Consider the following 57,304-nt stretch of genomic DNA (forward strand, 5'->3'; position numbering starts at 1 on the left):
CCCTTGGTGACATCTGCAGCATGTTCTCACCCGAAGAATGCTGGAACTACTTCCACGCTGCAGGCTATGTGTCAGGTTAAAAGCGAAATGTTCTAAGGCTTGGGGGCTTCAAACCGGGATGGCGGCTTCATGACCTTTGGCATTTCACGTAAACTGACCCTGATGATCGGGGTTGCGGTGACCCTCAGCATCCTTGCGATGTCGCTGCAGCTCTATTCCCTGCACAAGATTCTGTGGAAGGACCGTCAGGACCTGATCGCGACGCAGGTCGAAAGCACGATGAGCATGCTGGCGCATTTCGCGGCCCAGGCCGATGCGGGCGCCATGACCCTGGACGAGGCGCAGACCCGTGCCAAGGAGGCCGCGCGCGCCATCCGCTATGGCGACGGCGACTATGTGTTCATGTACGACCCCCAGGGCATCCGCGTGATGCACCCCGATACCGAGCGAGAGGGCACCAATGCCTGGGAGGCGACCGACGCGAACGGCAAGCTGCATATCCGCGAGATGATCCAGACGGCGCAGGCGGGCGGGGGCTTCACGGACTATCACGTCGCGCGCCTGTCGGGCGGCGATCCGCAGCCCAAGCTGTCCTATTCGGCCTTGTTCCAACCCTGGGACTGGACCGTGGGCGCGGGGCTTTATGTCGACGACCTCAATGCCGATTTCATGGCCGAGCTGCAACGCAGCGGGATCTGGTCGGCGCTGCTGCTGGCCGCGCTGATCGCCTGCGCGGTGCCGCTGTCGCGCAGCATCAGCCGTCCCATCAAGACGCTGACCGCGATGATGGGACGCCTGGCGCAGGGCCAGACCGACCTGCCCGCCCCCGGCGCCACCCGCCGCGACGAGATCGGTGCCATGGCCCGCGCCGTCGAGACCTTTCGCGCCGCCACCATCGACCGCGACCGCCTGAGCGCCGAGGCCGAGGCCGTGAACGCCCGCCAGGCCGCCATGGTCGAGGAGACCAGCCGCCGCGCGACGCAACTGCAACAGTTCGTGGCCGCGATCAGCACGGGGTTCGATACGCTCAGCCGCGGCGATCTGACGGTGCGCATCACCCAGGATGTCGCCCCCGAATTCGAGGCGATCAAGCGGCAGTTCAACGACTCGCTCGGCCAGTTGGACGAGGCTCTGGGCACGGTGGTCGAGGGGGTGGGCATCATCCGCGCCGGCCTGGCCGAGATCAGTGCCGCCGCGCATGATCTGGCCCATCGCACCGAACAGCAGGCCGCCAACCTTGAGGAAACCGTCGCCGCCCTGACCGAGGTGTCGCGCGGGGTCGACGAATCCGCCGAGGGCGCCTCCAGCGCACAGACCAGCGCCGAGACCGCCCAGCACAACGCCCAAGGCGGCGGAGAGATCGTCCAGAAGGCCGTCTCGGCGGTCGGTGAGATCGAGGAATCGACCCAGAAGATCGGCACCATCGTCACGGTCATCGACGAGATCGCCTTCCAGACCAACCTGCTGGCCCTGAACGCCGGCATCGAGGCCGCCCGCGCCGGAGAGGCCGGTCGCGGCTTTGCGGTCGTGGCGCACGAGGTCCGCGCCCTGGCCCATAAATCGGCCGAGGCCGCGCATCAGATCAAGGATCTGATCGGCACCTCCAACCTGCATGTCCGCGAGGGCGCCGATCTGGTGCGCGCATCGGGGACGTCGCTGGTGACCATCGTCGAGGAGGTCTCGGCGGTGCGCACGATCATCACCATGATCGCCTCGCGCACCCGTGAGCAGTCGCAAAGCCTGCGGTCGCTGTCGGCGGGCGCGGACCAGATGGACAAGGTCACCCAGCAGAACGCCGCCATGGTCGAACAGACCACAGCCGCCGCCCGCGCGCTTGAGGAGCAGACCGATCAGCTGGCCGGAAAGGCGCGACAGTTCCGCACCTCGCCGCAGAAATCGATGGCGGGCGTCCCGGCCTCGCATCACGCGGCGGTGGAACGCGCCGTCGCCGCAGGCTGGTAGGCCGCAATCCGCCCTGCGCCGGGGGCCCTGTTCCCCCGCGCAGGGCATTTGACGCGGCCCCCCATGTGGTTACAGTGCGCCAACACGATATTAAGGGGGCGGATCATGGAACTGATGGCACGGGCGACGGCGGCGGTAGGCGCGGCGATGGTCGCGATCAGGCGCTATGGCGCGCCACGGGTTCAGGCGGTCGGCCAGGAACCGCAGATCCCCGAGGCGCGGGCGCAGGGCATCATGACCCTCAAGATGCCCACCGCCAAGGGCTGGGCCCCCGGCCATGTTCCCGATTGTGCGCCGGGGCTGGCGGTCAATGCCTTTGCCTCGGGGCTGGATCACCCGCGCTGGATCGAGGTCCTGCCGAATGGCGACGTGCTGATCGCCGAATCCAAGGAACAGCCCGCCCCGCCCAAGACCCTGATGGATCATGCGGCCCAGGCCACCATGCGCCGCGCCCGCGCCATCGGCATCAGCGCGAACCGCATCACCCTGTGGCGTGACAGCGATGGCGACGGCGTGGCCGAGACGCGCGAGGTGTTCCTGCAGGACCAGAACCAGCCCTTTGGCATGGCCGTGGTGGGTGACACCTTCTATGTCGGCAATACCGACGGCATCGTGGCCTTTCCCTATCAGCCCGGCCAGACGACGATTACCGCCTCGGGCCGCACGCTGGTCTCCTTCAAGCCCAACGGCCACTGGACCCGCAGCCTGATCGTCGCTCCGGACGGGAGCGGGCTTTATGCCGGTGTCGGATCGCTGAGCAATATCGGCGACCAGGGCATGGCCGCCGAGGAGGGCCGCGCCGCCATCTGGCATCTGGATCTTGCAACCGAACAGGCGCGCATCTTTGCCAGCGGCCTCCGCAACGCGGTCGGCATGGCCTGGGAGCCGCAAACCGGCGTCCTGTGGACGGTGGTGAACGAACGCGACGGGCTGGGCGACGAGACGCCGCCCGATTACCTGACCTCGGTCCGCGATGGGGGTTTCTATGGCTGGCCCTATTGCTACTGGGGGCAGACGGTGGACGACCGGGTCGCGCAGGACGCCGAGATGGTCGCCCGCGCCATCACGCCCGATTACGCCCTTGGCGGCCATACCGCATCCCTGGGGCTGTGCTGGATGCCCGCGGGCACGCTGCCCGGCTTTCCCGACGGAATGGTCATCGGCCAGCATGGCTCGTGGAACCGCTCAAAGCTCAGCGGATACCGGGTGATCTTTGTGCCCTTCGCGAATGGCAAGCCATCGGGGCCGCCCCGCGACATCCTGTCGGGATTCCTGTCCGAGGACGAGCGTCACGCCTATGGCCGCCCGGTGGGCGTCGCGATCGGCGCCGACGGACGCTCGCTATTGGTGGCGGACGATATGGGCGACATCATCTGGCGCGTGACGGCCGCCTGAGGCGCGCCTTAGCGGGTCACAGTCACGGCCAGCACCACCGCGCAGGCCAAGGTCAGCGCGATCAGCATCAGGGCGAGGATCAGGGCAAGCCGGGGGCGCATCGTCACACCATCTCGAAGATTTCACTGTGGATGCGCCCCAGGGGCACACCCATCTGGCGCAACGCGGGCCGGATCGCCTCCAGCATCGGCGCGGGTCCGCACATCATGTGCGGCCAGTCGCGCCCCTTGGCGGGCAGAAGGCGCGCCAGCAGGTCGGCGTCGATCCGCCCCTCGGCGACCTGATGATCCTGCGGCGGCCAATTGCGGTCTGGCGGGTTCTGGATCACATGGGTCACGTGCAGATCGATACGGGTAGCCATGCGCGCCAGTTCATCGCGAAAGGCCACCTCGTCCCAGCTGTCATTGGCATAGAGCAGATGCACCGGGCGCAGGTCGCGACGGGCCTCCAGCGCGTGCAGGTTCGCCATGATGGGGGTGATGCCCACCCCTCCCGCGATCATCACGAACCCGTCGGCATCAGCCTCTCGGTCGACGGTGAAGACGCCATAGGGGCCGTCGATCCAAGCGGTCGTGCCAGGCTTGGTCCGGGCCAGACGGGCGCTGTCATCGCCCAGGGGCTTGATCGAAAAGCTGATGCGCGGCCCCTTGTCCGGCGCGGTCGAGATGGTGAAGGGATGCTCGCGCAGCGAAAAGGGCGACCCGCCGACCGCCAGCCAGGCGAACTGCCCCGGCCGCCAGTCGCGCAGCGGACGCCCCTGCGGCTCCAGCACCAGGGTGCGGATATCGTCGCCCTCGTCGCGGTTCTCGACCACGCGCCAAGGGTTGCGCGACTGCCGCCAAGGGCGGATCAGGCGAGTGTGGACGATCAGCCCGGCCCAGGCCACGGTCACCGCCAGCCACAGCCCGCGGGTGCCGTCCTGACCGGTAAAATGCCCCGCCCCCAGCACATGCCAGATGGCCGCGGCAAAGCCCGTCAGGGCCAGCCCGACATGCAGCCGCCGCCACCAAAGATAGTCCAGCCGCAGCCATTTGCGGAACTCCGAGCTGACGATCAGCGTCACAAAGCACAGCAACGCCACCCGCCCTGCGGTCATGTAGGCGGGCGCGGCCAGCGGGTTCAGCACCCCCATGTCGTCCTTGTGCCACAGATACAGGATCGCAAAATGGCCCAGCATCAGCGCCACCGCACCCCAGCTGAGGAACCGGTGGAACACCGGAATGATGTCGGCACCGAACGGGCGCAGCAGCACCTTGATCCGCCCGGTCAGCGCGAATTGCAGGCCGGCCAGCGCCAGCGCGCCAAAGCCCAGGCCGTAAGACAGGTTGCGCATCAGCGACGGATCGCGCGGCGGATCGCCCGACAGGATCACCAGATAAGGCAGCACCAACCCCACCGCCGCCACCATCAGCCAGCCCGCGGCCTGAAGGCGAACGGCGGCGGTGTGGTCGCCGGGTCGGACATGCCTGTGTGGTGCGTTACGTGTCGTGTCATCCATGCCACGCCAACGCCACGCCTCCGGGCGGGTTCCGCATGGCGTGGAACCGACCCCGAAGACCGGTGTTGCTCCCCATGACATGCGTTCCGACCGATCCGGCCCGCACCATCCCTGAGGAGACAGAATGACAGACACCCCCATGCCCTATTGCGGGCCTGCCCCGGTTCCGGGCCAGCTGTGGAGCAGCTGGAACATGGACCCTGTCGTGCTGGCCGCCATCGCGGTGCTGGCCGTGATCCTGATCCGGCGCGGCGGGCGCGCGGGCCTTGCGCCGGGCGCGATCGCGGTCGGTGCGCTGGTGCTGGCGTTCGTGTCGCCGCTCTGCGCGCTGACGGTGGCGCTGTTTTCGGCACGTGCGGCGCATCATCTGGTGCTGATCACGCTGGCCGCGCCGGCGCTGGCCGTGGCGATGCCGCTGCTGGCGCGGGTGCCTGCGGGGCTGTCGCTGGCGGCCTTGTCCGGTGCGATGATCGCCTGGCACCTGCCGGGGGTCTATGATGCGATCTGGGCGTCGGACGTGCTGTACTGGCTGATGCAGGGTGCGATGCTGCTGCCGGCCTGGGCGTTCTGGTCGGCGGTGCTGGCCCCCGGTTTCGGCGCCGAGGAGGCGATCCGCCGCGCCGCGCTGATCGGCGGCTTGGCGGCGGTCATGGGCTTTCTGGGCGCGATCCTGACCTTTGCGCCGTCGATCCTGTATTTCCCCCATGTCGCGGGCACGATCCCCTGGGGCCTGTCGCCGCTGGCGGATCAGCAGCTGGCGGGGTTGGTGATGTGGGTGCCGGGCTTTGTGCCGGTGGCGGCGATCGCCGGGCGGATGCTGTGGCTGGCATGGCGCAGGGGGTTTGCGGCATGATCATCGCGGGGCTGAAATACCTGCACCTGGCGGCCATGCTGTGCTGGTGCGCGGCCATGGTCGCGCTGCCGCTGATGCTGCATTTCTATGGCGCGATCTGGCGCAGCACCACCGGATCAGAGCAGACGCAAGCGCGCTATGCCGAATTCCGGCTGATCACGCATTACGGCTATATCGGTTTTGCCACGCCCGCGGCGATCATCGCCATTGCGGCGGGCACGGGTCTGATCTTTGCCGCGCAGGTGTTCGATCTGTGGTTCGTGGCCAAGCTGGCGCTGGTCGCGGGCATGGCGCTGGTCCATGCCTGGATCGGCCATCTGGTCCTGTCGTCGGGGGAAAACCGCGGCCTGCGGAACATGCCGTCGTCGCTCTGGGCGTTGGTTATGGGGGTGCCGCTGATGGTCGGGGTCCTGTGGCTGGTCCTGGCCAAGCCCGACTTGGCCTGGATCGCGGACTGGATGCCTGAATTCATGCTGGCCCCCCGCGGTCAGGCGGCGGGCCAGACATGAGGGCCGGTTCAGCCGCCCGCGCCGTGACTCTTGGTGCCGATCTGATAGTCGAAGACCAGCTTGCCGCCATGCCATCCGGTGATGCCGGTCATGGCCGCGGTCAGGGCCGACAGCAGGATGCCCCAGGGCAGGACCACGGCCTGCGGGTCGGGCAGACGAAAGCCCCAGTTCAACCCCAGCAACGACAACAGCATCACCGCGAGGATGAAATGCGTCCAGCTTGCCGCCCGGATGCGGATCCCCGGCACCATCAGCAACTCGATCGTGCCGGTGATCCCGGCCAGCACCCCCAGGCCAAAGGCCGCACCCGTGGCCCACAGCGCGACGCGGGGCCAGAAATCGTCGGCGGTCAGCCAGTACATCGCATCGGCGCCGAAGGTGGAAAAGGCCAGCGCGATGGGAAAGGCCACCATCATCGCATGCAGCGGGTGGCCCGAGACGGCGATCTTGGTCTCGGTGTCGTTGAAGGTGACGTGCTCCTCGATGGGGTCGGCAAGGCGGCGGCGCTGTTTCCAGCTGCGTTTCTGGCGCATGGGCGGTTCCTCTGGCTGAAGGGTCATGGGCACAAGGCCCTGGCACTGTCCGCGGTTCCCCTGCTGGCCGGATGCGATGGCGCGCTGAGCACGCTGGCCCCTTCGGGGCCGGCCGCGCGCGACATCGCGATGCTGTGGTGGGCGATGCTGATCGGGTCGGGGCTGATCACCGCGCTGGTGCTGGGCCTGCTGATGGCAGCGGTGCGCAACAACGGCGCGCGGCGGTCGGAACGCGGCTGGATCTGGGGCTGGGGCCTGGGCTTCACCGGCGCCGTCCTGGTGGTGCTGCTGGGGTTTTCGCTGTGGATCGGGGAACGCATGCTGGCGCGCGGCGACGATGCGCTGCGCGTGGGCGCGCATGCCGCGCAGTGGGAATGGCGCTTCACCCAGCCCGGCCCTGACGGCCTGCCCGTCCAGACCGTCGACACCCTCTATATCCCCGCCGGAGAGAGCTTTGACGTGGAGATCACCGCCCAGGACGTGATCCACAGCTTTTGGGTGCCGCAGCTGGGCGGCAAGATGGATGCCATTCCCGGCCACCAAAACCTGCACCGCCTGCGCGCGGACACGCCCGGCATCTATGAGGGGCTTTGTGCCGAATTCTGCGGGATCGGCCACAGCTTCATGCGTTTCACCGTCGTGGCCTATGACCCGACCGGCCCCATGCCCGACATGTCGGCCGACCTGATCCCGGAGACCCGCCCATGACCGTCACCCGCCCCATGGGCGACCGCGACATCGCGCCGAACGAGCCGATGTTCGACCCCCGCGCCGACATCGCCCCCAACGACACCCGCCGCGCCCTGTCGCTGCACCGCGAGCTGGACCGGACCTGGCGCGATGAGCCGGGCTGGCGCGGGTTCTTCACCTCGGTCAACCACGGCACGATCGGGCTGCGGTTCATGGTGACGTCCTTCGTGTTCTTCGCCATCGGCGGCGTGCTGGCCATGATGATCCGCGCGCAGCTGGCGACGCGGCAGGGCGCGTTCCTGGACGTGGACCTGTATAATCAGATCTTCACGATGCATGGCAGCATCATGATGTTCCTCTTCGCCATCCCCATGCTGGAGGGGCTGGCCCTGTGGCTCTTGCCCAAGATCCTGGGCGCGCGCGACATGGCCTTTCCGCGCCTGTCGGCCCTTGGGTACTGGTGCTATCTGTTCGGGGGCACGGTCATCGTCGGCTCGCTGCTGTTCGGGCTGGCGCCCGATGACGGCTGGTTCATGTACACGCCCCTGTCCGACCGCACCCATTCGCCCGGCGTGAACGCCGATGTCTGGCTGCTGGGCGTGACCTTCGTCGAGATCAGCGCCATGGCCGCCGCGGTCGAGATCACCGTGACCATCCTGCGCTGCCGCGCGGCGCATATGCCGCTGACCCGGATGCCGCTGATGGGCTGGTATCTGCTGGGCACGGCGGTGATGATGCTGGTGGGGTTCCCGCCGCTGATCCTCGGCTCGATCCTGCTGGAGGTGCAGCGTGCCTTCGACTGGCCGTTCTTCGACGTGGCGCGGGGCGGCGATCCGCTGCTGTGGCAGCACCTGTTCTGGCTGTTCGGCCACCCCGAGGTCTATATCATCTTCCTGCCCGCTGCGGGCGCGCTGTCCACGATCATCCCGATCATGGCGCGCACCACGATCCTCGGCTACGGCGCGATCGTCGCGGCCATCGCGGGGCTGGTGTTCCTGTCCTTCGGCCTCTGGGTGCACCACATGTTCACCGTGGGCATCCCGCATATGGCGCTGGCCTTCTTCAGCGCGGCCTCTGCCCTGGTCGCGGTGCCCACGGCGGTCCAGGTCTTTGCCTGGATCGGCACCATGTGGGACGGCAAGGTCAGCTTTCGCCTGCCGATGCTGTATGTCATGGGCTTTTTCATCACCTTCGTCATGGGCGGGCTGACGGGCGTCATGCTGGCCATGGTGCCCTTCAACTGGCAGGCCCATGACACCGCCTTCGTCACCGCGCACCTGCATTACGTGCTGGTCGGCGGCTTCGTCTTTCCGATGCTGGCTGCGGTCAGCTATTGGATGCCGCTGATTTGCGGGCGCTGGCGCGTGCGCGGCCTGGGGGAATCGGCCTTCTGGCTGATCCTGATCGGCTTTCACGGCACCTTCTTCCTGATGCACATGACCGGCCTTCTGGGCATGCCGCGCCGCATCGCGGTCTATCCGAACAACCCGGAATGGGAATGGCTGAACCTGATCTCGTCGATCTTCGGGATGATCATGTCGGCGGGCTTTGCGCTGTTTGCCTTTGACGTGATCATGCAGTGGATGTTCGGACGCCGCAGCCGCCGCAACCCGTGGCGCGCGCCGACGCTGGACTGGGCCATGCCGCTGCCCGCGCCCTCCTACAACTTTGCCTCGCTGCCCGGCCCGCGTCAGGCCGATGCCTCGGCCCTGCTGCCCCTGGCCCGGGGCGAGGGGTTGCTACCCGGCGCGCCGCGCGGTTTCCGAGAGACGCTGGTGGTCGAGGCCGGGACCGGCCGCCCCGACCACGTCGCCGTGCTGGCGACCAGCACATGGCTGCCGCTGCTGACCTCGGCTGCCATCGGCAGCTTTTTTGCGGCCATGCTGGTGGGGCTGTACTGGCTGGCGCCTCTGGGCATGGTGCTGACGCTGATCGCGGCCTGGAAATGGGGCGACATCATGGGTACCGACCGCGACCACGCCCCTGCGACCGTCGCCCCCGGCCTGACCCTGCCGCTGCATTGGCAGACGCGCAACACGCTGGCGCGGACCGGGGCCATCGCCCTGCTGCTGGCGGACGGCACGCTCTATGCGGCGCTGCTGTTCGGGGTGGGCTTTCTGTCGGTCGTAGCGCCGGCCTGGCCCGCGCCGCCCAGCACGCTGGTCAGCCTGCCGGTGATCGCGGCGGCCGCGCTGGCCCTGGCCGCGATGGCCCTGGGCCTGCTGGCCTCCCACCGGGCCGAGGCACAGCGCAGCCATGCCGCGGGCGCGGCTTGGGCCGGGCTGGGGCTGGCGGCGGCGCTTGTCGCGCTGGTGGCGCTGGCAGTGGTCGGGTTGGGTCTGGACGATCCGCGCCGCCACGCGCGTGACGCGCTGCGCGGCGCGATCCTGGGCTTTGCGGTGTTCCACGGCGTGATCGCCGCGATGCTGGCGCTGCGTAGCTTGCGCGATGCCCAGACCGGCCGGCTGAGCGAGGTCCGCCGCGGCGCGGCCCCCATCTGGCAGATGTTCCAGGCCTTCTGGCTGACCACGACCGCCGTATCCGTCGCGCTGATCGCCGCTCAGGAGGTGCTGTGATGGGCTGGCTGTGGCGGGCGCTGGCGGGGCCGATCCTGTGGGCGGCGATGTTTTCGCTGGTCTATGCGCTGCACGGCGCGGGCTGCCATCTGGGCTGGCAGGGGCGGCCCGTTCTGGGCACCGACTGGCACCACATGGCGATGTGGCTGGCTTGGGGCGCGGGGCTGGTGGGGCACGGGCTGATCCTGTGGCTGCTGCCGCAGGGCACGGGGCGGCCGCGCCAGCTGATCGGGCTGGGCGCCTGGATCGGGCTTGTCTCGACCCTGGTGACGCTGTTTCCGGTCATCGCGACCTCGACCTGCCTTTGATCCGGGCAATGCGACGACAAGCGCGCATGGACGAAAGAATATGGTGACGCCGTGACATTCGCTTGACGGCGCGGTTTAGGGGAGCAGAGTGAAAGGGCGGGCATTCCGCCCATCGTCTTGAGGATGTCCCATGGGCTCGATCATTGTGTTCCTTCAGATCGGCGGCGCGGTGGCCCTGCTTCTGTTTGGGCTGGGGCTGGTCCGCGACGGCGTGACCACGGCCTTTGGGCTGCGGCTCAAGACCGCCCTGGGGCTGGGCACGCGCAACGGGCCGCGCGCCTTTCTGTCGGGGCTGGTGGCGACGCTTGGGCTGCAATCCTCGACCGCGACGGCGCTGCTGACGGCATCCTTTGTCGGGCGCGGCATGATTGCGGGGCGCATGGCGCAGATCGTGCTGCTGGGCGCCAATGTCGGCACGGCCATCACCGCGGTGATCGTGTCGTCGGGCATCGGCGTCATCGCGCCCGCGCTGATCCTGGCGGGGGTGGCGACCGCGCGACGCACCCATCCCGTGGTCGCGGGCGTGGGCCGGTCGCTGATCGGGCTGGGGCTGATGCTGGTGTCGCTGTCGCTGCTGAGCCAGGGCACCGAACCCCTGCGCGAGGCGCCCCAGATGGCCGCGTTCCTGACCATGCTGGACAGCGCCTGGCCCGTGGCGCTGATCTTTGCCGCGGTGATCGCGGCGGTCTGTTCATCATCCCTGGCCGCGGTGCTGCTGATCGCATCGCTGGACCTGCCCGCGGGGCTGGCCGTGGTGCTGGTCCTGGGCGCGAATATCGGCGGCGCGATCCCGCCCGTGCTGGTGACGGCGGGGGCCGACATGGCGGCACGGCGGTTGACCATCGGCAACCTGCTGGTGCGCGCGTTGGGCTGCCTAGCCGTGCTGCCGGTCGCGCAGCAGGCGGCGCAGCTGATCCTGTGGGCAGCACCCGGGGCCGCATCGCTGCCGGTGGCGGCGCATCTGGGGTTCAATCTGGCGCTGGCGGCGGTGATCTGGCCCTTTGCGGGCCTGCTGTCGCGCCTGTTGGAGCGGGTGCAGCCCGACCTGCCCCCGGTCGAGGACGCCCTGCCCCGCTGGCTGGACGAGGCCGCGCTGGACCAGCCCGCCCTGGCGCTGGCCGGGGCCAGCCGCCAGGCGCTGTCCATCGGCGACGATGTGGGGCGCATGCTGGACCAGACACGGCTGGCCTTTCGCAAGAACGACGCCGCCCCCCTGGCCGAGGTCGTGACGCTGGAGGATCGCGTGGATCTGCGCCAGCAGCAGGTCAAGACCTACCTGTCGCGCCTTGGCCGCGACGCGGATGAGGATGACCGCCGCAGGTCCATCACCATCCTGGATTACGTCATCAACCTGGAGCATGTGGGCGACATCATCGAAAAGGGCCTGGCCGCCGGCGTGCGCAAGAAGATCGGCTTGGGCCTGCGCTTTTCCGATGCCGGCTACAAGGAGCTGGACGCGATGTTCCTGATGACCCAGGAGACGCTGCGCATCGCCCAGACCATCTTCATGACCCGCGACACCGATCTGGCCCGCCAGATGATGGAGCAGAAGGTCCAGATCCGCAATTTCGAACGCCAGTCCGCGCAGCGCCACCTGATCCGCCTGCGCGAGGGCCTGGACCAGAGCCGCGAGACATCCTCGCTGCATCTGGACATCCTGCGCGACCTGAAACGGATCAACGCGCATTTCGTGGCCGTGGCCCACCCCATCCTGAACGAGGAGGGCCTGCTGGCCGAAAGCCGGATGCGCAGCCGCTAGGCCGCGCATCCGGGTGCCTCAGGCGGGGCGAACCCGTCCCGCGACCGATGTCCGGCGGTCATCCACGAACCCCTCCAGCACCTGTCCGGGCCGAGGGCGCGTGACCAGGCTGACCGCGACGAAGATCACGCAGGCCACCGGAAAGCCCAGCACCCCCGCGTTCAGCCCCATCAGCGCGTTGCCGGTCAGATACATCACCGTGACGAAGGCGACCCCGCCCGCGATCGAAGCGATCGCCCCCGCCGCCGTGCCCCGCCGCCAGAAGAACGCGCCGATGGTCGCGGGCACGATCACCACCAGCCCGACCGAGCTTGCGACCGAGAGGATGGCGATCATGCTGAACTCCATCGCGGCAAAGCCCATCGCCAGAGCCGAGATCACCGGGATCACCCATTTGCCGATGCGCAGTTGGCGGGCATCGTCGTGATCGCCCGTCAGGTTGCCATAGACGTCGCGTGCAAAGATCGACGACAGCGTCAGCAGGATCGAATCGATGGTCGAGATCGCCGCTGCCATGATGCCGATCATCACGATCACCCCCAGAACCGGCGGCACATAGGAGGATGACAGCAGCGTCGCGGTCGCCAGGTCAGGCCGCTCCAGCCCCGGGAACAGCACAAAGGCCGAAAAGCCCCAGATCACCGACACGATGGTATAGACCAGCCCGAAGCACAGAAAGATGATCAGCATTCGCCGCATCGCGGCCAGCGATGCCGGCATGAACAGCCGCTGGCTGACCTGCGGGTTCGAGATGGCGAAGAAGAACCACGGCAGCGACATCCCCAGGAAGGTTGCAAAGCTGAACAGCCCCGGCCCGGGCACCTGCAGATGCGCGGGTGATGCCTGCACGATGCGGTCGAACAGGCTGAAGAACCCGCCCAGTTCCGCCACCACAAGCCCGCAGACCGCGACCGAGGCCACGATCATCACCAGCGCCTGCAGGCTGTCCGTCCACATCACGGACCGGATGCCCGCGATCCAGGAAAACAGGATCGCCAGCACCGTGGCGATCAGGATGCCGGTGCCAAAGCTGATCTGACCCTGGGTCATGCCCGACAGCAGATAGCCCACGCCCGACAGCTGCACCGCCGAATAGGGGATCAGGAAGACCAGGCTGGTCAGCCCCGCCAGCACCGCGACCCATTTGCTGCCATAGCGCAGGCCCAGCATCTCGAACGGGGTGACGACGCCATGCATCCGCCCGACCCGCCAGAAGCGCGGCCCGAAGATGGCGACCAGGGTGACGCCCGCGAAATACACGATCTCGAACCCAAGGGCGCCGACGCCACCGCGATAGGTCAGCCCGGCCAGCCCCACCATCATGAAGGCCGAATAGGTCGTCGCCGAATAGCTGAGCGCCAGGACGATGCCGCCCATCTTGCGGTTGCCCAGGAAATAGCCCGACATCGACCCCGGCGCGCCGGACCGCGACGCCCAGGCCACGGCCATCGACAGCACGACATAGATCGCGATGCCCCACAGAACCAGCGACAGGGTCATTCGCCCTCCTCCGTGAAACCGGCGGTCGCGGTGATGTTCAGCACGATGATGGCCAGACCGGCCAGGCACCAGAACAGAAAGCTGCCATACCAGGCGGCCACATGCCCGATCAGGGCATAGGGCACGGCAAAGCAGGACAGGATGACCAGCGCGACCAGCCAGAGCGACAGGCGTCGGGACATGAGAGAAACCTCCCTGAAAGGGCGGGCGACCTTCGGCGATGCCGGGCAGCCTCGTTGAGCGGTGGGGCCCGCGCGACCGCGCCACGGCACGGACGATCACGCCGGCGTGACCGGTTCTCCGGCCACGGCGTGCAGCCATGCCTGTTCTGCGCCATATTTCAAGCACGCATTTTCACCCGGACCGCGAATGCGGGCGGGTTCGGTCGCCCCAGGGCAGGCGATGCGCAGGTCCGGGTGCCGCCCGCCCGGTCATTCCGGGCGGGCGGCAGGGGGCGTCAGCCCGACACGCCCTTCAGGCGGATGATGCCGTCGGCATAGGGTTCGAACCCTTCGATCCCGGTCCGCATCGTGTAGAAATACTTGATGTGGTACAGATAGATCAGCGGCAGGTCGTTCTTGAGGATGTCGCGCGTCTGGTCATACAGCGCCTTGCGGGCGTCAGTATCGGGCAGAGTGCGCGCCTCGGCCAGCAGGGCATCGACCTCATCGTTGCGGTAATGCTGGTCGTTGTTGGCGCCGTCGCTGCCGACAAAGGGGTGGATGTTGGCATCCGGGTCGATGCGCCCCGACCAGCCCTGCAGCGACATGTCGAAATTGCCGGCCACGTTCTCGGCCAGAAGCGTCGCGAATTCCGTCGCCCGCAGCGAGATGTCAAAGCCCGCCTCGGAGGCCATGGCCTGCACAACCTGGCCCACCTGCTGGGCGATGGGGTTGTTGCCGATCTGCATCTCGATGCGGATGGGGGTCTCGACCCCGGCCTCGGCCAGCAGTTCGCGGGCGCGGTCGATGTCGCGGGCGGGCAGCGGGTCGTTGTCGTCATACCAGGCGGTGCCCGGCGCGGCCCATTGGTTGCCGACCACGTATTCGCCCTCGAAGACGACCTGGTTCAGCGCCTCGCGGTCGATGGACAGCGACAGCGCCTGCCGCACCAGCGGGTTCGACCCAAGCGGCCCATCGGCGCGCGGGCCGTTGCCCACGTTCACGGTGATGCCCTGATAGCCGATATTGGGCACCTCAAACAGCTGCAGGCGGCTGTCCTCGCGGATGCCGGGCACGTCCGAGGGGGCGGTGCGTTCGATGATGTCCAGATCGCCCGAACGGACATTGGCCAGGCGCACGGTCGTGTCCGGGATCGGCTGATAGATCACCCGGTCATAGTGATACTCGTCCGCCTCCCAGTGATCCGCGAATTTCTCCAGCACGATGCGGTCGCCTTCGACGCGGTCGACAAAGGCATAGGGGCCGGTGCAGACCGGGCGCGTGCCGAAGGCGGCCCCGGCTTCCTCGGCGGCGTCGGGCGAATACATGCGGCCCGCGTGATGGGCCAGCTGCGCCAGCAGCGTCACGTCGGGCGCGTTCAGGGTGATTGTCAGCTCATGATCGCCCGTGGCCTCGGCCGAAGCGATCGAGGACAGCTCTCCGCGGCGGCGGCTTTCCTGCATGGTCATGTTGCGGTCCAACACGCGAGCCGCGCTGGCCGCGTCGAAAGGCGTGCCGTCGTGATGGGTGACCCCCTCGCGCAGCTGCAGCACCAGGGTCAGCCCGTCCTCGGACCAGGACCAGTCGGTCGCCAGCTCGGGGATGATTTCCATGTCGGTATTGGTGTTGAACAGGCGCGCACAGAGCGATTCATAGACCAGCGACGACACGAAGGTCCGCGACTGCGCCGGGTCCAGCGAATCCGGGTCCTCGTTCAGACCGATCCGCAGATCGGCGGCAAAGGCCATGCTGCCAAGGGCGACCGTGCCCAGCAGCGTGGCCATGAAGGCGGTTGTTTTCATCGGATATCTCCCCGTCTTGTTTGTCATGGGCGGCCCGTGCGGGCCGCATGAGGCCCGGCCCCGTGACAGGGCCGGAGGGGCGGTCGCCGCCGCAATGGTCACGGTCGGCGGCGAACCACTTTGCAATGGTTCACCCTATGGTTCGACAGGGCGGACTGGCAAGCGCCCTGGCCGCGAAACCGCGTTCTTCGGGCGGTATTGCGCATTTGGCGGGCGATGGGCGCCATGGGCAGGCAGTCCGGCAACTGGGCATCACCACCCGCCAGGGGCCGGGCCACGGCGCGCGGCCAGGACGGTTGCCTTTTGTGCCTGCCTGCCTATAAGCGTGCCCATGCGCAAGGAGCCCGGTGAAAGCCCGGGTGGCTCTTCCGGCCGCCGATCCGCCGGACAATCCTCTGACAAGCCCCGCGTCGATGCCGCGACGTTCCGGACGGAACCAGCCGGTGCGGGGAAATTGGATACCATATGACATCATTTTCCGAATACCGCAGCCAATGGTTCGGCAACATCCGTCCCGACCTGCTGGCCGGGCTGGTCGTGGCCCTGGCCCTCATCCCCGAGGCGATCGCCTTTTCCATCATCGCAGGCGTAGACCCCAAGGTGGGGCTGTATGCCAGCTTTTCCATCGCGGTGATCACGGCCATCGTGGGCGGCAGGCCCGGGATGATCTCGGCCGCGACGGCGGCGACGGCAGTGCTGATGATCACGCTGGTGCGCGATCACGGGCTGGAATACCTGCTGGCGGCCACCGTGCTGGCCGGGCTGATCCAGATCGGTGCGGGCCTGCTGAAGCTGGGTCGCTTCATGCGCTATGTCTCGAAATCGGTGATGACCGGGTTCGTGAACGCGCTGGCGATCCTGATCTTCATGGCGCAGCTGCCAGAGCTGGACCTGGCCAATCCCGGCGTCACCTGGCTGACCTGGGCGCTGGTCGCGGCGGGGCTGGCGATCATCTATCTGCTGCCGCGCCTGACCACAGCGATCCCCTCGCCGCTGATCACGATCATCGTGCTGACGGCGCTGATCTGGGTCACGGGCTGGGACGTGCGCACGGTGGGCGATCTGGGCGCGCTGCCCGACACGCTGCCGGTGTTCCTGATCCCGGACATTCCGCTGACGCTGGAGACGCTGCTGATCATCCTGCCCTATTCGACGGCCATCGCCATCGTGGGCCTGCTGGAAAGCCTGATGACCCAGAACATCGTCGATGAGCTGACCGACACCCGGTCGAACCGCAACCAGGAATGCGTGGGCCAGGGCATCGCCAATACCGCGACCGGCTTCATCGGCGGCATGGCGGGCTGCGCGATGATCGGACAGTCGATCATCAACGTCAAATCCGGCGGGCGGGGGCGGCTGTCGTCCTTTACCGCGGGGGTCGTGCTGCTGATCCTGGTGGTGGGCCTGGGCGATCTGGTGGGCATCATTCCCATGCCCGCGCTGGTCGCGATCATGATCATGGTGTCGATCGGCACGTTCAGCTGGTCGTCCATCGCCAACCTGCGCACGCATCCGCGGTCGTCATCGGTGGTGATGCTGGCGACGGTGGCCACGGTGGTGTGGACGCATAACCTGGCCATCGGGGTGCTGGTGGGCGTGATGCTGTCGGGGATCTTCTTCGCGGCCAAGATCGCGCAGCTGTTCCGCATCCGCTCGACCCTGTCGGCGGACGGGAGAGAGCGGACCTATGTGGTCGAGGGTCAGCTGTTCTATGGCTCGGCCGAGGATTTCGCCAATGCCTTCGACTTCCGCGAGGCGGTCGAGGTCGTGACCATCGACGTCAGCGGCGCGCATATCTGGGACATCAGTTCCGTGCAGGCGCTGGACATGGCGATCCTCAAGTTCCGCCGCGCCGGGGCCGAGGTGCGCCTGATCGGCATGAACGAGGCATCCGAAACGCTGGTCGACCGCCTGGCCATCCATGACAAGCCCGGCGCGCTGGACAAGCTGACCGCCCATTGAGGAGCACGACCATGACCGACAAAATCCTGGCTTTGGTGGACGGGTCCGCCTATTCCGACAGCGTCTGCCGCCATGCCGCGTGGATCGCCGCGCGTCTGAACGCGGCGGTGGACGTGATGCATGTCATCGGCCGCCGCGAGGGGGGCGGGTCCGCCCAGAACCTGTCGGGCGCGCTGACCCTGGGTGCCCGCAGCGCCCTGCTGGAGGAGCTGGCCGCCACCGACGCGCAGCGCGCGCGTCTGGCGCAGGCGCGGGGCCGCGCCATCCTGGATGATGCGCAGGCCCTGCTGGGCGCCGACGGACAGGCATCCGTCACCCCGCATCTGCGGCGCGGCGATCTGCTGGAGGAGGTCCGCCAGGCCGAACCCGGCCTGCGCGCCATCGTCATCGGCAAGCGCGGCGAGGGCGCCGATTTCGCCAGCGGCCATCTGGGCTCCAACCTGGAACGGATCGTGCGCGCGGTCAGCGTGCCGGTCTTTGTCGCGGCACGGGCATTCCGTCCGATCGGGCGGGTGCTGGTGGCGTTCGACGGCAGCGTCTCGGCGCGCAAGGCGATCGCACGCATGGCCGACAGCCCGGTCTTTCGTGGGCTGCAGATCACCGTGCTGCATGTCGATACCGGCGCGGGGCCCCTGGGTGCCGCGATGGATCAGGCCATGGCGCAGCTGACCGATGCCGGGCTGGACGCCACCGCGCGCATCCTGCCCGGCCACCCCGACGAGGTGCTGCAAAAGCTGGTCACCGATGAAGGGTTCGATCTGCTGGTGATGGGCGCCTATGGCCATTCGCGCATCCGCCAGCTGATCATCGGGTCGACCACGACAGCGCTGGTGCAGGCGGTGACTATCCCGGTGCTGCTGTATCGCTAAAGGCGCGGGGGCTGCGGTTTCAGCAGGACCGTAGCCCCCTGACAAAGCGGGACAATCCGCGGCTATCCCCGGATCTGTCCCCGGAAATTGTGGATAACCCTGCCCGTCAGGCGGGAACCGCCACCCGGTCGCGCACCGCGCGCAGCGGGTGGCTGACCAGCGGCTGCCACAGCGTCACGTCCAGATCGGGGCCATAGCCCCACCGCGCCGCCGCCCGGATCTGCGCGCTGCTCATCCGCGGGGCGTCGGGGGCGTGGCGGGCATTGCCGTCGGTCAGCGGCTCGGGCGGAGCGGTGGGCGTCAGCGACAGGAACGCCATCACCTGCGCCAGCGTGCCCGCAGGATCGGCCACCAGATCCTCATAGCGCAGCACCAGTGCGGCGTGCAGATGCGCCAGATCCTGCGCCATGCGGTGATGCGCGGCCAGCCAGTGATCGATCAGCGCCGGTGCGGGGTCCGCCACCCACCCGCCCACAGCGGCGGCCACCGCCTGCGGATGACGCAGGATCACCACGAATTGCGACAGCGGGAACAGCTGTTGATACAGGCGCATCCGCGTCAGGTTCACCGGCGATTTCTCGACCCGCCAGGGACGGTCCGGGTCGAACCAGGGCTGCCAGTCCGCCTCCAGGCGCTGGCGGGTGGCCAGGCGGTCCAGCGGATGCCCCTCGGTCATGTGCTGGGCAGGGTCGGTGGCGAAATGCATCGGCCTGCCATGCAGCGCGGTATGGGGAATGGCGCCCTGCAGGTAACAGCCCTCGTTCTCGGGGACGGGGGCGTCGCGGATGGCCGAGACCTCAGGATGGGCCGCGATGGCGCGGGCCAGAACCGAGGTGCCCGACCGGTGCAGCCCGCCCACAAAGACGTATCGATAATGCATGGCGGTTCCCCTTTTCACGCGGATCGGGGCCGCAACGCACGGGCCGCCCCGCGGGATCACGGGCAGGTGACAAAATTCATCTTTCTTTACTCGGGCGCTTTTTAGTGAACTAGCAGGTGTGGAACCGTGTTGGCCTGCCAGACGACCGATTGCACGGTCTGCAGTCACACGGCCGAAAGGCATCATCATGCATATTCTCCATCTGGCCCTGGGCGGTTGCCTCAGGGCGGCCCCGGTGCGCTATGGCGTGACCGAGGATACCGGCGGGCACATCGCCTATGTCCTGGGCGCGGCGCTGGCGCAGGCGGCGCTGCCGCAGGTGCGCGCGGTCGATGTCGTGACCCGCGTCTTTGACGCCATCGACCCCGTCCACGCCCTGCCGGTCGAGCCGCTGGCCCCCCGCGCCCGTATCCTGCGCCTGTCGACCGGGAACCGCGCCTATCTGGCCAAGGAGGCGCTGGAGGCCGAACTGCCCGCCCTGACCGCCGCGTTCTGCGCGCAGCTGGCGCAGATGGACAGCCGCCCCGACGTGATTCACGCGCATTTCGCCGATGCCGCCCGGCTGGCCCAGGCCGCACAGGCACAGTTCGGCATCCCCTGGATCTACACCCCGCACTCGCTGGCCCTGCAAAAGGGGCCGGACGCAGCGCATGACCCCGCGCTGCGCGGGCGCATCAGGGCCGAACGTGACGCGGTCGCGGGGGCATCGGCCATCATCCTGTCCTCGCGCGACGAGGCCGAACGCCAGCTGCGCCCCTATGGCGCCGCGGCCGAGGGGCGCAGCCATGTGCTGGCGCCGGGTGTCACGCTGTTGCCCGACCGGGGCACCGGGGCGGCCGATGCGCTGCTGACGCCGTTCCTGCGCGACCCAAGCCGTCCCATCGTGCTGGCCGTCGCCCGCCCGGTGGCCAAGAAGAACCTGGCCGGGCTGATCGACGCCTATGCGGCCAGCCCCGCCCTGCAGGATCGCGCCAATCTGGTGATCCTGGCGGGCCTGCGCGACGGGATCGAGGGCGGCCCCGTCGATCATGTCCAGGTGCTGCGCAGCCTGTTCGACCGCATCGACCGCCACGGGCTGTGGGGGCGCGTGGCCCTGCCGCCGCGCCATGACGCGACGCAGCTGCGCGCGCTTTATGCGTGGGCAGCGCAGGGGGGCGTGTTCGTGAACCCGGCCCTGCACGAGCCCTTTGGCCTGACCCTGGTCGAGGCCGCGCAGGCGGGCGTTCCGGTCGTGGCGACCCGCAATGGCGGCCCGGTGGATATCCTTGCGCAGCTGGGCCACGGCGCGCTGATCGACCCGGCCGATCCGGCAGCCATCGCCGACGCCTGCCTGCGCCTGATGGGCGACGGCGCGGGTGCCGCGCAGGCACAGGCGCGCGCGCTGGCGGCCTATGACTGGGGCGATTGGGCGCGGCGGTCGCTGGCGGTCTGCGACGCGCTGCGCCGCCCGGCCCCGGCCCCGCGCGGGGGCATCCGGCGCGTGCTGGCCTGCGACATCGACGGCACGCTGACCGGCTGCCCGCGTGCCGCCGCGCGGTTCGTCGACTGGCACGGCCAGCGCGACGCGGGCCTGCTGTTCGCGGTCGCCACGGGGCGGTCGGTGTCGCAGGCGCGCCGCGTGCTGGGCGACTGGTCGCTGCCCCGACCCGATCTGTTCATCACCTCGGTCGGGTCCGAGATCTGGCGGTGGGGCGCGGGCGACCGCCTGCATCCCTGCCCTGATTACGCGGCCCTGCTGGACGCCGCATGGGACCGCGCCGCGGTCGAGGCCGTGCTGGCCGCCCGCGCCCCCGTCTGGCAGGCAGGCCACGAACAGCGCCGCTGGAAGCTGTCGCTGACCGGCACCGCGGCGCAGGCGGGCGTGATCGTGCGCGATCTGTCGCAGGCCGGGCTGGCGGCGCAGGTCATCGCCTCGCACGGGCAGTTCATCGACGTGCTGCCCCTGGCCGCCGGCAAGGCCGCCGCCCTGCGGTTCGAGGCCGCGCGCCACGGCCTGACGCTGGATGATTGCATCGCGGCGGGCGACAGCGGCAACGACGCCGACATGCTGGCGGCCAGCGGTGCCTCGATCCTGCCGTCGAACGCCTATGCGGAACTGGCCCATCTGCGCGGCCGCCGCGTGCATCGCAGCCCGCATGCCCATGCGGCGGGCGTAATCGACGGGCTGGTGCGGCTTGGCCTGGCGCGGGGGCGGCCGCATGCGTGACACACCCCCGCAGCGGCCCTTCGGCTATTTCGTGCATCACCAGGGGCGCGGCCACGCGGAACGCTGCGCGGCCATCGTCAACGCGCTGCCGCCCACGCGGCCCGTGACCATCTTTTGCGCGCGCGATGACATCTTTCCCGCCCTGCCCGACCATGCCCGCATCCTGCGCATCCCGTCGCTGTTCGAACGCACGGGCGGCGAATGCGACATGGACGCCGTCCCCACCCCCGATACTCTGCATTGCGCGCCCCTGGGCTGGCCCGGCATCCGTCAGGCGATGGGCACCATCGCCGGCTGGTTCGCTGATCAGGACCCCGCCCTGATGATCTGCGACGTCAGCGCCGAGATCGCGCAGCTGTCGCGCATCTGCTCGGTCCCGCATGTCAAGATCCTGCAGCACGGCCAGCGCGACGATCCGGGCCACCAGGCCGCCTATCAGGGCGCCGCGGGGCTGCTGGCGCCGTTCCACGCGGCGCTGGACCAGCCCGACTGGCAGGGGCTGGCGGGCCGCATCCATCACGCGCCGGGCCTGGGCATCGCCTGCACCCCCCTGCCCGACCGGGCGGCGGCGCGGGCGGCCCTGGGGCTGGACCCCGACCGGCCCATGGCGCTGCTGGTGTCGGGCGCGGGCGGCAACGGCTTTGCGCAGGCCCCCCTGGGAGTCGCGGCGCGGGCCTTTCCCGACTGGCATTGGCTGACCATCGGCGCGATGCAGCCCGACTGGCACGCGACCCAAGGGGGCAACCTGACCCACAAGGGCTGGGTGGACGACCCCGCGACCCATGTGGCGGCGGCCGATCTGGTGATCTCATCGACCGGCAACACCACCTGCGCGCAGGTGCTGGCCGCCGGGCGCCCGTGGATCGTGGTGCCGGAATGGCGCTATTTCGACGAACAGCACCACAAGGCGCAGGCCCTGGCCCGCGCGGGCGTGGCGCTGCACCTGCCGCATCTGCCATCCAGCGCGCAGGCCTGGCGCGCGGCGGTGGTCGCCGCCATCGACGGGCACGACCCCGCAGCCCAGGCCCGCCTGATCACGCCCGACCCCGCCCAGGGCACCGCCCGCTGGCTGGAGGATCTGGCCCATCGCCTGTGGGTCCCGGCGCCCGCACCCCCCGTCCCGACAGGAGTTCCCGCATGACGACCGTTTCCGCCCTGACCATCGCCGCCGGCCGCCCGGCCCATCTGAGAAACGTCGTCGCGGGTTTTCAGGCCCAGCAGCACAAGCCCTGCGAACTGATCATCGGCGTGATGCAGGACCACGACTATGACGACCTGCCCGCCACCGACTTTCCCATCCGCCAGATCCGCGTCACCGCGCCGGAACTGCCGCTGTCGGCGGCGCGCAATGCGGTGGCCGACGCCGCCTGCGGGCAGGTGCTGGTCTTTGTCGATGTCGATTGCATCCCCGCCCCCGATTTCATCGCGGGCTATCTGGCGCGGATGGAGGGGCGGCGCGGCCTGTTCATGGGCGAGGTGCTGTATCTGCCCCAGGGTGCCACCGATCAGGGGCTGGATTTCGACCGCTTTGCCGGGCTGGCGGTCAAGCATTCCGACCGCCAGGGACCGCCCGCGCAGGGGATCGCGCCCTGCGGCGATTATCGCTGTTTCTGGTCGCTGAACTTTGCGTTGTGGCGGGCCGACTGGCTGGCCGGTCCCCGCTTTGACGAGGATTTCACCGGCTATGGCGGCGAGGATACCGATTTCGGCCGCGCCTGGTCCGGGGCGGGCCTGCCGATCTGGTGGATCGCGGGGGGCCGCGTCTATCACCAATATCACCCCCATTGCATGCCGCCGGTCCACCACCTGCATTCCGTCCTGCGCAACACCGAGGTGTTCGCCCGCAAATGGGGCCACCGCACGATGGAGCACTGGCTGCACGCCTTCCGCCTGATGGGGCTGATCCGCAATACCGCGGACGGTCTGCAGGTGCTGCGCGAACCGGGGCCCGCCGAATTCGCGCTGTGCGAACAGCAGGGGCACATGCCCTATGCCAATTCACGCCGCGTCATCGACCAACTGCAGCAGGCCCCCGACCGCCTGTCCGCCGACCGCGCCACCCGCGTGGCCCACGACCAGCAGGACATGCTGCTGCCGGCGGCGGAATGACGCCGCGCCCGCTGCGCATCGCCGTCATGGCGCATTGCCGCCACCCCATCGCCGCGCCCTTCATGGGCGGGATGGAGGCGCATGCCCATCATCTGGCCCATGCCCTGCAGGCGCGCGGCCATGACGTGACCCTGGTCGCAGCGGGCGACAGCCGCGCCCGCATGACGGTCATGCCCCTGATGGCGCAGCATTACGACCGCGATTATCCTTGGCATCAGTGGCACGGCACGGCGGCGCTGAACGCGCATCTGGACGACCACCACGCCGATGCCCTGCAGGCGATGGCCGGGATGGGGTTCGACGTAATCCACAACAACACGCTGCACCGCTATCCCCCGCGCCTGTCGCGGCAGGCGCGGGTGCCGATGGTCACGTCGCTGCACGTGCCGCCCTTTGACGCGCTGCGCCGCGCCATCCGCGACAGCGCCGCGCCTTGGCACCGGGTCACGGGCTGTTCGGACAGCCATCTGGCGGCCTATTTCCCCGACGGCCCGCCGCCTTGGGCGCATGTGGTGCCCAATGGCATTGATCTGGCGGATTGGCCCTTTTCGCCGCAGGGCGACGGGCGGGCGGTCTGGGCGGGGCGCATCACGCCCAACAAGGCGCCGCATCTGGCCATCGCCGCCGCGCGGCGCGCCGGGGTCGGACTGACCCTGTTCGGCGCGATCGAGGATGGCGATTACTTCGCCACCCGCATCCGGCCGCTGCTGTCGGGCGACATCCGCTTTGGCGGGCATCTGGCGGCGGCGGATCTGGCAGTGGAATACGGGCGCGCCTCGGCCCTGCTGTTCACGCCACAATGGGACGAGCCCTTCGGCCTGACCGCGATCGAGGCGATGGCCTGCGGCACGCCGGTCGCGGCCATCGCGATGGGGGCCGCGGCCTCGGTCATCGGACCCGCCGGTCGGCTGGCGGCTGCGGACGGGAGGGGTCTGGACCGCGCCCTGCGCGACGCGATAGCGATCCCCCGCACCCTGCCCCGCGCCCGGGTCGAGGCGCATTTCACCCTGACCCGCATGATCGCCGCACACGAGGCGCTGTATGCCCAGGCCATCGCGGGCCGCGATGCCCCCTTTCCCGCCGTCGATTTCGCCGCGATCGAGCTGCCCGCCGCGCTGACGCGCGAGATGGCCCGGCCCGGCGCGGTCTAGTCCGGGACGCGCTGGCCCAGCACGCCTCGCACGGCGGCGGGCACCTCGCGGCGGGGTTCGGGGATCACCGCGTCCTGGCGCGTCATCAGCGCCACGGCCTCGGCGGCGATGCGGTCCAGCAGGTCCAGTTCGGCATCCGCGATCTGGCGGGGGTCGCGGTCGGCCAGACACAGCGCGCCCAGCACATGACCGTCCGCCGTGCGCAGCGGCGTGCCCGCAAAGAACCGCCCCTGCCATTGCCGGATCGCGGGGTTGTCCGAAAACCGCGCGTCGCGGTCCGTGTCGGGCACCACCAGGGTCCGGTCCTCATCCACGATGGCGGCTGCCAGGGCATCGCCGCGCGGCAGCCAGGTCATCGCCGGGTCGGTCGCGCTGCGCCGTCCGGGCAGGTCGATGTTCTGGCCGACGACATATTCGGCATCGGCCTCCAGCACCAGGACAAAGGCCATGCCCACGTCGAACGCATCGGCCGCGCGCATCGCCAGATCGTCCAGATCGGCCCGCGCATGACCGTCCAGCACGCGGCTGGTGGACAGGGCGGACAGGCGCGCGGCCTCGGCCGGGGCGGCGGGGGTCGGGGCGGGGACGGCGGGCGTCAGGCGCTGGACGGCCTCCTCCAGGGACAGCACGATCTGATCGACGCCCAGGGCCGCGGCCCGGTCGGCCCCGGCCTGCCCGTCCGGCGCGTTCCACAGCGCCAGCACGATGCGCAGGTCGGGCCAGCGGCGGCGCACCCGCCGCACGGTGGCGCGCAACGCGGTGTCCGGGTCGCGGCTGAACGAGGTGATGCACAGCGTCCCGACGCCGTCCAGCTGCAGGGCCGCGACCTGACGCGCGGTGACCGCGCCTGCGGGGCGCATTTCGGCCGCGACACCGGCCAGCGCCAGCCCATGCACCAGCATCCGGGCCGAGATGGCATCAACCTGCCATTTGCCGCCGATGCAGGCGATGCGGGCGGGGCCGGGCGGGTCGGCGGGGTGATCCTCCTGCAGGTCGTCCAGCAGGCTGTCCATGCCCTCGACCACGCGCAGGCGGTGTTCGACCCGCGCATTGGCGTGGAAATCGTCGCTGGCCTGGCGCAGCACCTCCAGCCCGGACTGGTTGTAGAACCCCGTCACGCCAGTCGCGGCGATGGCGTCGGTGGCGATGTCATAGGCCTCGTCCGGGTCATCCGCGATCAGGCGCTGATAGATGCGCGTCGGTAAATCCAGCGCAGGCGTGGACCCCAGCAGCGTGTCGAAAAACGCCAGCTGCGGCAGGTTGCGCCCCACGACCAGCAGGCAGACCGTCAGCGGCGTGGACAGGATCAGACCGACCGGCCCCCACAGCGCCGTCCAGAACGTCGCCGCCGCGATCAGCGACAGCGCCGACAGCCCGGTCGAGGTGCCATACAGCAGCGGCTCGACGATGTTGTTGCTGACCAGCTCCAGAAACAGGATCAGCGCCAGCGCCATCAGCACCATGTCCCAGCCCGGATCGACTGCAAAGGCCAGCGCCAGCGGAAACACCGCCGACAGCATCGGCCCGACATAGGGGATGAACCGCATGATCGCGGCCAGCGTCCCCCACAGCACCCATCCCGGCACGCCGATGGCCCACAGCCCGATCGCCATGGGAATGCCATAGGTCACGTTCACCACCAGCTGCATCAGCAGATATTTCGAGATGCGCTTGCCCGCCTCCTCCAGCGCGTCGGTGGACCGGTGCAGGTTGCCGCCCAGCAGGCGGATCAACCGGTCGCGCAGATCGCCCCGGTCCAGCAGCACCAGAAACACGAACACCACCACGATGCCCAGGGTCGCCAGCGGCGCCAGCGCGGGCGTCAGCCAGGCGATGGCCGTGGAAAAGGGCGACGGCCCGTCGCCCACCACCGTGACCGCCAGCGGGTCGGCCACGCTGCCCGGCGCGTCCTGCAGGGCGGTGGCCATCTGGTCCTGGACGGTGGCGACGGTCTGCAGCACGCCGTCGAACAGGCCCGGCCCCTCCATCGACTGGCCAAGCGCCGCGATCTTGGTGCGGATGGTGGATTGATAGGCCGGCAGCTCGGCGCTGAGCACGCTGACCTGAGAGGTGATCAGCAGCCCCAGCCCCAACAGCATCGCGATGACCGTCAGCATGACCAGCGCCACCGCCGCGACCTGCGGCACGCCGCGCCGGACCAGCCCCCGCACCAGCGGCCCCAGGGCAAAGCTGACCAGAAACGCGATGGCCAGCGGGATCAGCACGTCCTGTCCGAAATACAGCAGGCCGATGATGACCGATCCGACCACCATCCAGGCGGCCATGCGGACGATGTCCGTGCGATCCTGCGGCGGTTCGGCGGGGGCCAGCAGCGGCCCCGAAAGTTGCGATGTCATGGTGAGTCCCCGGCGCGCCACAGCTTGGCGCGCCGCTCAACCCGCGACGGGGGGCCGGGTTCCGCCCGCCCCCATCCAGACGGTCTCAGTCCAGAAAGAACCGCATCATCGCCTCGGTCGCGTCGGGACCCGGCGCGGTATGGCTGCCCTGCGGCGCGCCGCCCGACCAGGCGTGGCCCAGCCCCTGCACCGTCCAGGTCTGGATGCGCAGCTGGCCGTCGGCGTCACGGTGACGCCCGATGCAGACGGCATTCCCCTCCAGCCGCGCATCGGCGGCGCGGCGGGTCAGCCCCGGCTGGCGGCGAAGCGCCTGGTCCAGCACGGCCTCTGCGTTGCGCGGGGTGACGGTGCGATCCGCGGTTCCGTGGATCACGAACAGGCGGCATCCCACGCCGGGCCCCTGGCCGGGCCCGCCTTGCGACATGGCCGCAAAGGCCCCACCCATGTCGCGCGCCGCCCCGTTGGGCAGGCCCGAATGGCAGGCCACCGCGCCGAAATCATCGGCAAAGACCGCGCCCAGGATCACCGCCATCGCGCCGCCCGCCGAAAGCCCCGCGGCAAAGCGCCGGTCGGGCGGGACCGCATGTTCCTGGGCGACGGTGCGGGTCAGGTCGGCCAGAAACGCCGCCTCTCCGCCATCCGTGGCCGCGTGGCGCGGGTCGAACCAGGTCCAGCAGCGGTTCATGTTCGCGCTGGTGGGCTGGGCGGGGGCCACGACGATCACCCGGTCGCGTTCCGCCGCCTGCAAAATGGCGGTGCCGCGCGCGAAATCGTCCGGGTCCTGGGTGCAGCCGTGCAGCAGCAGCAGCAGGCCCGCGGGCGCCTCCTCTCCGACCGAGGCGGGGACATAGACGCGCACCTCGCGGGTTTGGCCGGCGCCCTGATGGGTGCGCCAGTTCCACTGGCCGCCCTGAGGCACGGTGACGGCACCGCCCCCGCGCCGCAGCCCGTCCAGCGACGGGGCGGCAAAGGCGGGTTTCTGAAAGCCGCCCTGCGGAAAGGCCATCTGCGGGAACGGCATCGGGGGCGCGGCCTGCGGGGATGCGTCGCCGGACAGGCCGGTCTGGATCATCCGGGTGGCTTCGCTCAGCTGTCCGTCGCGCATCAGCTGCGTGATCTTGGACATGTCCAGCGTCAGGGGTTTTGTCATGATTGCGGTCCTTTTGGGGGTCGGCAGGATTGCAGCGCGGCCTTGACGGCGGGCGGTGCCTGAATGGTGCCCAGCACCTCGACCGAGGCGATGGTCGCGGTCACCAGATCGGGGGTGATGTCGGGGGCCAGGCGCAGCAGGCCGATGACCCGCAGGTCCAGCATCTGATGCGCGGCCTGCAGGGTCTCCAGCTCGGGGCGGGAGATGTCGCGCAGGCCCATGACGAAATCGTCGCGCCGGATCGCGGGGGCGACCGCCGCGTCATGGCGGTCCAGCTGGGCGCGGATGGCGGTGCGGATCAGGTCGCTGCGGCTGGCGTAGAAGCCCTCGCGCACCAGCAGATCGATGCGCCCCAGATCGACAAAGCCCAGGTTGATGGTGATCTTTTCGGTATCGGCCGTGCGGGCCGGCGATGGTGTAGCCATGGGGTATCCCTTCCTGATACCATCCATATGGATGGTTTCAGGAAGGGATACGACCTGATTTATGTCAATCGGGCCCCTATGACACCAGCCGGCGGCGGCGCCCGGTCGCCGTGCCGCCCGCGATGGCCTGGGCGATGTCCGCGCAGGCGGTGATACCCTGCACGAAGGGCCGGTCGTGCATCAGGTAGGGGATGGCCGCAAGGCACAGCCTGCCGGTGAAATCGCCCGCGTTCAGCAGGCTGTAATCCTGCGCGACCTCGGGGATGTCCTGATCCTGGTCCAGCAGCGCGCCCCGCAGGGACGGAAACGGCAGATCCTCGCTGGTCAGCGCCTTCTGCCCGCGCGCGTCGATGAAGACCGCGAACCGGTCGCGCCCCCCGGGGTGGTCGATGACCGAGTCGGGGCCTTCGCGGGTCAGGTCGTAATCCTCGCCCAGGGTCAGCAGCGACAGGATGCCCGCATCGCGAAGCGCCAGCAGGCGGCGGATCGATTCCGGCGGCACGGCGGCATAATTGTCGACGAACACCTTCTTCAGCCCGGCATCGAACCGGGCGCGGTCATCGTCGGACAGGTCGGGCACGATCTCCTCCACGGCCTCGTGCAGGCGCAGCAGGGCATAGCGCCAGGCGACGGTGATGCGGTCAGCGCGGTTGCGCTCGACCTCGGCCAGGTTGCGGCGGGCCCATCGGAACGGGTCGGCCTCGGCCCGCGCGGCGAAATAGGCGTCGGCAAAGCTGTCCGCGTCCAGACCGCCCAGGCCCATGCGCAGGGCATAGGCCGGGTCGGCCTGCATGATCTCGGCCCGGATCAGCTCGAACGCCGCATCCAGCGGCGCGGGGGCCGACAGACAGGCGGTCAGCGCCGGGCCGGTCGCCACCATCAGCGGCTGATAGGGGATCGGGCAATAGAAATCCGCCTCGGGCAGGATGCCGGTCCGCGACATCAGCACGATCCGCAGCGCCTCTGCCTGCGGATCACGGTCAAAGACCAGATCGTCGCCGTCGCGGCGGAACCGGCCATGCTGGGTCGCGACCGCCATCGCCGCGTCGATCGCGCTAAGCGAGGTGCCCATCACCCCCACCCGACAGGCGGGAACCTTGGCCTCGATCAGGCCCGACCAGGGGCTGGGGAAATAGCTCCGCGTGGCCTCGTCGGCGTCGGGGAACTGGTGCCCCGTCGCAAGGACAGCCCGGTCGAACGGCCCGACCACGCCCGCATCGGTCGCCAGCATCAGCCCGGCAGGGGTCGGGGCGATGTCCTGCACCTCGGTCCCCTCGCGGATGGTGATGACGTGGCCGGCGGCCCGGGCATCGCGCACCAGGATCAGCAGCTGGTCGCGGTAATATTCGCCCAGCAGCAGGCGCGGCGTGAACAGCCGGTCATCCAGATCGCCGCGCGCAAGGCCATAGCGACCCAGCTGGGCATCCGACCGCGCGCGCAGCCAGTCCAGATAGGGGACCACGACGGGCGGGATCTCGATGCTGGCGATATTGGCCAGCATGGCGCGGCTGGCCGCCTCGGAGGAATAGGGCATGCCGATCCCGGCCTGGGGGCCACGCTCCAGCAGGGTGACGGACAGGGGCTGCCCCATCCCCAGCAGATGACGCAGCGTATAGATGCCGGTCGGGCCAGTGCCGATGATTGCGATGCGTCGGGGGGTGATTGGTGTCGGCATGTGGGGGGGCGCCATGTGAATGTCCATGACGGTGAACGCGCGCCGACCGGGCGCGTTCCGGCATCAAATGCTGGTCGGGGGCCCGGTCATCGGCGACAGCGGGTCGATCAGGAAATCCAGCCGCGCGACGGTGCCGCCCGTGGTGCCCCGCGCCAGGCTCAGCGCGCCGTTCAGGGCGGTGGCGAACTGGCGCGCGACGATCAGGCCCAGGCTGTCGGTCGCCTCCAGATCAAAGCCCTCCGGCAGGCCGGGGCCGCCATCGGTGATGGTCAGCACGGCCGCCACGCGCCCGTCGCGCGCGGCGGGGGCCACGGCCAGCGCCACGGCGATGCGGGACGGGCCCTGCGCCGGGGCACCGTGTTCGATGGCGTTCATCACCAGCTCGCTGGCGATCAGGCCCAGGGGCACGGCGGTGTCATGCGGCAGCGGCAGGCTGTCGGCCTGAACCTCCAGCGCGACATCGCCCGCGCCCGCGACCTGGACCACGTCATGAAGCACCTCGCGCAGATAGTCGGCCGCGTCCAGTGTCTGCATGTCGGGCGAATGCAACCGCCGCTGCAGCAGCGAGATCGAGCGGATGCGCGTCTGCGACGCCACCAGCGCCTGGCGCGCGGTCTCGTCCGAGACCTGCTGGCTTTGCAGGCGCAGCAGCGCCGCGACCGTGGACAGGTTGTTCGAGATGCGGTGCTGCAGCTCCGAGAACATCAGGCTGCGGGCATGGGCCAGCCCGCTGGCCCGGCGTTCCGCGGCGGCGCGCTGTTCCAGCGCGCGTCCGGCGGCGGTGATGAAGATCACGTCCGTCGCGATGATCAGCGTATAGAACCCAAGCGCCAGCACAGCCCCCGACGTGATTGCCACGCTGTTCAGCGGTTCGATGAAGAAATACCATGCGATCAGCCCGCAGGCCACGCCCACCGCCAGCCCCGCCCGCAGCGACGCAAAGACCAGCGTCAGCATCACCGCCGGAAAGAAGGTCAGGAACGGAAAGCCCGGCGGCAGCGCCCGGTCCAGCGCAAAGCGCAGCGCGGTGGACACTGCGATGGCCGTCAGCGCCAGCGCCACCTGCAGCCGCACCGAACGGCGCGCCATCAGCGCGCGCCCCAGCCCGTGCAGCAGCCGGTCGGTCAGGCTCTGCGGCGGGCCCTGCGTCATGATCTGTCCCCCGATGCCGGCACGAATGGCCCGTTGCGCGGCATTCTAGCAAGCACGCCGTTCCGGCCAATGCCAGAAAACGACCGGCGGGGAAACCCCGCATGGCGCGCGCCGCCGCATGCGGGTGTCATGCGCGCTGGTCCTTGGCGGTGCCCACGATGACATGGGTCACGATGGTGGTCAGCTCGGTAAAGCCGCCCAGCACCTCGTGGTGGAACTGCTTGTAGCTGGCCAGGTCGCGGCATTCGACGCGCAGCAGATATTCGACCGTGCCGGTGATGTTGTGACATTCGACGACCTGCGGGGCTGCGGCGCAGCGCGCCTCGAAGGCCAGCTGAACCCGCGCCGTGTGCCGCCCCAGCCCCACCAGCACGAAGGCGGCAAAGCCGATCTGGCGCGCCTCCGGGCCCAGAACGGCGCGATAGCCCGCGATGACGCCGCGCCTCTCCAGCGCCTCGACCCGACGCTGGCAGGTCGAGGCCGACACCCCCACGCGCTGCGCCAGGGCCTGATGGGTGATTCGACCCTCTGTGGTCAGGATATGCAGGATCTTGTCGTCGATTGCGTCCATCACGGGTCTTTCCTGCAGATGAGTCGCCATCATCGCGCGGAATACGGACATCCGCCAGCCCCGCCATGCCATGCTGCACCGACGGATCACGGACAGGAGACAGGCATGGATGCGCTGATCGGGCTGGCGGCATTTGCGGCGGCAACCACCGTCACGCCGGGGCCGAACAACACGATGCTGATGGCCACCGGCGCCAATCGCGGGCTGCGGGGCAGTTGGCCGCATATGGGGGGCATCATGCTGGGCTTTGCGGTCATGGTGCTGGCGCTTGGGGCGGGTCTGGCGCCCGCGGTCGAAGGGCGGCCCGGCTTGCGCGCCGCGATGCAGGCGGCGGGGCTGGCCTATGTGGCGTGGCTGGCCTGGCGCATCGCGCGCGCCGCGCCGCCCGGACAGGCGCGGGCGGCACGGCCCGTGACGCTGTGGCAGGCGGCAGCGTTCCAATGGGTCAACCCCAAGGCCTGGGCGATGGTCCTGGCGGCCTTGGCCACGCATGGGGCGGTGCCGGGCGGCCCGGTGACGGTGGCGCTGGTCTTTGCCGCCATCGGGCTGCCCTGTCATCTGCTGTGGGTGCTGGCGGGCGCGCGCATCGCAAGGCTGATCGCGGACCCCGCGCGGCTGCGGCTGTTCAACGGCGCGATGGCGGTCCTGCTGGTGGGGTCAATGCTGCCCGTCCTGCTGTGACGCGCAAAAAGACGCCCCCATGCGGAGGGATCGCAGGGGGGCGTCGGGTACCATGAACGGCAACGGCCGGACCCGCATCGCGGGCCCGGCATGGGATCACATCGCGGGCAGGACGGTCAGGTCGCGGATCTGGCCCTCGGCCTCGATCGTGCCGGCGGCGGTGGCGGCGCCGGTCTCCAGATCGACCGAATGGATGGTGTTGTTGGTCACCAGCCAGGCCATGTTGGCGCCCTCGGCATCGGTCTGCACGTCAAAGGCCATCGCCTCGCCGGGGTTCTCGACGTTCAGCATGCCGATGGTGGCCAGCGTGCCGTCATTGGGCGCCGTCTGCTGCAGCAGCGCGCCCAGCCCTGCGTCGATGTTGTACATCGCGGTCGCATCCGGCGTGCCATAGCTGTTGATATAGGCGGCGGCGGCGACCATCGGGCTGGCTTCGGCGTTCTCGTCCTCGGCGGTCCAGTTCAGGCTGCCGTCCACGGTGACCTCGCCGGTGTCCACGTTCACGCGGTGGTTGGTGGTGCCGGTCATGAAGCGCAGGCGGTCGGCCATCGGGTTGAAATCGACGATCACCGGCATGTCGGTCACGTCCAGCGGCGTGTCCATGGTCGACAGCTCGGTCGCGGCGCCGGTCGCGGTGTCGATGGTGACGATGCGCATGTCATCGGTCACGCCGACCAGCGTGTTGTTCGACGGGCGCAGGTCGATGCCCAGCAGGCGGTCGACGCCCTCGACCTCCATGGTGCCGGTGACCTCCAGCGTCTCGGTGTCGAACATCACCAGGGTGCGGTCGTCGGTCAGGCCGACGCCGGTCGCGGCAGCCGCCGCCGAAATGGACAGCGCGAGGGCAGAGGTCGAGAATGCAGCAATGCGAAACATGGGGATGTTCCTTTCGGTTCAGCTTCTGTCACAGGCGGCGCGTGTCGCCGTCCTTAATGTGGGTGACGCGCCGGATGGGAAACCGGATGCAGAAAAAAAGCACGCACCCCCAAATTCTTTCGCGGCCCGCCCCGCCGATCCTGCGGGCGGTTGCAACCCGGCCGCGCTTTGCGGCAGAAAGGGGAACCAGAACAGGGGGCTTTCGTGACCGAAGACGCCGAACAGCGCAACCGCCGGCTGGACCGCGCCGTGACCGACTGCGCCGAGGGCCGCCCCCAGGGCATCGACGCCATCCTGGAGCTGGAGGGCCCGCGCCTGCTGGGGCTGGCCCGCCGCATCCTGATCCGTCACGACCTGGCCGAGGAGGCGTTGCAGGACGCGATGGTCATGGTGTGGCGCAAGGCCGCGCAGCAGCGGCAGGCCGACGGCTCGGCCCGCGGCTGGATCTATGCGATCCTGCGCAACCGCTGCCTGACGATCCTGCGCGACGGCGCGCGCCTGTCCAGCCTGTCCCCCGATGAGCTGACCCGCATGCAGGAGGCCCGCCAGGAGCTGGTGTCGGACGACGACTGGAAGCTGCTGGCCGGCAAGGGACGGCTTGGCGAATGCCTGGATGCGCTGGACGACCCGGCGCGGCGCGCGATCCTGTTGGCGCATGTCGCGGGCTACAGCCACGGAGAGATCTCGGCCCGCCAGGGGGTGCCGCTTGGCACGGCTAAATCATGGATCCGGCGTGGCCTGGCCTCGCTGCGGGAGTGTCTGTCATGAATGCCTTTCGCGATGACGTGACCGCCTTTGCCGACGATTATGTGCTGGGCCTGATGTCGCCCACCGAGACCGAGCTGTTCGAGGCGCTGATGGCCGCCGACCCCGCCCTGGCCGCCCATGTCGCCCGCCTGCGCGACCAGCTGCTGCCGCTGGACCTGTCGGCCGAGGCGCTGGCCCTGCCCCCCGGTTTCGCCGACCGCCTGCAGGCGATCATCGCGCGCACGCCCCAGGACGGCGCGCCCCTGCCGCTGTCGGGCGACCCCACGGTCGCGCCGGTGCCCGCCAACCTGCCCCGCGCGCCGCGCCGCTGGCTGGCGGGGCTGGCCGCGTCGCTGGTGCTGGGCCTGGCCTTAGGCTTTGGCGGCGCCATGCAGCGCCCCGCCCCCGCGCCCCAGGTCGTGGCCGTGCTGCTGGACGATCAGGGCCAGCCCCGCGCCATCATCGAGGATTACGGCAATGAGACCGCGCAGATCCGCTTTGTGTCGGATGTCGAGGTCCCGCCGGGCTTTGCGATCCAGGCCTGGACCCTGCCCTCGGTCGAGATGGGGCCACGCTCGCTCGGGGTGCTGGACGGGCCGCGGGCGGCGTCGCTGGCGGGGCCGGACCTGCCCGCCCCCGCCGATGCCCAGCTCTATGAGATCACGCTGGAGCCTGCGGGCGGCTCGCCCACCGGGCGCCCGACCGGGCCGATCATCGCCAAGGGGCTGGCCGCCGCGCAGGACATCTGACCGCAGCCAGGGAACGCGCGGCGCTTTTGCCGGTTGAGGGGGGGAACGCAACCCTGCAAGGGACCGATGCCCCCCATGACCGACCGCCCCGGCCTGACCTGCGACGTGGCCGTGATCGGTGCGGGGACCGCAGGCCTTGCCGCCGAACGCGCCGCGCGCAAGGCTGGTGCCCGCACCCTGCTGATCGACCCGGAATTCCGTGGCACGCTGTGCGCCAACACGGGCTGCATGCCGTCCAAGCTGCTGATCGCGGCGGCCCATGCCGCCCATGCGTCGCGCCGCGCGCCGGTCTTTGGCGTGCGTCCGGGCGACCCGGTCATCGACGGCCCCGCGGTGATGGCCCGCGTGCGGGCGGAACGCGACCGCTTTGTGGCCTTCACCCGCGAGGGGCTGGACGATCTGCCCCAGGGGACCATGATCCGGGCGCGTGCGCGATTTGTCGCACCCACCCGGCTGGCGCTGTCAGACGGGCGCCAGGTCCAGGCGGGCGCGGTGGTCATCGCCACCGGATCGACCGCGCTGGTGCCCGGCCCCTTCCGGGATCTGGGCCCGCGCATCCTGACCAACGAGACCGTGTTCGAGCTGCCCGACCTGCCCGCCAGCCTGGCCGTCATCGGCGGCGGCCCCATCGGGCTGGAGCTGGCGCAGGCGATGGGCCGCCTTGGCGTGCCGGTGACGCTGTTCGATCAGGGCGACCGCCTTGGCAAGGCGCGGGGCGATGCGGTCCATGACGCGCTGCGCACGGCCGTGGCGCGCGACATCACCCTGTGCCTGGGGGTTAAGACGACGCCCGAACCCGCCGATGACGGCATCCGCATCCGCTGGTCTGGCGCGTCGCAGGGCGCGCAGGTCTTCAGCCATGTGCTGGTCGCCACGGGCCGCCCGCCGAACCTGGAGGGGCTGGACCTTGCGGCCTCGGGGCTGGCGCTGGACGATCACGGCACGCCGGTCTTTGACCGCCTGACGATGCAATGCGGCGATGCGGCCATCTTCATCGCAGGCGACGCCGATGCCGATGCGACGCTCTTGCACGAGGCCTCGACCGAGGGCGCCATCGCCGGGCGCAATGCCGCGACCCATCCCGATGTGACGCCGGGCACGCGCAGCCCGGCCTTTGCGCTGACCTTCACCGACCCGCCGCTGGCCTCGGTCGGCGCGGGGCCGGGCGATGGCGTGATCTGCGGCCACAGCGACTACGGCAACCAGGGCCGCGCCCGGACCGAGGCGCGGGCCGAGGGCGTGATGACCATCCATGCCGACGCCCAGGGCCGCCTGATCGGCGCCGATCTGTGCTGTCCGGGGGCCGAGCATCTGGCCCATCTGCTGGCCTGGGCCGTGCAGTCGGGGGCCACGGCATCGGGCCTGCTGGAAATGCCTTTCTATCATCCGACCCTGGAAGAAGGCATGAAGGCCGCGCTGCGCCAGATCTGCCGCGAAACCCGCCAGCCCGAACCCGACAGCCGCGATTTCGGCCAGGCCCCCGGCGCATGAGGTGACCGAATGACCGAAGCGATCCACGATCTTGACCACGGCTTCTGGACGATCCGGGGCGATCTGCGCATCGGCGGCGTGCTGAATGTCGGCACGCAGGCGGCGCTGGTGCGGCTGTCCACGGGGCGGTTCGTGATGCTGGACAGTTATCCGCTGACGGGGGCTGTGCGCGATCAGGTGATGGCGCTGACCGATCAGGGCCGCGCCATTCAGGCGGTGCTGAACCTGCACCCTTTCCACACGCTGCATTGCGCGACCATCGCCCGCGACCTGCCCCATGCGGCGCTGTTCGGCGCGCATCGCCACCGCCTGCGCCACCCCGATCTGGATTGGCGCCCCGAGCCCGTCGAATCGCCCGAAGTTCAGGACATGTTCGCCGACGATCTGGTCCTGTCCCTGCCGCGCGGCATCGACTATGTCAGCCGGAACGAACGCGTCCATGCCGGATCGCTGCTGGCCTGGCACCCGGCCAGCCGCACGCTGCATGTCGATGACACGATCAACCTGATGCCGGTGCCGGGCCTGCTGCGCCGCCTGTTCCCCGAACCGCGCGTCTTTCTGCACCCGACCCTGCCGCAGGCGCTGCTGCCCCGCGCGGGCGCGGTGCGCGATTTCCGCGACTGGCTGCACGGGCTGGCGGCGCTGACGCGCGATTTACGCTGGCTGTGCGCGGCCCATTCCGGCCTGCGCGAATTCGCGCCCGGTCAGTTCAAGGACGAACTGCTGGCCGCCTTTCGCCGGGTCGAGGACAAGCTGGCCCGGACCGAGGCGCAGCGCGGCTGATCTTGCCTTCCGCCCCGCGCCGCTGTCAGATCGCGGCAAAACGGGGGGACGACGATGATCGACATGGGACAATTGCCCGACGGGCGGCGGGTGCAGGCCGTGGACCTGCAATCGGGGCGCCTCAGGGCGCGGGTGCTGACCCTGGGCGGCATCATTCAGGACCTGCGGCTGGACGGGGTCGATCGCCCGCTGGTCCTGGGCCATCCCGACCCCGCCGCCTATCTGGACCCGTTCCGCCATGTGGGCGCGCTGGTCGGGCGGTTCGCGAACCGCATCGCGGGGGCACGGTTCCGCCTGTCGGGGCGCGATCACGCGGTCGACGCGAACGAGGCGCCGAACTGCCTGCATGGCGGCAGTGCGGGTGCCTCGGTCCGGCTGTGGCGGATCACCCGCGCGGCCCCCGATGCGGTGAGCCTGGCGCTGGATTTCACCGACGGAGAGATGGGCTTTCCCGGCGCGATGCAGGCCCTGGCCACGCTGAGCCTGTCGGATGTGGGTGGCGTGGCGGGCGTGACCGTGGCGCTGCAGGCCACCGCGACGCGGCCCACGCCCTGCAACCTGACGCATCACGGATACTGGACCCTGTCGCCCGACGGGTCCGGCGACCACCTGCTGCAGGTCGCGGCGGACCGCTATCTGCCGGTCGATGACGCGCTGATCCCGCTGCCGGATGCGCCTGCGTCGGTCGCGGGCACGCGGTTCGATTTCCGAACGGCCCGGCCCCTGGGTCGCGCGGGGCTGGACCATTGCTTCTGCCTGTCGGACGACCACCAGCCGCTGCGCGAGGTGGCGCGGTTGACCGCCCCCGACCTGCGGCTGCGGGTGCTGACCACCGCGCCGGGGCTGCAGGTTTATGACGGCGCGCATTTCCCCGATGCGGGCCTGCCCGGCCACCCGGGCCAGACGGCCCGCCCGCAATCCGCCGTGGCCTTCGAGGCGCAGGAATGGCCCGACGCCCCGAACCGCCCCGACTTCCCGCCCACGATCCTGCGCCCCGGCACCGTCTGGCGGACCGAGACGCGCTATCTGCTGGACCGTCCCTAGCCGACCGTGACCGTGGCCTGACCGTCCGGGAATTGCGGGTGCCGCGCGGTGATGCGGACCTGACCGACCTCTCCGGTCAGGCGCAGCAGCAGGCCCGTCGTGCCCCCCTGCAGCATGCGCAGGTCGGGGCCGATCAGCCGCGCGGGGCCGTCCACCGTGACCGCGATGCCCGCATCCAGGAAGGGCAGCCGGTTGCCCGCCTGGTCCAGCGCGCGCAGCATCACCCGCAGGTCGATATCCGCATCCGCCGGCAGCGCGTCGCGGTCGGGCGCGACCTGCAGCGTTGTGGGCAGCGGGTCGGCCACATAATCGCGCACCGCGACCTGTTCGCCCTTCAGCCAGCCGGTGATGCGGCCCGGATGCCAGCTCATGCCCCACTGGCCCAGCTCCTCGGCGCTGATATGGCGGTGGTCGATGATGACGGGCGGATGCGGCAGATGCGGGAACCGGGCGCGGTCGGGGCCCACGCGGCGGGTGACGCCCGCGCATTCGAATTCGACCTCGTCACAGTTGGTCAGGATGATCAGGGGCAGGACGCCGCCGATATTGCGCTCTCCGCGCGCCCAGAAGGTCACAGGCTCCATCACGATGCCTTCGGCGGGCGGCTTCTGGCTGCCATAGGCATGGGCCGCGAATTTCGGCTCTCGCCAGATGTCCATGACCCCGTGATGGCAGATGCGGTCGCCCGCGCCGAAATCCTTGTGCGTGTTGTAATCGAACATGCACCAGCCGATGCATCCCGAGATCGCCGGATCGCCATGGGCAGCGTTCAGCACCTCAAGGTGGCGGATCACATGCTCCATCTGGCGCAGCTCCGGGTCATGCGCCTTGGTCGGGAACATGTGGCCGTTATATTCGGTGACCAGATAGGGGACAGGTTTCTTGATGCCCGTAACCTCTTCCACCGGGCGCAGTGGGGTGCGCGGCCGGTTGATCAGCGGCAGCTCGGATTCGTCCAGGATGAAATCGTTCATCGTATAGACATCCTCCAGCAGCTCGCTGTCGGTGATGCAGCGCACGCCGCCGATGGCCCGCGTCGGGTCCAGCTCGCGCGCCAGCGCGTTGGTGCGCACATAGAAATCGTGGCTGTCCGGGCTTTCGTTGATGCGCACGCCCCAGATGACGATGCTGGGATGGTTCCAGTCGCGGGTGATCATGGCGCGCACGTTGTCCACGCTGCGGTCCTGCCAGGCCTCGTCGCCGATATGCTGCCAGCCGGGGATCTCCTCGAACACCAACAGCCCGATCTCGTCGCAGCGGTCCAGGAACCATGGGCTTTGCGGATAATGCGAGGTGCGGACCATGTTGCAGCCCAGATCATGGCGCAGGATCTCGGCGTCGCGCTCCTGCGCGTGTCGGCCCGCGGCATAGCCCTGATGCGCCCAAGCCTGATGCCGGTTCAGCCCGCGCAGCTTGATCGGCTGGCCGTTCAGCAGGAACCCCTGCGGCGTCCATTCCGCGGTGCGGAAGCCGAAGCGGTGCGTGGTCACGTCACCGCTGTCGGGCAGGGTCAGTTCCACCGTATAGAGCTGCGGGTTGTCAGTGGACCACAGCGACAGGCCGGTCAGGCCCGACAGGGTCAACTCGCCCTCGCCCTCCACGGTGGCGATCTCACGATCACCGTCCAGCAGGCAGGCGCGGATCGGGCCGGGGGCGGTGACCTCGGGGCGGATCACGGCGGTCTTGGCGTCCGACAGCGCGTCGGGCGTCAGGATGCGGGCATTGGTCAGGTGCCGTTCGGGCAGCACCATCAGCCAGACATCGCGATAGATCCCCGCATAGGTCAGATAGTCGATCTGCGCGCCAAAGGGCGGGATGGCGGGGTTTTCCGACCCGTCGATCCGCACCGTGACCAGATTGTCGCCGGGGCGCAGATGGTCGGTCAGATCGGCCACAAACGGCGTATAGCCGTCGGGATGCGCCACGACCTGGACCCCGTTCACCCAGACTACATTGTCGGCCATCGAACCGTCAAAGCGCAACTGCACCCGGCGGCCCGCCCATGCGTCATCCCACGCGATCACGCGCTGATAGGTGAAGGGGCGCTGATAACAGGCCTCGTCGAAATAGCTCAGCGGCAAGTCGACGGCGTTATGCGGCAGCGTCACCGACGCGCCCGAAAGCGGCGCGGCAGGGTCGGCGGCCCCTTCAGCAAAGATCCAGCCGTGGTTCAGTTTTTCGATGGTCCGCATGTTCACCACTCCGCAAAGCTGCCGTCGGCATGGCGCCAGACGGGGTTGCGCCAGCGGTGCCCTTGGGCGGCCATCTGGCGGACCTTGTCCCCGTTCACCTCGATGCCCAGACCCGGCCCTTGCGGGATCGTGACGAAGCCGTCGTCATAGGCAAAGACCGACGGGTCGGTCAGATAATCCAGCAGGTCGCTGCCCTGATTATAGTGGATGCCAAGCGACTGTTCCTGGATGAAGGCGTTATAGCAGACCGCGTCCAGCTGAAGGTTCGCGGCCAGCGCGACGGGTCCAAGCGGGCAGTGCAGCGCTAGCGCCACGTCATGCGCCTCGGCCATGGCGGCGATGCGATAGGTTTCGGTGATGCCGCCCGCATGGCTGGGATCGGGCTGGATGATGTCAACATAGCCGCCCTGCAGGATCGCCTTGAAATCCCACCGGGAATACAGGCGTTCCCCAAGCGCGATGGGGGTGGAGCAGTGGTTCGCGATCTCGCGCAGCGCCTCGGCATGTTCCGACAGGACGGGTTCCTCGATGAACATCAGGCGGAAGGGTTCCAGCTCACGCGCCAGAACCTTGGCCATCGGGCGATGCACCCGGCCGTGGAAATCGATGCCGATCCCGAAATCGGGGCCCATCTCCTCGCGGATGGCCTGCACGCGCTCCAGGACCTGATCGACCTTGGCGTGGCTGTCGACGAACTGCATCTCCTCGGTGCCGTTCATCTTGACGGCGGTAAAGCCCCGGTCGCCGCAATCGCGCGCCATCCGCGCGGTGTCGCCCGGACGGTCGCCGCCGATCCAGCTATAGACGCGGATGCGGTCGCGCAGCTGCCCGCCCAGCAGGGCATGGACCGGCACGCCCAGATCCTTGCCCTTGATGTCCCACAGCGCCTGATCCAGCCCCGCGATGGCCGACATGTGGATGCCGCCGCCGCGATAGAAGCCGGCGCGATACATCACCGTCCAATGGTCCTGGATCAGGCGCGGGTCGCGGCCGATCAGATAGTCCGACAGCTCCTCGACGCAGGTGGCGACAGAGGCGGCGCGGCCCTCCAGAACGGGTTCGCCCCACCCGCTGATGCCCGCGTCGGTGCTGATCTTGACGAAGCACCAGCGGGGCGGAACGATGAAGGTCTCGACGGCGGTGATTTTCATGGGCGGTCCTCAGAATTGGGGGCCTCGAAGGCGGGGGCCGCGTGCTGGCGGCCCGTCAGGAAGGCATCGGCGACCAGACGCAGCGGCGCCAGGTCCAGATCGCTGTCGCCCGCCGCGACCAGATCGCGGAAGCGGGCGTAAAGGCGGGAATATTCGCGGTTCTCTCCGGCGGTCTGCAGGCCCGGCGCGGTGAAGCGCGCGCCCCCTTCGGAGAGGGTCGCCGCGCCCGCATCGGTGTCAAAGGCGATCTGCCATGTCTCTCCCCCCGTCACGCGCCAGTCGAAATGCGCGGCGATGGGATGGCCCGCCTCCAGGCTCAGATCGGCCGCGATGGGGGTCTGGCGGTTCGCGGGCACATGCAGGTCGGCATCGACCAGCCGCACGCCGGGGATCAGCGCGGTCAGGATCGACAGCGCGTTGATGCCGGGGTCAAAGACGCCCAAGCCGCCGGGCTGCCAGATCCACTCCTGCCCCGGATGCCATTTGCGCACATCCTCGCACCAGTCGATGCGGACGGCGCGGATGCGTGTCCGGGCCAGCCAGTCGCGGGCGGTATCCACCGCCGCCGCCTCGCGCGAGTGCCAGGTGGCGTAAATCGTGACGCCCTGGCGCGCGGCCTCGGCCTCAAGGACGGCCATCTCGGACAGGGTGGCGCCGGGGGGTTTCTCCAGCATCAGGTGGCGGCCTGCGCGCAGCACCGCCATCGCCTGATCGAACCGCCCCTGCGGCGGGGTGCACAGCGACACCGCGTCCACATCACCCAGCATCTCGGCCACGTCGCGATGGTTCGCGACGCCGTCCAGTGTCGCATTGCGGCTGGCGATGGCGGTCAGCGTCACACCATCGGTCGCGGCAATGGCGGGCAGGTGCTGGGCGCGCGCGATGGTGCCCAGACCCACAAGTCCGATGCGCAGGCTCATCTCAGCCGCTGCCCGGTCTGGGCGTCGAAATAGAACGCATGTGCCGGATCAAAGGTCAGGCCGACGCTGCCGCCGCCCGCCGGGTCCAGACGCTGCGTGGTCTGCACGATCAGCTTTTCGCCCGAGGGCGCGCGCAGATGCGCGAAGGTCGTGCCGCCCAGATTCTCGGCCAGTTCCACCCGGAAAGGGCCGTCGGCAGTCAGGGTCAACGCGTCGGGGCGCAGCCCGATCTCGACCGCGCGGCCATCAGTCAGGGCGGGGCTGGTGGCGGGCAGGGTCGCGTCAAAGGCGGCCGTCACGACCTGTCCGCCCTGCACGCGCCCGGCCACGAAATTCATCGCCGGGCTGCCGATAAAGCCCGCGACAAAGCGGTTGTCGGGGTCGTCATAGAGCCGCATCGGGCTGCCCACCTGCTCGATCCGGCCCGCGCGCAGGACGACGATCTTGTCGGCCATGGTCATCGCCTCGACCTGGTCATGGGTGACATAGATCATCGTCGCGCCCAGCTCTCGGTGCAGGCGCGCGATCTCGGCGCGCATCTCGACGCGCAGCTCGGCATCCAGGTTGGACAGCGGCTCGTCGAACAGGAACACCTTGGGGCCGCGCACGATGGCGCGCCCGATCGCCACGCGCTGACGCTGACCGCCCGACAGGTTGGCGGGCTTGCGGTCCAGCAGCGGGTCAAGCTTCAGGATGCGGGCGGCCTCGGCCACTTTGGCGGCGATCTGGGCCTTGGGGTGGCCGTTCATCTTCAGGCCAAAGCCCATGTTCTGGGCGACCGTCATATGCGGATAAAGCGCATAGGTCTGGAACACCATCGCCACGCCCCGGTCGGCGGGGTCGGCATGGGTGACGTCCTGGGCCTCGATGCGGATCTCTCCGGCGCTGGTCTCCTCCAGGCCCGCGATCATCCGCAGCAGGGTCGACTTCCCGCAGCCCGAGGGGCCGACAAAGACGCAGAACTCTCCCTGATCGACCTCCAGGTCGACGCCGTGAATGACCCGCACGGGGCCGAAATCCTTGGTGACGCGGCTTAACTGGACGCCGGACATGGCAACCTCATGCTTGCTTGTGTTCGGGGAACCGCCAGGTGTCGGCGGTCGCGGCGATCTGGGCCGCTGCTTGGGTGACGGGACCGGCCAGCGCCAGCAGTTGCGCGCGGCTGGTCGTGGCCGTGGTGGTGGTGACCGAAATCGCGCCCAGCACCCGCCCGGTGCCCGACAGGATCGGTGCCGCGATGCAGGCGATGCCGATCTCGTGCTCCTCGTCGTCCAGGGCATAGCCGCGCTGGCGGATGCGAACCAGTTCTGCGCGCAGCGCCTCGGGCGTGGTCAGGGTGTTGGGCGTATGCGCGTGATAGGACTGCCGAGACAGGGCGGCGGCCAGCTTGTCCTCGGGCAGATGGGCCAGCATCGCCTTGCCCACGCCGGTGCAATAGGCGGGGCCGACCTTGCCCGATTGGGCGAACATCTCGACCGGCAGCTTGGCGTTGCGCTTGTCCACATAAAGGACCGCGCCGTTGTCCAGCTGCGCCAGATGCACCGTCTGGCCCAGATCGACCGCCAGCCGGTCCAGCACCTCCTGCGCTAGGGGCGCCAAGCTGGACTGCGCCCAGGCCGCATGGGCCAGCCGCACCAGCCGCATGCCGGGGGCATAGGTCTGGCGGTCGTCGTCATAGGCCAGCATGTCCTGATGCGTCAGCGCCTGCAGGAACCGGTACAGCGTCGCCTTGGGCAGGCCCGCCATCGGCAAGATCTCGGCAAAGCGCACCGGCCGCCCGAAGGCCGCCACCAGGTCCAGCACGGCCAGCGTGCGGCCCACGGTGCCGTCGGTCGTCTCGCGTCCCTGCCCTGTCACGGCGTCCTCCCTCGTTGTTGACAGGCTATGCGATTCGCAGCATAGTTTCAATATTCAAAACTAAGTTTCATTATGTGGAACCAAAATGGGAGGGAGACCATGGTCCATCTGAGAAAAGGGCTGGTGCTGGCGATGCTGCTGTCCACCGCCGCCCCCGCCTTTGCCAAAAGCCGGGTTCTGGTGTTCAACAGCAACGCATCCGACCCCGCCCCCAAGGCCGCGTTCGAGCAGCTGGTCGCGGATTTCGAGGCCGAGAACCCCGAGATCGACGTGCAGGTGAACACCTTCGACCACGAGGGCTACAAGACCGCGATCCGCAACTTTCTGACCGCCGATGCGCCCGATGTGGTGTTCTGGTTCGCAGGCAACCGCATGCGCCCCTTTGTCGATGCGGGCCAGTTCATGGACGTGTCGGATGTCTGGGCGGAACACGGGCTGACCGACAGCCTGTCCTCGACCCTCTCGGCGATGACCATCGACGACAAGCAATGGGGCGTGCCCTTCACCTATTATCAGTGGGGCGTCTACATGAACCGCGACGTCTATGCGCAGGTGGGCGTCGAGCCCGCCGACACATGGGAGGGGTTCCTGGCCAATTGCGAGGCGTTCAAGGCTGCGGGCATCGACTGCCTGACCACCGGGTCCAAGGCGCTGTGGCCGGTGGCGGGGCTGTTCGACTATCTGTCGCTGCGCACCAATGGTTATGACTGGCACATGCAACTGACCAACGGAGAGATCCCCTGGACCGACGACAGCGTGCGCGCGGTCTTTGCCGAATTCGAAAAGGTGCTGCCCTATGTCTCGGCCAACCATGCCGCGATCGACTGGCAGGATGCGGTGTCGAACCTGGTGCAGGGCAAGGCCGCCAACTACGTCATGGGCAATTTCGCGGTCGCCAGCTTCAAGGATGGCGGCATGACGGATGACAGCCTGGGCTTCATGTCCTTCCCCACGATCAACGCCGACATCCCCCGCGCCGAAGAGGCCCCGACCGACACGCTGCACATCCCCGCGGGCGCCAAGAACCCCGACGATGCCAAGCTGTTCCTGGCCTTTGCCGCGCGTCCCGACGTGCAGACCACGCTGAACGCGGCCCTGGGCCAGCTGCCGGTCAATGCCGAGGCGACGGTGGGCGACGACCCCTTCCTGCAGGCCGGGTTCGAGATGTTGTCCACCGCCGAGGGCGGCATCGCGCAGTTCTTTGACCGCGACGCGCCGCCGGAAATGGCCAAGGCCGGGATGGAGGGCTTCCAGGAGTTCATGGTCCGCCCCGAACGCCTGGACGCCATCCTCGAACGGCTGGAGCGTCAGCGCCAGCGCGTCTACGCCCAGTGATCCCGTCGCGGGCAGGGACGCCCCTGCCCGCGCGTTTCCCCGCAAGATGAAGGTGGCACCATGACCGCCCTGCCCGACACCCCCCCGCCGCGCCGCCGGTCCCGGCGTCAGCTGACGCCCTGGCTGTTCCTGGCGCCGGGCCTGCTGATGTTTTCGGTCTACGTGATCATCCCGATCTTTCAGTCGGTCTGGGTCAGCTTCCACGATTGGGACGGGCTGGGCCCGATGACCTGGGTCGGCCTGGCCAATTACGACGAGCTGTGGTGGGACGAGGCCTTTTATACCAGCCTGAAGAACAACGTGATCTGGCTGGCGTTGTATCTGCTGGCGGTGCCCCTTGGGCTGATGATCGCGCTGTTCCTGAACCAGACGATCCGCGGCATCCGCATCTACAAGTCGCTGTTCTTCTTTCCTTTCGTTATCAGCCAGGTGGTCGTGGGGCTGATCTTTTCGTGGTTCTATGCGCCGGGCTTCGGGCTGCTCTATGCGCTGATCGAATGGGCCACGGGCACGGGCGTCGCGATCCTGGCCGACGAACGCTTCGTCACCTACGGCATCATCGCGGCGGGCCTGTGGCCGCAGATTGCCTATTGCATGATCCTGTACCTGACCGGCCTGAACGCCGTCGCCCCCGACCAGATCGAGGCCGCGCGGCTGGACGGCGCCAAGGGCTGGCGAATGCTGTGGCATGTCGTGCTGCCGCAACTGCGCCCGGCGACCTTCATCGCCGTGGTCGTGACCGTCATCGGTGCGCTGCGCAGCTTCGATCTGGTGAGCATCATGACCTCGGGCGGGCCCTTCGGGTCGTCGCGCGTGCTGTCCTATTACATGTACGAACAGGCGCTGTCGGAATACGGCTATCGCATGGGCTACGGCGCGGCCATCGCGGTCGTCCTGTTCGCGATCATGATGATCTTCATCTCGGGCTTCATCTGGAAGATGTGGCGCGACGAGAAAGGGGCCTGACCCATGTTCCCCCGTCCCATCCAGACGATGTCCCCCGCAGCGCAGCGCACCTACAAGATCGTGCTGCCGATCATGCTGATCCTGTGGCTGCTGCCGCTGCTGGGGGTCGCGATGACCTCGGTGCGTCCGTCGGGCGATCTGGCCGCGGGCAACTATTTCGGCATCCCCTCGCGGCTGGCCTTCGAGAATTACGCCGATGTGTTCCGCAATTCGCCCCTGGCACAGTACCTTTGGAACAGCTTTCGCATCACCATCCCGGTGATGATCGGCGCGGTGGCGCTGTCCTGCCTGACCGGATTCGCGCTGGCGGTGTACAAGTTCCGCCTGTCGCTGCTGGTGTTCTTCATGTTCGTGGCGGGCAATTTCGTGCCCTTCCAGATCCTGATGGTGCCGGTGCGCGACCTGACGGTCGATCTTGGATTGTACAACACCATCACCGGGCTGGCGCTGTTCCACATCGCCTTTCAGACCGGGTTCTGCACGCTGTTCATGCGCAACTTCATCAAGGCCCTGCCGCGCGAACTGATCGAGGCCGCCCGCGTCGAAGGCGTCACAGAATGGCAGATCTTCTGGCACATCGTCCTGCCGCTGGTGCGGCCCGCCATCGCGGCGCTGTCGGTGCTGGTCTTCACCTTCATCTGGAACGATTATTTCTGGGCCATGGTGCTGACCACGGGTGCCAGCACGCAGCCGGTGACGGCGGGCCTGAACAGCCTGAACGGCCAGTGGATCGCCGCCTGGCATCTGGTCAGCGCGGGGTCCATCCTGGCCGCCCTGCCGCCCGTGCTGATGTTCTTCCTGATGCAGCGGCATTTCATCGCCGGACTGACCCTGGGCGCGGTGAAATGAGGCTGTGGCGCATCGACACGCCTGCCCAGACTATGGTCCTGGCCAGCGACGGCGGCATAGCCTGTTGCCATTACTGGGGCGCGCCCCTGCCCGGCGACACCGACCTGGACGCGCTGGTCGCGGCGGCGGCGGGCGGCATCACCGGCGGCATGCTGGACGCGCTGCCGCCCCTGTCGCTGATCCCCGAGGCGCGGCGAAGCTTTCCAGGCCAGCCGGGGTTGGTCGCGTTCCAGAACGGCCTGCCACTGGAGCCGGAGTGGCGGTTTGACGGCGCCGATCAGGGCGATGCGCTGACCCTGCACCACGTCGCGCCGGGCCTGCGGCTGGACATCACCATCCGCGCGATGGATCACGGGCTGATCGGCCTGTCCGCGCGGCTGTCGTCCGACGCGGCGCTGACGCTGCACCATCTGGCGCTGGCCCTGCCGGTGCCTGCGCATCTGACCCAGCTGACCGAACTGGCGGGCCGCTGGACGCGCGAATTCCAGCCGGTGACCAGCACGCTGGACCACGGCGCGCGCCTGCGCGATGCGCGCACGGGCCGGTCGGGACACGAACATCCGCCGCATCTGTGGCTGACCGCGCCCGGCACCACCAACACCGGCGGAGAGGCCGTGGCCCTGCATTACGGATGGTCCGGCGGCCACCGCATGCTGGTCGAGGCCCTGCCCGAAGGCCGCCGCCAGATCCAGCTGGGCCATTGCTCAGGGTCCGAACGCGCGCCCGGCACGGTGTTCCAGACCGCAGAGATCTGGCTGGCCCGCGGCGATGCGGGCCTGAACAGCGTGGCGATCCCCTTCCAGCGCGCGATCCGCGACGCCCTGCCGCCCGCGCGCCAGCCCCGCCCGGTGCATTACAACGGGTGGGAGGCGATCTATTTCCGCCATGACGCGGCCGAGCTGTCCGACATCGCCGAACGCGCGGCGGCCCTGGGGGCCGAGCGGTTCGTGCTGGACGACGGCTGGTTCGGACAGCGCGACGACGACACCTCGTCCCTGGGCGATTGGGCCATCGACCCGCGCAAGCATCCCCACGGATTCCAGCCGCTGATCGACAAGATCCACGCCCTGAACATGCGCTTTGGCCTGTGGTTCGAGCCTGAGATGATCAACGAGGACAGCGACCTCTATCGCGCCCATCCGGACTGGGTGCTGGGGCCGGCGGACCAGATCCGGGGCCGCAACCAGCTGCATCTGGACATGACCCGCGACGATGTGCGCGACCACCTGTTCCACCGCGTCGGCGGCATCCTGGGCACGTGGGACATCGACTATGTCAAATGGGACCACAACCGCCTGACGCCCTATCCCGACGCGGGCCAGACGCGGGGCGTCTATGCGCTGTTCGACCGGCTGCGCGCGGCCCACCCGCAGGTGGAATTCGAAAGCTGCGCATCGGGCGGCGGCCGCATCGACGCGGGCATCCTGACCCGCTGCGGCCGCGTCTGGCTGTCCGACAGCAATGACGCGATCGAACGGCTGCGCATCCAGCATCACGCCGCGATGCTGCTGCCCGCCTGCGTCACGGGCAGCCATGTGGGCCCGCGCGACTGCCACACCTCGGGGCGGGTGCTGCCCATGGCCTTGCGCGCCTGGACGGCGGCACAGCGCCACATGGGCTTCGAGATGGACCCGCGCGAACTGACCGAACCCGAGGCCGAGACCCTGACCCGCGTCACCGCCTGGTGGAAGGCCAATCGCGACTGGATGATGGCGGGCGACATCTGGCGGCTGGACCGCCCCGCGGGCGCCCTGGCCGAGATGCAGATGGCCGCGGACGGCCATCGCCTGGTCGTCTTTGCCGCCCAGATCGACGCGCCCGTGGCGGTGCAGCCGCCGCCCTTGCGCCTGACCGGGCTGGACCCGGCGGCGCAGTATCGTCTGACGATGCTGGAACATCCGCGCGGGCATCCCAGTTCCGTGGTGGCGCTGTCGCGGGGGCCGGTGACCCTGCCCGGCGCGGCGCTGATGGCGAATGGGGTTGCCCTGCCGCCCGCGTTCCCGCAGACCATCGCCGTCATCGAAGGGGTGAAACTGTGACGATAGACTGGATCGCCGCCGATTGGGGCACCACCAACCTGCGCCTGTGGGCCATGTCCGGCCGCAGCCCGGTCGAGGCCCGCAGCAGCGACCAGGGCATGGCCAGCCTGACCCCCGATCAATTCGCACGCGTGCTGGCGCAGGCGACCGATGGCTGGCCCGCCGTCCCGGTCATCGCCTGCGGCATGGTCGGCTCACGCCAGGGCTGGGTCGAGGCCCCCTATGCCGCCGTCCCCTGCCCCGCCACCCCGCGCATGGTCGCGGTGCCCGGCGATCCGGGCGGGCGCCCGGTGCGCATCGTCTGCGGCATCCGCCAGGACGCCCCCGCCGACGTGATGCGCGGAGAGGAGACCCAGATCGCGGGTCTTCTGGCGCTGTCCCCGGACTTCGACGGCATCGCCTGCCTGCCCGGCACGCATACGAAATGGGTCCGCATTTCCGCCGGAGAGATCTGCAACTTCAAGAGCTTCATGACCGGAGAGATCTTCGGCCTGCTGGCGGAACAGTCGGTCCTGCGCCATTCGGTGGGCACGGGCGCCTGCGATCCGGCGGTGTTCCGGGGCGCGGTCTCGGACGCGATGGCGCGGCCCGAACGCGGCTATGCCGGGCTGTTCCAGCTGCGCGCGGAATCGCTGCTGGCGGATCTGGACCCGGCCACGGCCCGCGCCCGCCTGTCCGGCACGCTGATCGGGTGGGAGCTGGCCGCCGCCCGCCCCTGGTGGCTTGGCTGCGACGTGACCATCATCGGCGCGCCCGCGCTGTCGGCGCTCTATGCCGAGGCGCTGACGGCGCAGGGGCTGGCGCCCGCGCGCATGTCCGTGGCCGACGCGACCCTGGCGGGCCTGGCCGCCGCCCATCGCCAATTCCTGCAAGGATGATCCCATGTCCCGCCCCCTGATCGCCATCCTGCGCGGCCTGACCCCGCAAGACGCCCCCGCCATCGGCCGCGCCCTGATCGACGCCGGCATCACCCGGCTGGAGGTGCCGCTGAACTCTCCCGACCCGCTGGACAGCATCGCGCGTCTGGTGCGCGATTTTGGCGACGTGGCGCAGATCGGCGCGGGCACCGTGCTGACGCCCGACCAGGTCACGCAGGTGGCCGATGCGGGGGGCCGGATGGTGCTGTCGCCCAATTGCGACGCGACCGTGATCCGCGCCACCGTGGCCGCAGGGATGGCCAGCTATCCCGGCGTCATGACCCCGTCCGAGGCCTTTGCCGCGCTGGCGGCGGGCGCGACGGGGCTGAAGCTGTTTCCCGGAGAGCTGATCGGCCCCACGGGCCTGCGCGCCATGCGGGCGGTGCTGCCCCAGGGCACGGAATGCTGGGCGGTGGGCGGGGTGTCCGCGGATACCATGGCCGACTGGCGGCGCGCGGGGGCGGCGGGGTTCGGCATCGGATCGGCGCTGTACAAACCCGGCGATGATGCGGCCACGGTCGCGGACAAGGCCCGCGCGATGGTCGCGGCATGGGAGGCATCGGCATGATCTTTGACCCCACCCCCTGCACCCTGGGCGAGGGCGCGCTGTGGCATCCCGACCGCAACGCCCTGATCTGGTTCGACATCATCCAGAAACGCCTGTTCCTGAAACCCCAGGACGGCGCGCGCCAGCACTGGGATTTCCCCGACCACGTCTCGGCGGCGGGGCTGGTGGACCGCGACCGCATCGTCGTGGCCTCGGCCCGGGCGCTGTCGCTGTTCGATCTGCGCGATGGGACCAGCACGCCGCTGGTGCCGCTGGAGGCCGACAACCCGGTGACGCGCAGCAATGATGGCCGCGCCGATCCGCAGGGCGGGTTCTGGATCGGCACGATGGGGCTGAACGCCGAACCGGGCGCCGGGTCGATCTGGCGGTACCACAGGGGCGAATTGCGCCGCCTGTTCCCGGCCATCACCATCACCAACGCCATCTGCTTTTCCCCCGAGGGCGATCTGGCGCATTTCGCCGATACCGACCGGTCGATGATCTGGCAGGTCCGGCTGGATCGCGACGGCTGGCCCCTGGGCGACCCGCAGCCCTTCATTGACCTGTCGGCCGAAGGGCTGAACCCCGACGGCGCGGTGATCGACAGCGAAGGCGGGCTGTGGTCGGCGCAATGGGGCGCGTCCCGCGTCGCGCGCTATGACCGTCAGGGGCGGTTCGACCGGGCGATCGTGCTGCCCGCGCGGCACGTGTCCTGCCCGGCCTTCGGCGGGGCCAGCCTGACGACGCTGTTCGCGACCTCGGCGCGTCAGGGGCTGGACGATCCGCAGGCGGGCGACGGCTGCACCTTCGCGGTCCCGGCAGGCGTCGCGGGACAGCCCGAACATCGGGTGATCCTGTGCTGAGGGTCGCCCACCTGCCCGTTCCTCGGGCAGGCACGCATGGGCTGTTGCCGCGCTGCGGCAGGGGCAGCGGTTCGGAAAAATGCGCGGAACATGACTATGGCATTGATCTTGGGCCTGCCGTAAACCGGCAGCGACGGTGCCATGGGTGCCAAAAGCGTAAGTGCTGAGTGACAAGAGGGACGGCCATGACCAAACGGGCGCTGATTACCGGAATTACCGGGCAGGACGGAAGCTATCTGGCCGAACTGCTTATGGAAAAGGGCTATGAGGTCCACGGAATCAAACGCCGGTCGTCCTCGCTGAACACGCAGCGCATCGACCATATCTATCAGGACCCCCATGCCGACAACGCGCGCATGTTCCTGCATTACGGCGACCTGGGCGACACCTCCTCGGTGATGCGCATCATGGCCGATGTCAAACCCGACGAGGTCTATAACCTGGGCGCGCAGTCCCATGTCGCAGTCAGTTTCGCCACCCCCGAATACACCGCCAACGTGGACGCCATCGGCACGCTGCGCATCCTCGAGGCGATCCGGTTTCTGGGGCTGGAGGAGAAGACCCGCTTCTACCAGGCCTCGACCTCCGAGCTCTATGGCCTGGTCCAGGAGATCCCGCAGCGCGAGACGACGCCCTTCTATCCGCGATCGCCCTATGCGGTGGCCAAGATGTATGCCTATTGGATCGCGGTGAATTATCGCGAGGCCTATGGGATCTATGCCTGCAACGGTATCCTGTTCAACCACGAATCCCCCCGCCGCGGAGAGACCTTCGTCACGCGCAAGATCACCCGCGGTCTGGCCAATATCGCCCAGGGGCTGGAGGATTGCCTTTACATGGGCAATATCGACGCGCTGCGGGACTGGGGTCATGCCAAGGATTACGTCCGCATGCAGTGGATGATGCTGCAGCAGGACGTGGCCGAGGATTTCGTGATCGCCACCGGGGTCCAGTATTCCGTGCGCCAGTTCATCGAATGGTCGGCGGCGCATCTGGGCATCACGCTGCGCTTTGAGGGCACGGCCGAGGCCGAGATCGGCATCGTCGAGGCGGTGACCGGCGATCAGGCCCCTGCGGTCAAGGCGGGCGACGTGATCGTGCGGATCGACCCGCGCTATTACCGCCCGACCGAGGTGGAAACCCTGCTGGGCGATCCGACCAAGGCCAAGGAAAAGCTGGGCTGGGTCCCCGAGATCACCACCCAGCAGATGTGCGAGGAGATGGTGGCCGAGGATCTGAAATCGGCCCGCCGCCACGCCCTGCTGCGCACGCATGGCTATGACATGCCCCTCTATCACGAAAGCTGAGGCCCGCCATGACGCGCATCTTTGTGGCAGGACATCGCGGCATGGTCGGCAGCGCGATCCTGCGTCAGCTGCAGGACCGCGATGGCGTCACCCTGATCACCCGCACCAGCGCCGAGCTGGACCTGACCGAACAGGCCGCCGTGCGCGCCTTCATGGCGGCGGAACGGCCCGATGCGGTGATCCTGGCCGCGGCCAAGGTGGGCGGCATCCATGCCAACAACACCTATCCGGCGGAATTCATCCACCGCAACCTGATGATCGAATGCAACGTCATCCACGAGGCCTGGGCCCATGGCGTCACGCGGCTGCTGCAGCTGGGCTCCAGCTGCATCTATCCGCGCGAGGCAGATCAGCCCATCCGCGAGGACGCCCTGCTGACCGGCCCGCTGGAGCCCACGAACGAGCCCTATGCCATCGCCAAGATCGCGGGCATCAAGCTGTGCGAAAGCTATAACCGGCAATACGGCACCGATTACCGGTCGGTGATGCCGTCGAACCTGTACGGTCCGGGCGACAATTTCGACCCAGAGAACAGCCATGTGATGCCCGCCCTGATCCGCCGCTTCCACGAGGCCGCGCGCGACGACCTGCCCGAGGTGGTGATGTGGGGCACCGGCACGCCGCGCCGCGAATTCCTGCATGTGGACGACATGGCGCGCGCCTCGCTGTTCGTGTTCGACCTGGACCGCGCCGCCTATGACGCGCAGACCGAGCCGATGCTGTCGCATCTGAACGTCGGCTCGGGCACCGACATCGCCATCGGCGAGCTGGCCGCCATGGTGGCCGAGGTCGTGGGCTATCGCGGGCGGATCACCAACGACCTGACGCGCCCCGACGGCACCATGCGCAAGCTGATGTCCTCGGACAAACTGACGGCGATGGGCTGGCGGCCGCAGGTCGCGCTGCGCGAGGGCATCGCGGATGCCTATCGCTGGTTCCTCGCACATCACGCGGGCTGAGCGCATGGCCGGGACACAGGGCAAGCTGATCGCATTCCGCGCCGACCGCATGGGCGGTCGGCTGATCGCGTTGTTGAACACGCTGCGTTTCGCGCGCAGCTATGACCTGCCCTTCGTCGTGCATTGGCGCGACAGCGACGGGCTGGGCGACGGGTCGGAACTGTTCCACCCCGATTTCGTGCGTGACCATTTCATCGACAAGCCGACCTATCGCCAGATGAAGGAAAGCGCGACCGCCATCGGCACCGTGATCCACAGCCAGACCCGTGAGGCCTTCCTGCAGCATCTGGAGGGCGGCATGCACGTGCTGCTGGACCCGCCCTTCGACGTGCTGCGCCTGCCCTTCGAGGACGAGGCGCAGGTCGCGCGGACCTTCCGCGCCGTGGTCGACGACCTGCCGCTGAACCCGGTTCTGGCGCAGCATCTGGACGCGCTGCGCGACCAGCTGCGCGACGGGCGGCGGACGGTGTCCTATCACATCCGCCGGGGCGATCTGACCAGCGACATGCGCGCCATGAACCGCGCCTGGCCGAACAAGTTCGTCCCCGACGAGTTCTTCGAGACCCATATCCGCGCCAATCTGGAGGGCGACGGCACCCGCACCATCCTGTTCAGCGACAATCAGGCCGTGCTGGACCGCTATACCGCGATGTTCCCCGGCCTGCTGACCTTCGCGCGCATCGCCGATACCAGCGCCCTGACCGAGGTGCAGCGCGACGCGCTGGAGCTGTTCGCGATGTCGCTGTCTGACCTGATCGTGGCGCCGCCCTCGTCGGCCTTCAGCTCGACCGCCAAGACCATCGGCGGCGGCGATTTCCGCGACGTCGAATCCCAGATCACCCCCGAGGCCCGCCACGAGGCGCTGGACCTGCTGGCCGCCCGTCTGCGCGACGAGCCGCACCTGTTCGCCAACGAGGGCGAGATCGGCCAGTATCTGGTCTATGCCTGCGAGCATCTGGTCAAGACCGGGCGCCGGGCCAAATTCATCCGCATCGCCCGCCAGCATATCGAGGGCGGGCTGAACATCGCCTTCGTCCACGCGATGACCGTCCGCGAGATGTATTTCGACGGCCAGTATCAGCAGATCTGCGACATGCGCGCCGCCATCGACCGCGGCTTTGTCGCGTTTCAGCGCAGCTTTGCGCAGGTCGCGCTGTATCACGGGCTGGCGCTGTTGATGCTGGGCCGCAGGCAGGCGGGGCTGCAGCAGATCACCTCGGCCTTCTGGCACGAGCCGGTGGAGGGAGAGATCAATGCCCTGGCGGGCCTGTTGCGCGCCCAGGGCGATTTCGACGACAGCAACTTTTGGATCACCGACCCCGAGATCGAGCGGCTGTTCCCCAACCGCTTCGTCGTCGATCACGTCCGCAACTATTACACCCCGCTGATCGACGCGGGCGTGCTGGGGTTCGAACGGATGGTGCCCACCAACCGGGTGATGGTCTGGGAATGGCCCGATTTCACCCGCTCCGACCTGCGCGGGCATTACAAGTTCCGCGGCCATTTCCGCACCATCCTGCGGATTCTGGAACGCCGGGTCTGGTCGCCCGACCTCAAGCCGCATTTCGACAGCTTCACCGGCATGATCGCGCTGCGCGAGGGCGATCTGGACCAGGCCGAAACCATGCTGACCGAGGCCATCGCCGCCAAACCGCAGATCGCCATCTTTCACAAGCGTCTGGCCGAGCTGCGCCACGAACAGGACCGCCACCTGGAGGCCCTGGCCGCCATGGACGAGGCGATCCGCCTGGCGCCGCGCGCCTCGATCCTGCGCGCGCTCAGGGCGCTGTTCCAGATGCGCGCCGGCGACACGCCCGGCGCGGCCGAGGCGCTGGTCGCCCTGATGGACGAGGGGCGGCTGCTGTTCCCGTCGATCCTGTTCCTGGCGGCCGATGCCGCGCAGGCGGCGGACCGGGTGCCCGACGCCATCCGCCTGCTGGAACGCGGGCTGGCGCTGGCGCCGCTGAACTGGCGGCGGCAATGCGACCTGGCGCAGATGAAGGCCGATCAGGGCGACGATGCGGGCGCACGGGCGGTGCTGGACTGGACGCTGCAATGGGCGGACGACCACCCGCCGCTGGTCATGCTGAACACCGACCTGCTGATCCGCGCCGGTCAGCGCGACGAGGCCCTTAGCCGCCTGCAGCGGCTGATCAAACGCTATCCCGACAAGCAGCAATATGCCCGTCGCCACGCCCGGCTCAGCAAGGGCTGACAAAAGGGTGGCGTTCCGCATCAGCCAATGGAATACCACCCCGCATGAGCGATAACAGCCCCCCCCGCGGACGCGTGCATCTGCTGGTCTTTTCGGACGGCACGCAGCCCTATCACGACAATGCCCGGTTCCTCTGCGACAGCGCGGCGGGGGCGGGTTTCGACAGCGCGATCCATTACACCGCCGACCGGCTGGAGGCCGACGGCTTCTGGGACGCCAACCCCACCGTGCCCCGCGACGGGCGCGGCGTGGCCTTTGGCGCGTGGCGGCCCTTCGTGGTGCGTCAGATGCTGTCCCAGGTCGGGCCCGACGACGTCGTCGTCCATCACGACACCGGCAGCCACGCGCCCGGCGCGCTGCGCGGCCTGCCGGCCCTGCCCGACCGGCTGCTGGCGCTGTGCCGTGCCGCGCCGCAGGGCTTTGTGCATGGCAGCGCATCCGCCTGGTCCGCGCAGGAGCATCTGACCAAGCGCGACGCCCTGACCCTGCTGGAGGCCGACACCCCCGAGGCCCGCCAGGCGCCCTTCATCCATGCCAGCCCGCTGTTCTATCGCCCGACCCCGGACGCGCTGGCCTTTCTGGACGATTGGATGCAGGCCTGCGCCGATCCGCGCCTGCTGACCGATCAGCCCGACCAGACCGGCAATCCGAACCCCCTTATGCGCCGCCACCTGCATGCCGAGGCCATCGCCTCGGTCCTGGTCCACCAGTCCGGCGCGGCCTATCTGGACCTGCACGGTGCCGCCCCCGACATGCTGGAAAG

49 protein-coding genes and 1 other annotated feature (1 of these 50 cut by a window edge) are annotated in these 57,304 nt (G+C 69.0%); of the genes, 31 read left to right on the forward strand and 18 right to left on the reverse strand.

The genetic code is table 11. The annotated features are described in order from the left end of the window. The first annotated feature begins 129 nt into the window (after window positions 1-129). Both ABS73_RS13385 and ABS73_RS13390 read left to right on the forward strand, forming a co-directional pair. On the forward strand, window positions 130-1,962 hold the full coding sequence (locus tag ABS73_RS13385; protein WP_277023886.1) for a methyl-accepting chemotaxis protein: 1,833 nt from the start codon (window positions 130-132) through the stop codon (window positions 1,960-1,962). A gap of 105 nt (window positions 1,963-2,067) precedes the next feature. Next, window positions 2,068-3,357, forward strand: a complete 1,290-nt coding sequence (locus ABS73_RS13390; RefSeq protein ID WP_277023885.1) for a PQQ-dependent sugar dehydrogenase — start codon at window positions 2,068-2,070, stop codon at window positions 3,355-3,357. A gap of 103 nt (window positions 3,358-3,460) precedes the next feature. Here the strand turns inward: ABS73_RS13390 and ABS73_RS13395 are convergent, their stop codons facing one another. After that, entirely contained in the window at window positions 3,461-4,855 is a 1,395-nt protein-coding gene (locus ABS73_RS13395; protein WP_277023883.1) for a ferredoxin reductase family protein, read from the reverse strand. 124 nt (window positions 4,856-4,979) lie between these two features. Here ABS73_RS13395 and ABS73_RS13400 point away from each other — a divergent pair, with 124 nt between their 5' ends. Both ABS73_RS13400 and ABS73_RS13405 read left to right on the forward strand, forming a co-directional pair. Further along, window positions 4,980-5,708, forward strand: a complete 729-nt coding sequence (locus ABS73_RS13400; protein WP_277023881.1) for a cytochrome c oxidase assembly protein — start codon at window positions 4,980-4,982, stop codon at window positions 5,706-5,708. Further along, complete coding sequence (locus ABS73_RS13405) at window positions 5,705-6,217, forward strand: CopD family protein (RefSeq protein WP_136856612.1); 513 nt, start codon at window positions 5,705-5,707, stop codon at window positions 6,215-6,217. The genes ABS73_RS13400 and ABS73_RS13405 overlap by 4 nt, the downstream gene beginning before the upstream one ends. 8 nt (window positions 6,218-6,225) lie before the next feature. Here the strand turns inward: ABS73_RS13405 and ABS73_RS13410 are convergent, their stop codons facing one another. After that, on the reverse strand, window positions 6,226-6,750 hold the full coding sequence (locus tag ABS73_RS13410; RefSeq protein ID WP_136856611.1) for a DUF2231 domain-containing protein: 525 nt from the start codon (window positions 6,748-6,750) through the stop codon (window positions 6,226-6,228). Between ABS73_RS13410 and ABS73_RS13415 the strand changes: the two genes are divergently transcribed. The 4 genes from ABS73_RS13415 to ABS73_RS13430 all read left to right on the forward strand — a co-directional run bounded on the left by ABS73_RS13415 (window position 6,691) and on the right by ABS73_RS13430 (window position 12,083). Next, window positions 6,691-7,458, forward strand: a complete 768-nt coding sequence (locus tag ABS73_RS13415) for a cytochrome c oxidase subunit II (RefSeq protein ID WP_277023876.1) — start codon at window positions 6,691-6,693, stop codon at window positions 7,456-7,458. The two genes, ABS73_RS13410 and ABS73_RS13415, sit on opposite strands and share 60 nt — an antisense overlap. A 47-nt stretch (window positions 7,459-7,505) precedes the next feature. Beyond that, window positions 7,506-10,016 (forward strand): cytochrome c oxidase subunit I, encoded by a 2,511-nt coding sequence (gene ctaD / locus ABS73_RS13420; protein ID WP_423805193.1) that lies wholly within the window; start codon window positions 7,506-7,508, stop codon window positions 10,014-10,016. Next, on the forward strand, window positions 10,016-10,324 hold the full coding sequence (locus ABS73_RS13425) for a hypothetical protein (protein WP_277023872.1): 309 nt from the start codon (window positions 10,016-10,018) through the stop codon (window positions 10,322-10,324). The genes ctaD and ABS73_RS13425 overlap by 1 nt, the downstream gene beginning before the upstream one ends. A gap of 130 nt (window positions 10,325-10,454) precedes the next feature. After that, complete coding sequence (locus ABS73_RS13430; RefSeq protein ID WP_277023871.1) at window positions 10,455-12,083, forward strand: Na/Pi cotransporter family protein; 1,629 nt, start codon at window positions 10,455-10,457, stop codon at window positions 12,081-12,083. Between the two features lie 18 nt (window positions 12,084-12,101). Here the strand turns inward: ABS73_RS13430 and ABS73_RS13435 are convergent, their stop codons facing one another. From ABS73_RS13435 to ABS73_RS13445, 3 genes are all read right to left on the reverse strand, one after another. Further along, window positions 12,102-13,583: a sodium:solute symporter family protein gene (locus tag ABS73_RS13435; RefSeq protein ID WP_277023869.1), complete on the reverse strand. Its 1,482-nt coding sequence runs from the start codon at window positions 13,581-13,583 to the stop codon at window positions 12,102-12,104. Next, window positions 13,580-13,765 (reverse strand): hypothetical protein, encoded by a 186-nt coding sequence (locus ABS73_RS13440; protein WP_136856606.1) that lies wholly within the window; start codon window positions 13,763-13,765, stop codon window positions 13,580-13,582. The genes ABS73_RS13435 and ABS73_RS13440 overlap by 4 nt, the downstream gene beginning before the upstream one ends. A gap of 275 nt (window positions 13,766-14,040) precedes the next feature. Then, window positions 14,041-15,546 carry an ABC transporter substrate-binding protein gene (locus tag ABS73_RS13445; protein WP_277023866.1) on the reverse strand — a complete coding sequence of 502 codons (1,506 nt, stop codon included), beginning with the start codon at window positions 15,544-15,546 and terminating at the stop codon, window positions 14,041-14,043. A gap of 337 nt (window positions 15,547-15,883) precedes the next feature. Next, window positions 15,884-15,939: a sequence feature (sul1 is cis-regulatory element that is thought to sense ions involved in sulfur or methionine metabolism; They are found in Alphaproteobacteria), on the forward strand. Between the two features lie 72 nt (window positions 15,940-16,011). Between ABS73_RS13445 and ABS73_RS13450 the strand changes: the two genes are divergently transcribed. Further along, window positions 16,012-17,508 (forward strand): SulP family inorganic anion transporter, encoded by a 1,497-nt coding sequence (locus tag ABS73_RS13450; RefSeq protein ID WP_277023863.1) that lies wholly within the window; start codon window positions 16,012-16,014, stop codon window positions 17,506-17,508. 11 nt (window positions 17,509-17,519) lie between these two features. Next, window positions 17,520-18,377 carry a universal stress protein gene (locus ABS73_RS13455; RefSeq protein ID WP_277023860.1) on the forward strand — a complete coding sequence of 286 codons (858 nt, stop codon included), beginning with the start codon at window positions 17,520-17,522 and terminating at the stop codon, window positions 18,375-18,377. A 106-nt stretch (window positions 18,378-18,483) separates the two neighbouring features. Here ABS73_RS13455 and ABS73_RS13460 read toward each other — a convergent pair whose 3' ends face one another. Beyond that, window positions 18,484-19,257: a sulfotransferase family protein gene (locus ABS73_RS13460; RefSeq protein WP_277023857.1), complete on the reverse strand. Its 774-nt coding sequence runs from the start codon at window positions 19,255-19,257 to the stop codon at window positions 18,484-18,486. 187 nt (window positions 19,258-19,444) lie between these two features. Between ABS73_RS13460 and ABS73_RS13465 the strand changes: the two genes are divergently transcribed. Genes ABS73_RS13465 through ABS73_RS13480 form a run of 4 tightly spaced genes read left to right on the forward strand, consistent with a single transcriptional unit; the run spans window position 19,445 to window position 24,723 of the window. Further along, complete coding sequence (locus tag ABS73_RS13465) at window positions 19,445-21,463, forward strand: HAD-IIB family hydrolase (protein WP_277023854.1); 2,019 nt, start codon at window positions 19,445-19,447, stop codon at window positions 21,461-21,463. Next, complete coding sequence (locus ABS73_RS13470; RefSeq protein WP_277023852.1) at window positions 21,456-22,604, forward strand: glycosyltransferase; 1,149 nt, start codon at window positions 21,456-21,458, stop codon at window positions 22,602-22,604. The genes ABS73_RS13465 and ABS73_RS13470 overlap by 8 nt, the downstream gene beginning before the upstream one ends. Further along, the gene (locus ABS73_RS13475) at window positions 22,601-23,572 is read left to right on the forward strand and encodes a glycosyltransferase (protein WP_277023849.1); all 972 of its coding nucleotides are present in this window, start codon (window positions 22,601-22,603) and stop codon (window positions 23,570-23,572) included. Before ABS73_RS13470 ends, ABS73_RS13475 begins: the two co-directional genes overlap by 4 nt. Further along, entirely contained in the window at window positions 23,569-24,723 is a 1,155-nt protein-coding gene (locus ABS73_RS13480; protein WP_277023848.1) for a glycosyltransferase, read from the forward strand. The genes ABS73_RS13475 and ABS73_RS13480 overlap by 4 nt, the downstream gene beginning before the upstream one ends. Here the strand turns inward: ABS73_RS13480 and ABS73_RS13485 are convergent. The 6 genes from ABS73_RS13485 to ABS73_RS13510 all read right to left on the reverse strand — a co-directional run bounded on the left by ABS73_RS13485 (window position 24,720) and on the right by ABS73_RS13510 (window position 32,053). Beyond that, window positions 24,720-27,080, reverse strand: a complete 2,361-nt coding sequence (locus ABS73_RS13485) for an AI-2E family transporter (RefSeq protein WP_277023846.1) — start codon at window positions 27,078-27,080, stop codon at window positions 24,720-24,722. The genes ABS73_RS13480 and ABS73_RS13485 overlap by 4 nt on opposite strands. A gap of 85 nt (window positions 27,081-27,165) precedes the next feature. Then, window positions 27,166-28,230 carry an extracellular catalytic domain type 1 short-chain-length polyhydroxyalkanoate depolymerase gene (locus tag ABS73_RS13490; protein ID WP_277023843.1) on the reverse strand — a complete coding sequence of 355 codons (1,065 nt, stop codon included), beginning with the start codon at window positions 28,228-28,230 and terminating at the stop codon, window positions 27,166-27,168. Continuing rightward, window positions 28,227-28,655, reverse strand: coding sequence for a ribbon-helix-helix domain-containing protein (locus ABS73_RS13495; RefSeq protein ID WP_136856596.1), 429 nt, complete (start codon window positions 28,653-28,655; stop codon window positions 28,227-28,229). Before ABS73_RS13495 ends, ABS73_RS13490 begins: the two co-directional genes overlap by 4 nt. A gap of 76 nt (window positions 28,656-28,731) precedes the next feature. Then, window positions 28,732-30,345 carry an FAD/NAD(P)-binding protein gene (locus ABS73_RS13500; protein WP_277023839.1) on the reverse strand — a complete coding sequence of 538 codons (1,614 nt, stop codon included), beginning with the start codon at window positions 30,343-30,345 and terminating at the stop codon, window positions 28,732-28,734. A gap of 48 nt (window positions 30,346-30,393) precedes the next feature. Beyond that, a complete protein-coding gene (locus tag ABS73_RS13505; protein WP_277023838.1) occupies window positions 30,394-31,482 on the reverse strand; it encodes a sensor histidine kinase in 1,089 nt (362 codons plus the stop codon). 127 nt (window positions 31,483-31,609) lie between these two features. Continuing rightward, window positions 31,610-32,053, reverse strand: coding sequence for an Lrp/AsnC family transcriptional regulator (locus ABS73_RS13510; protein ID WP_277023890.1), 444 nt, complete (start codon window positions 32,051-32,053; stop codon window positions 31,610-31,612). A 105-nt stretch (window positions 32,054-32,158) separates the two neighbouring features. Here ABS73_RS13510 and ABS73_RS13515 point away from each other — a divergent pair, with 105 nt between their 5' ends. Continuing rightward, window positions 32,159-32,734, forward strand: coding sequence for a LysE family translocator (locus ABS73_RS13515; protein WP_277023836.1), 576 nt, complete (start codon window positions 32,159-32,161; stop codon window positions 32,732-32,734). Between the two features lie 96 nt (window positions 32,735-32,830). Here the strand turns inward: ABS73_RS13515 and ABS73_RS13520 are convergent, their stop codons facing one another. Further along, on the reverse strand, window positions 32,831-33,610 hold the full coding sequence (locus tag ABS73_RS13520; RefSeq protein ID WP_277023834.1) for a DUF4394 domain-containing protein: 780 nt from the start codon (window positions 33,608-33,610) through the stop codon (window positions 32,831-32,833). A 204-nt stretch (window positions 33,611-33,814) separates the two neighbouring features. Between ABS73_RS13520 and ABS73_RS13525 the strand changes: the two genes are divergently transcribed. From ABS73_RS13525 to ABS73_RS13545, 5 genes are all read left to right on the forward strand, one after another. Continuing rightward, window positions 33,815-34,378 (forward strand): sigma-70 family RNA polymerase sigma factor, encoded by a 564-nt coding sequence (locus tag ABS73_RS13525; RefSeq protein ID WP_277023833.1) that lies wholly within the window; start codon window positions 33,815-33,817, stop codon window positions 34,376-34,378. Further along, window positions 34,375-35,106, forward strand: coding sequence for an anti-sigma factor (locus tag ABS73_RS13530; protein WP_277023831.1), 732 nt, complete (start codon window positions 34,375-34,377; stop codon window positions 35,104-35,106). Before ABS73_RS13525 ends, ABS73_RS13530 begins: the two co-directional genes overlap by 4 nt. A 75-nt stretch (window positions 35,107-35,181) precedes the next feature. Continuing rightward, window positions 35,182-36,597 (forward strand): dihydrolipoyl dehydrogenase, encoded by a 1,416-nt coding sequence (locus tag ABS73_RS13535; RefSeq protein ID WP_277023829.1) that lies wholly within the window; start codon window positions 35,182-35,184, stop codon window positions 36,595-36,597. A 9-nt stretch (window positions 36,598-36,606) separates the two neighbouring features. Continuing rightward, on the forward strand, window positions 36,607-37,380 hold the full coding sequence (locus ABS73_RS13540; protein WP_277023827.1) for a hypothetical protein: 774 nt from the start codon (window positions 36,607-36,609) through the stop codon (window positions 37,378-37,380). Between the two features lie 54 nt (window positions 37,381-37,434). After that, window positions 37,435-38,424, forward strand: coding sequence for an aldose epimerase family protein (locus ABS73_RS13545; protein ID WP_277023825.1), 990 nt, complete (start codon window positions 37,435-37,437; stop codon window positions 38,422-38,424). Here the strand turns inward: ABS73_RS13545 and ABS73_RS13550 are convergent. From ABS73_RS13550 to ABS73_RS13570, 5 genes are read right to left on the reverse strand one after another with little or no spacing between them, the layout of a single operon-like run. Beyond that, window positions 38,421-40,616: a glycoside hydrolase family 2 protein gene (locus ABS73_RS13550; RefSeq protein ID WP_277023822.1), complete on the reverse strand. Its 2,196-nt coding sequence runs from the start codon at window positions 40,614-40,616 to the stop codon at window positions 38,421-38,423. The genes ABS73_RS13545 and ABS73_RS13550 overlap by 4 nt on opposite strands. Before the next feature lie 2 nt (window positions 40,617-40,618). After that, on the reverse strand, window positions 40,619-41,767 hold the full coding sequence (dgoD, locus tag ABS73_RS13555; protein ID WP_277023820.1) for a galactonate dehydratase: 1,149 nt from the start codon (window positions 41,765-41,767) through the stop codon (window positions 40,619-40,621). Further along, window positions 41,764-42,687, reverse strand: coding sequence for a Gfo/Idh/MocA family protein (locus tag ABS73_RS13560; protein WP_277023817.1), 924 nt, complete (start codon window positions 42,685-42,687; stop codon window positions 41,764-41,766). The genes dgoD and ABS73_RS13560 overlap by 4 nt, the downstream gene beginning before the upstream one ends. Then, window positions 42,684-43,739: an ABC transporter ATP-binding protein gene (locus ABS73_RS13565; protein WP_277023815.1), complete on the reverse strand. Its 1,056-nt coding sequence runs from the start codon at window positions 43,737-43,739 to the stop codon at window positions 42,684-42,686. Before ABS73_RS13565 ends, ABS73_RS13560 begins: the two co-directional genes overlap by 4 nt. 7 nt (window positions 43,740-43,746) lie before the next feature. After that, window positions 43,747-44,544 (reverse strand): IclR family transcriptional regulator, encoded by a 798-nt coding sequence (locus ABS73_RS13570; protein WP_277023814.1) that lies wholly within the window; start codon window positions 44,542-44,544, stop codon window positions 43,747-43,749. 99 nt (window positions 44,545-44,643) lie between these two features. On the opposite strand from ABS73_RS13570, the gene ABS73_RS13575 reads away from it, so the two are divergent. The 11 genes from ABS73_RS13575 to ABS73_RS13625 form a co-directional block, all read left to right on the forward strand. Next, window positions 44,644-45,879, forward strand: a complete 1,236-nt coding sequence (locus ABS73_RS13575) for an ABC transporter substrate-binding protein (protein ID WP_277023812.1) — start codon at window positions 44,644-44,646, stop codon at window positions 45,877-45,879. A gap of 60 nt (window positions 45,880-45,939) precedes the next feature. After that, complete coding sequence (locus ABS73_RS13580) at window positions 45,940-46,845, forward strand: carbohydrate ABC transporter permease (RefSeq protein WP_277023811.1); 906 nt, start codon at window positions 45,940-45,942, stop codon at window positions 46,843-46,845. A gap of 3 nt (window positions 46,846-46,848) precedes the next feature. After that, a complete protein-coding gene (locus ABS73_RS13585) occupies window positions 46,849-47,694 on the forward strand; it encodes a carbohydrate ABC transporter permease (RefSeq protein WP_277023808.1) in 846 nt (281 codons plus the stop codon). Beyond that, complete coding sequence (locus ABS73_RS13590; RefSeq protein ID WP_277023805.1) at window positions 47,691-49,733, forward strand: alpha-galactosidase; 2,043 nt, start codon at window positions 47,691-47,693, stop codon at window positions 49,731-49,733. Before ABS73_RS13585 ends, ABS73_RS13590 begins: the two co-directional genes overlap by 4 nt. Beyond that, window positions 49,730-50,611 carry a 2-dehydro-3-deoxygalactonokinase gene (locus tag ABS73_RS13595; RefSeq protein WP_277023804.1) on the forward strand — a complete coding sequence of 294 codons (882 nt, stop codon included), beginning with the start codon at window positions 49,730-49,732 and terminating at the stop codon, window positions 50,609-50,611. Before ABS73_RS13590 ends, ABS73_RS13595 begins: the two co-directional genes overlap by 4 nt. A 4-nt stretch (window positions 50,612-50,615) precedes the next feature. Further along, window positions 50,616-51,218, forward strand: coding sequence for a 2-dehydro-3-deoxy-6-phosphogalactonate aldolase (locus ABS73_RS13600; RefSeq protein ID WP_277023802.1), 603 nt, complete (start codon window positions 50,616-50,618; stop codon window positions 51,216-51,218). Further along, a complete protein-coding gene (locus tag ABS73_RS13605) occupies window positions 51,215-52,060 on the forward strand; it encodes an SMP-30/gluconolactonase/LRE family protein (protein WP_277023800.1) in 846 nt (281 codons plus the stop codon). The genes ABS73_RS13600 and ABS73_RS13605 overlap by 4 nt, the downstream gene beginning before the upstream one ends. Window positions 52,061-52,245: 185 nt before the next feature. After that, window positions 52,246-53,367, forward strand: coding sequence for a GDP-mannose 4,6-dehydratase (gmd, locus tag ABS73_RS13610; protein ID WP_277023798.1), 1,122 nt, complete (start codon window positions 52,246-52,248; stop codon window positions 53,365-53,367). Between the two features lie 8 nt (window positions 53,368-53,375). Further along, window positions 53,376-54,326, forward strand: a complete 951-nt coding sequence (fcl, locus tag ABS73_RS13615) for a GDP-L-fucose synthase (RefSeq protein ID WP_277023796.1) — start codon at window positions 53,376-53,378, stop codon at window positions 54,324-54,326. Window positions 54,327-54,330: 4 nt separating this feature from the next. Beyond that, window positions 54,331-56,541 carry a tetratricopeptide repeat protein gene (locus tag ABS73_RS13620; protein WP_277023794.1) on the forward strand — a complete coding sequence of 737 codons (2,211 nt, stop codon included), beginning with the start codon at window positions 54,331-54,333 and terminating at the stop codon, window positions 56,539-56,541. 44 nt (window positions 56,542-56,585) lie between these two features. Then, window positions 56,586-57,304, forward strand: the 5' portion of a protein-coding gene (locus ABS73_RS13625; protein WP_277023792.1) for a hypothetical protein. Its footprint extends 691 nt past the window's final position; the window shows 719 of its 1,410 coding nt (coding positions 1-719); its start codon is at window positions 56,586-56,588; its stop codon lies off the right edge, out of view.

This window comes from Paracoccus sp. SCN 68-21 (assembly GCF_001724535.1).
Taxonomy (GTDB): Bacteria; Pseudomonadota; Alphaproteobacteria; order Rhodobacterales; family Rhodobacteraceae; genus Paracoccus; species Paracoccus hibiscisoli.

Coding starts and splice junctions, on each gene's coding strand:
- ABS73_RS13410 (WP_136856611.1), bottom strand. CDS start 6,750: ATGCGCCAGAAACGCAGCTGGAAACAGCGCCGCCGCCTTGCCGACCCC.
- ctaD (WP_423805193.1), top strand. CDS start 7,506: ATGTTCGACCCCCGCGCCGACATCGCCCCCAACGACACCCGCCGCGCC.
- ABS73_RS13470 (WP_277023852.1), top strand. CDS start 21,456: ATGCGTGACACACCCCCGCAGCGGCCCTTCGGCTATTTCGTGCATCAC.
- ABS73_RS13550 (WP_277023822.1), bottom strand. CDS start 40,616: ATGCGGACCATCGAAAAACTGAACCACGGCTGGATCTTTGCTGAAGGG.
- ABS73_RS13505 (WP_277023838.1), bottom strand. CDS start 31,482: ATGACGCAGGGCCCGCCGCAGAGCCTGACCGACCGGCTGCTGCACGGG.
- ABS73_RS13480 (WP_277023848.1), top strand. CDS start 23,569: ATGACGCCGCGCCCGCTGCGCATCGCCGTCATGGCGCATTGCCGCCAC.
- ABS73_RS13490 (WP_277023843.1), bottom strand. CDS start 28,230: ATGACAAAACCCCTGACGCTGGACATGTCCAAGATCACGCAGCTGATG.
- ABS73_RS13620 (WP_277023794.1), top strand. CDS start 54,331: ATGGCCGGGACACAGGGCAAGCTGATCGCATTCCGCGCCGACCGCATG.
- ABS73_RS13500 (WP_277023839.1), bottom strand. CDS start 30,345: ATGGCGCCCCCCCACATGCCGACACCAATCACCCCCCGACGCATCGCA.
- gmd (WP_277023798.1), top strand. CDS start 52,246: ATGACCAAACGGGCGCTGATTACCGGAATTACCGGGCAGGACGGAAGC.
- ABS73_RS13590 (WP_277023805.1), top strand. CDS start 47,691: ATGAGGCTGTGGCGCATCGACACGCCTGCCCAGACTATGGTCCTGGCC.
- ABS73_RS13395 (WP_277023883.1), bottom strand. CDS start 4,855: ATGGATGACACGACACGTAACGCACCACACAGGCATGTCCGACCCGGC.
- ABS73_RS13440 (WP_136856606.1), bottom strand. CDS start 13,765: ATGTCCCGACGCCTGTCGCTCTGGCTGGTCGCGCTGGTCATCCTGTCC.
- ABS73_RS13425 (WP_277023872.1), top strand. CDS start 10,016: ATGGGCTGGCTGTGGCGGGCGCTGGCGGGGCCGATCCTGTGGGCGGCG.
- ABS73_RS13475 (WP_277023849.1), top strand. CDS start 22,601: ATGACGACCGTTTCCGCCCTGACCATCGCCGCCGGCCGCCCGGCCCAT.
- ABS73_RS13385 (WP_277023886.1), top strand. CDS start 130: ATGACCTTTGGCATTTCACGTAAACTGACCCTGATGATCGGGGTTGCG.
- ABS73_RS13605 (WP_277023800.1), top strand. CDS start 51,215: ATGATCTTTGACCCCACCCCCTGCACCCTGGGCGAGGGCGCGCTGTGG.
- ABS73_RS13520 (WP_277023834.1), bottom strand. CDS start 33,610: ATGTTTCGCATTGCTGCATTCTCGACCTCTGCCCTCGCGCTGTCCATT.
- ABS73_RS13575 (WP_277023812.1), top strand. CDS start 44,644: ATGGTCCATCTGAGAAAAGGGCTGGTGCTGGCGATGCTGCTGTCCACC.
- fcl (WP_277023796.1), top strand. CDS start 53,376: ATGACGCGCATCTTTGTGGCAGGACATCGCGGCATGGTCGGCAGCGCG.
- ABS73_RS13445 (WP_277023866.1), bottom strand. CDS start 15,546: ATGAAAACAACCGCCTTCATGGCCACGCTGCTGGGCACGGTCGCCCTT.
- ABS73_RS13460 (WP_277023857.1), bottom strand. CDS start 19,257: ATGCATTATCGATACGTCTTTGTGGGCGGGCTGCACCGGTCGGGCACC.
- ABS73_RS13435 (WP_277023869.1), bottom strand. CDS start 13,583: ATGACCCTGTCGCTGGTTCTGTGGGGCATCGCGATCTATGTCGTGCTG.
- dgoD (WP_277023820.1), bottom strand. CDS start 41,767: ATGAAAATCACCGCCGTCGAGACCTTCATCGTTCCGCCCCGCTGGTGC.
- ABS73_RS13510 (WP_277023890.1), bottom strand. CDS start 32,053: ATGGACGCAATCGACGACAAGATCCTGCATATCCTGACCACAGAGGGT.
- ABS73_RS13530 (WP_277023831.1), top strand. CDS start 34,375: ATGAATGCCTTTCGCGATGACGTGACCGCCTTTGCCGACGATTATGTG.
- ABS73_RS13450 (WP_277023863.1), top strand. CDS start 16,012: ATGACATCATTTTCCGAATACCGCAGCCAATGGTTCGGCAACATCCGT.
- ABS73_RS13540 (WP_277023827.1), top strand. CDS start 36,607: ATGACCGAAGCGATCCACGATCTTGACCACGGCTTCTGGACGATCCGG.
- ABS73_RS13600 (WP_277023802.1), top strand. CDS start 50,616: ATGTCCCGCCCCCTGATCGCCATCCTGCGCGGCCTGACCCCGCAAGAC.
- ABS73_RS13565 (WP_277023815.1), bottom strand. CDS start 43,739: ATGTCCGGCGTCCAGTTAAGCCGCGTCACCAAGGATTTCGGCCCCGTG.
- ABS73_RS13455 (WP_277023860.1), top strand. CDS start 17,520: ATGACCGACAAAATCCTGGCTTTGGTGGACGGGTCCGCCTATTCCGAC.
- ABS73_RS13580 (WP_277023811.1), top strand. CDS start 45,940: ATGACCGCCCTGCCCGACACCCCCCCGCCGCGCCGCCGGTCCCGGCGT.
- ABS73_RS13585 (WP_277023808.1), top strand. CDS start 46,849: ATGTTCCCCCGTCCCATCCAGACGATGTCCCCCGCAGCGCAGCGCACC.
- ABS73_RS13545 (WP_277023825.1), top strand. CDS start 37,435: ATGATCGACATGGGACAATTGCCCGACGGGCGGCGGGTGCAGGCCGTG.
- ABS73_RS13465 (WP_277023854.1), top strand. CDS start 19,445: ATGCATATTCTCCATCTGGCCCTGGGCGGTTGCCTCAGGGCGGCCCCG.
- ABS73_RS13515 (WP_277023836.1), top strand. CDS start 32,159: ATGGATGCGCTGATCGGGCTGGCGGCATTTGCGGCGGCAACCACCGTC.
- ABS73_RS13430 (WP_277023871.1), top strand. CDS start 10,455: ATGGGCTCGATCATTGTGTTCCTTCAGATCGGCGGCGCGGTGGCCCTG.
- ABS73_RS13495 (WP_136856596.1), bottom strand. CDS start 28,655: ATGGCTACACCATCGCCGGCCCGCACGGCCGATACCGAAAAGATCACC.
- ABS73_RS13400 (WP_277023881.1), top strand. CDS start 4,980: ATGACAGACACCCCCATGCCCTATTGCGGGCCTGCCCCGGTTCCGGGC.
- ABS73_RS13405 (WP_136856612.1), top strand. CDS start 5,705: ATGATCATCGCGGGGCTGAAATACCTGCACCTGGCGGCCATGCTGTGC.
- ABS73_RS13560 (WP_277023817.1), bottom strand. CDS start 42,687: ATGAGCCTGCGCATCGGACTTGTGGGTCTGGGCACCATCGCGCGCGCC.
- ABS73_RS13390 (WP_277023885.1), top strand. CDS start 2,068: ATGGAACTGATGGCACGGGCGACGGCGGCGGTAGGCGCGGCGATGGTC.
- ABS73_RS13485 (WP_277023846.1), bottom strand. CDS start 27,080: ATGACATCGCAACTTTCGGGGCCGCTGCTGGCCCCCGCCGAACCGCCG.
- ABS73_RS13535 (WP_277023829.1), top strand. CDS start 35,182: ATGACCGACCGCCCCGGCCTGACCTGCGACGTGGCCGTGATCGGTGCG.